The organism is Serratia sp. MMO-28, from assembly GCF_037199905.1.
Classification (GTDB): domain Bacteria; phylum Pseudomonadota; class Gammaproteobacteria; order Enterobacterales; family Enterobacteriaceae; genus Chania; species Chania oryzae.
Genome location: NZ_JBBCVB010000004.1, coordinates 1 through 57,671, shown reverse-complemented (window position 1 = coordinate 57,671; position 57,671 = coordinate 1). Strand labels below are relative to the sequence as shown.

Below are 57,671 nucleotides of genomic sequence, written 5' to 3'. Positions count from 1 at the left end.
GCAGTTTTCTGCTGCCATCGACACGCCCGGCGTGCTGTTGCGATCCTGCAATGAGCGGCCAATCTCAACGTCAACGCCGTTTTTCTCATCCGGAGTCAGGCTGAACACCGCCGTACCGCTGCGCATCCGCTGCTCGTTATAGCCGTTGATAATCTGGTCTTCAGCGCGCCGTGAAAGCAGGCCGTTGACCCGTAACCCCAGCAGGCCGTCGATCAATGGGCCGGAGGCAAAAGCGTTGGTCTGGAAAATATCACCGGAATGACGGTCCTCCTGGAAGGTGGTATCGCCATGCAAGGAGCCCGTCCACGCCTGAGTGGTGGAGGTTTTACGCGTGATGATGTTGATAACGCCGCCCATGGCATCGGAGCCGTAGAGTGAAGACATCGGCCCACGCACCACTTCGATGCGCTCAATCGTCTGCAGCGGTGGCAGCCAACCTTGTTCGATACCGGCATTGTCGCTGTTCGGGCGCGTACCGCGGGTATCAACGCGTTTGCCGTCAACCAGGATCAGCGTGTACTTGGAGGACATACCGCGGATGCTGATATCGCTGTTGCTGGCACCGCCGGTCACCACCACGCCGGGAACGTCTTTCAGCGCATCGGTCACATCACGATAAGCCCTGGTTTCAAGCTGTTGGCGCGAGATGACGGAAATAGATGCCGCTGAATCCTGGATCCTTTGCTGGAAACCGGAGGCGGTCACGACCATGGTGTCCTGTGATTCTGCCAGGACGCTGCTGCTGGCGAGGGAAGCGAGGATTATTGCGGTCAGTTTGTTATGGCTTAGCTTTTCCATGGGATAAAGATTCCTGGCCCGAGGTTATTAATTGATTGATTTAAAATAAGAGGTAGCTCGCACCGCGGCGTTTTTCCGCTCTGAGGGTGAGGCTTCGGGCTATTGTAAGGAAATTAATAAGAATGTAAATGCAAATGATAATCCATATCATTTGCATGTATAAATAAGGGATATTATGTGATGGCAGGGGAAAGAGGCAATATCAGTGTTGGTGCAGGCCAGGGCAGTGCTCAGAACCCCAGCCGATCGCGCAAGGCATAGTAGGTGGCACCCAGGGCAGTGAAGGGCACCCGCAAATGGCGGCCACCAAAAAATGGCAGATGTGGCAGCTTGGCGAAGGCATCGAAACGTTCAGCATCACCGCGCAGCGCTTCGGCGATCAGTTTACCGGCCAGATGTGTCAAGGTGACGCCGTGGCCGCTGTCCCCCTGCAGATAGTAAACATTGTTTTCCAGCCGTCCGAATTGCGGCATTCGTGACAGCGTCAGCAGGAAATTACCGCTCCAGCGGTAATCGATGCGCACATTTTTTAGCTGCGGGAAGGTTTTCAGCATCTTGGGCAGGATTTCGGCATCGATATCGGCCGGATCCCGTGCGCCATACGTCACTCCGCCGCCATACAATAAGCGGTTATCCGCCGTCAGCCGAAAGTAATCCAGCAGGTAATTGCAATCTTCGACGCAATGATTACCCGGCAACAGCGCAAGTGCCATATCGGCCGACAGTGGCGCAGTGGTGATGATTTGTGAACCACAGGGCATGCTCAGGCGGCTGAGGCGCGGCTCCAGCTTATCCCCCAAATAGGCATTACCCGCGATGATGACAAAGCTGGCGCTGACTGACCCCTGCGCGGTCTGCACCCGTGCCGGTTCACCATAGGCGATATGGGTGACCACAGAGTGCTCAAACACGCGTCCGCCGTGGCGCCGTATCGCATCCGCTTCGCCGAGGGCCAGATTGAGAGGATGCAGATGCCCACTGCTACGATCCAGCAGCCCGCCGACATAACGCTCGCTGGCGATTTCGCGCCGGATAGCCTGCCTGTCGAGTAACTCAAGCTGTTGATGACCATAGCGTTGCCACAGTTTCTCTTTTTCCCGAAGCGCGTTGAACTGCTTGTTGGTGAGGGCCGCGGCGATCGCACCAGGACGATAATCACAGGCGATGGCGTATTGATCGATTCGGTGGCGGATAATTTCTGCGCCTTCGAACATCATGCTGCCGAGCATGCGGGCGGTATCCGCGCCGTAACGCGCTTCGATCGTATCGATGTCGCGGCTGTAAGAGTTGAGCGCCTGTCCCCCGTTGCGCCCGCTGGCTCCCCAGCCAATACGCGCCGCTTCAAGCACGACCACGTCATAACCGGCCTCCACCAGATGCAATGCGGAGGACAGGCCAGAAAAACCGCCGCCAACCACGCAAACATCGCAGCGGATGGCCTCTTTCAGTGACGGATAAGGCTCATGTGGATTGGCATGGGCGGCATAATAGCTGGCAACATGTTCCGACATGGTTCCTCCGTCTGGCAGTGTCAGAAGGTGGTGGGGGTATGCGCGCTGATGATGCGGCAGACGCGCGTTGACGTATTGCTGAAACTGTGGGGCAGGCCGGTATTGATGGCATAGCTCTGCCCAGCCGTCAGCAGGTAGCTCTGGCCGTTGACCGTCAGCATGATTTCCCCTTCCAGCAGGGTACCGATCTCTTCTCCCTGGTGTTTGATCTTCTCCCCGGTGGTGGTGCCGGGCTGGTAGGTTTCCAGCATCATGGCCAGGCTGCGCGTCGGGTTGCCGTTATGCACCAGCTTCATTGATACGCCTTGGCTGCCGATTTCGATCAGATCCTCCGGTTCAATCACCACTTTGGGTTCATCTGGCCGTTCGGGTTCGGCAAAGAATTCAGACAGTGATAATCCATAGACCTTGAGCAACTTCTGTAACGTACTGATGGCAGGGCTGACTTTGTCCTGCTCAATGGTGCTGATGGCACTGTGGGTTAATCCGGACAGTTCGGCGACCCTGCGCTGCGACAGACCCAAATGTTGGCGGATCTGCGACAGGCGCTTGCCTGGTGCCAAGCTGACTTCGCTCATAGCGGTAGTTCCTTCTGATAGGGACGACAAGCAGAGGTAACACCCGGAACCGGGTACCTGTCTGAGTGATATCGACACCACATGATATCGGTAGTTGGGGCGTTATTGGAAAATATATTGCCCACATTTATCGCCGTACTGGCGGAAAAAATAATGTACACGAAAACGACAGACAACGCCTTTTCGGTCAATATTTTATCAAATTAGCAGCCCGTGGTGAATAATCAAACGCGATTGTAGCATTTGCAAAGCTTTTTTGTTAAGGCCATGTTTAATTCCATGGGTGTTATTTCGAGCACCAATCTCCAGCTCACTTTTCAGAGAATTCAGACCATGTGTTGAACCAATCGGCAAGTGAATGCGAAGGCATTCCCAAAAGCACAACGGCGGGTGATGTATGCAAACCAATAGCGCAGCAGTTGAAAATTTTGCACAGCATAATGAAGAAAGGCGAAGTAGCGCGTTCCAACGGGAGGTGACTCACTATTTGGAACGCCATCCTGCCACACAGTATATCGATATCTTGCTCAATGATTTAAATGGTTCCTTCCGCGGTAAACGTATCCCCATCTCCGGGCTGAAAAAAATAGAAAAAGGCTGCTACTTCCCTGCCTCGGTGTTTGCTATGGATATTCTGGGCAACGTGGTGGAAGAGGCCGGTTTGGGCCAGGAGCTGGGGGAGCCTGACCGGGTTTGCATTCCGGTGCCGGGAACCTTAACGCCTTCAGCTGCAGATCCCGAGCATATCGGCCAGGTATTGCTGACTATGCTGGATGAAGATGGTACTCCCTTTGACGTTGAACCCCGTAACGTCCTGAACCGAATATGGCAGGCGTTGCGCCAGCGTGGGTTATTCCCAGTGGTAGCGGTAGAGTTGGAGTTTTATCTCATCGATCGACAGCGAGATTCAGAAGGCTACCTGCAGCCGCCGTGCTCACCAGGAACGCAAGAGCGCAACGTGCAGAGCCAAGTTTATTCACTGGACAATCTCAACCACTTTGCCGGCGTGCTGAACGACATTGATACGTTGGCACAGATGCAGGGTTTACCGGCCGATGGTGCGGTAGCGGAAGCGTCACCAGGCCAGTTCGAAGTGAATCTGAATCATACCGACAATGTGTTGCAGGCCTGCGATCATGCGCTGGCGTTGAAGCGCCTGGTGCGGCAGGTGGCAGAAAACCACCATATGCACGCCACCTTTATGGCTAAACCCTATGAGGATTATGCCGGTAGCGGGATGCACGTGCATATCAGCATGGTAGACAACGCGGGTAAAAACCTGTTTGCCGAAGCCGATGGCGCGGATTCGGCGCTGCTGAAGCGTGCCTTGGCCGGGATGATCACCCTGATGCCAGCTTCTATGGCGTTGCTGGCGCCTAATGTCAATGCGTTCCGCCGTTTCCAGCCTGGCATGTATGTGCCGGTCCAGGCTTCCTGGGGGCATAACAATCGTACCGTAGCGCTACGTATTCCCTGCAGCGATGTGGATAACCACCGTGTGGAGTACCGGGTTGCCGGGGCGGATGCCAATCCCTACCTGGTGGTGGCCGCGATCCTGGCGGGGATCCTCTATGGGCTGGATACCGAGCTGCCGCTGCCTGAACCGGTAACGGGTAATGGCCTTGAACAGGAAGGCGTGCCCTTCCCGATCCGTCAGAGCGATGCGTTGTACGAATTTGAACATCAGCATGAACTGACCCAGTATCTGGGGGAGCGTTTCTCACGTGTTTATCACGCCTGCAAGATGGATGAACTGATGCAGTTTGAGCGACTGGTGACCGAAACCGAGATCGATTGGATGTTGAAAAATGCCTGAGTCGGCATTCAGTCTTGGTCGATAAGCGGGTTTTCCGTTCAATCAGCAAAAGAATTTGTATAAGAAGGTTTCTGGAGCTTGTCTTCCAGGGGTTTTCTAGGGCAAAATATCCCCATGAAGATAGCCGACGTTTTAACGCGTCGGTTATTTTTTTGCATTTTACGTTATACAAACTGTGAATTTCACACACCAAGCGAGGCCGGACATCGAGCCGGATAGATAAACAGGTTCGTCGCGATCAACCAAAACTTTATGGTCGTGACTCATGAGGATAAGAAAGATGGGGCAATTTTTCACTTTAGCACCGGTGCCCGCCGGTTTCCGCTGCGGCCGCAGCGATTATGGAGCAGTCAAGGCAGTATCGACTCGCTATCCAGCTTCCCTCATCCCCCTTTTAGAATTCAGTCGCACGTTGCGAAGTTTCCCCGCAACCTTAAGTCTTGGCGTGTCTCTTATCCGCAAGGCAGAAGGTAAGGGGGGGCTGCGCGATGTCCGATAACATCATCAGCGCCGCACCAGCCGGCCAGCGCGCTCAACTGCGCAAAACCCTCACTTTGGTTCCGGTAGTCATGATGGGCTTGGCGTATCTGCAGCCTATGACTATCTTTGATACCTTTGGCATCGTCTCCGGCCTGACCGATGGTCATGTCGCAACCGCTTACGCCTTTGCACTGCTGGCGATCCTGTTTACCGCGCTGAGTTACGGCAAACTGGTGCGCAAATTCCCGTCTGCGGGGTCTGCTTACACCTATGCCCAGAAAGCCATCAGCCCGCACGTTGGCTTTATGGTGGGCTGGTCATCGTTGCTGGACTACCTGTTCATGCCGATGATCAACATCCTGCTGGCAAAAATTTACCTGGAAGCGATCTTCCCGGGCGTGCCTTCATGGATCTTCGTTGCGGTGCTGGTAGCGTTGATGACGGCTTTCAACCTGCGCGGTATCAAGCTGGTTGCCAACCTGAACTCGATTATCGTGGTGGTGCAGGTAGCGATTATGATCGTGTTCCTGGGCCTGGTGATCCACGGGATTTCTAATGGCGAAGGGGCCGGCACGCTGGCCAGCAGCCGTCCGTTCTGGTCTGATAATGCCCACGTGGTGCCGATGATTACCGGTGCGACCATCTTGTGCTTCTCATTCCTCGGCTTCGATGGCATCAGTTCGCTGTCGGAAGAAACCAAAGATGCAGAGAATGTGATCCCGAAAGCCATCTTCCTGACGGCGTTGATCGGCGGCATTATCTTCATCGTGGTGTCTTACTTTGTACAGCTGTACTTCCCGGACATCTCGCGTTTCAAAGATCCTGATGCCTCACAGCCTGAAATCATGCTGTACGTCGCTGGCAAGTTCTTCCAGTCGGTGATCCTGGTGATCTCTTGCGTCACGGTACTGGCTTCCGGTATGGCTTCACATGCTGGGGTATCGCGCCTGATGTATGTGATGGGGCGTGACGGGGTGTTCCCAGAGCGTTTCTTCGGCTATGTACATCCGAAATGGCGTACGCCAGCGCTGAACGTGCTGCTGGTGGGAGCGATTGCGCTGTCTGCCGTGTCGTTCGATCTGGTGACCGCGACTGCGTTGATCAACTTTGGTGCGTTGGTGGCCTTTACCTTTGTTAACCTGTCGGTGATTTCGCAGTTTTACATCCGTGACAAGTTGAACCGTACCTTGAAAGATAAGATCAACTATCTGGTTCTGCCGGTGTTGGGTGCGCTGACCGTCGGTGCTCTGTGGATTAACCTGGAGTCCAGCTCAATGACGTTGGGCCTGGTCTGGGCGGCGATTGGCCTGCTGTATCTGGCGTTTGTCACTCGCAGTTTCCGCTTGCCAGTACCACAGGCGAGTGAAGACGTAGCTTAATGTTTCCCCCTCTCCTTTTGGGAGAGGGCTGGGTGAGGGGCTTGATTAACATATGCCCCTCGCCCTGAGTTTTTTCAAAAGAAGAAGCTCAGGCCTTACCCTACCAACTGCTTGCCGTAGTCGAACAACGCTTTCAGCAGGGCCATTTTCTCCTGATCCCCTTCATGCAGGTTATACAACGCTTCCAACTGTAGTAGGTAGTTTTGCACCCGCTCTGCGTTGAGCACGCTCTGGCGATGTTGCAACCAGCGGCGCTGTTCGGCGTCATCCAGCGTTTTGGGGTAATTACGTGCACGGTAGCGGAACAGCAACTCCTTCACCCGGCCATCGTTAAAGGTTAAATCCAACGCCGGCAGATTCTGCGGGTTGGTTTGCTGGATAATCTTCATGGCCGCCCGGTCAGCATCACTGAAAAAGCCGTCATACAGTTTGGCATCCACATCATCAAGCGGCGTGAAAGGTTCCGCTTCGGCAAACAGCGTCACTACTTTTTCCCGTACTTCCGGGTGCTGGCGCAGTACTTGCAGGTTTTGCAGGCAGGCTTGGCGATCAATCCCCAAACGATCGGCATTTTCCGGCAGCAGCGTCTTGGCGGGTGCTAGCACTGGGCACTTGTTGATATGCACCAGTTTGATTGGCACGGGGGTTTGAGCGGCGGCCAGCCGATCGCGGCGAGTATAGAGGCGTTCGCGCAGTTCGTCGGCGCAGAGCTCCAGCAATGGCGTGATATCACCGGCCAAATCACACATGATCACCGCGTTTTTGTTCTCAGGGTGCCAAGCCAGCGGCGCAACCCAACTGGTGTTGCCGCGCGCGGCACCAAACATGCCGGAAACGTGCACTAGCGGAGTCATTTCGGCAATGTCGATCAGCGCGTTCAGTTTGTGCTTATTACGGTGCTGCAACAGATAATCGAACAGCCGCGGCTGCGCCTGTTTGACCAATTTGGCCATGGCAATGGTAGCGTAAACGTCGGCCATGGCATCGTGTGCATTTTCGTGTTCTATGCCGTTGGCGCGCGTCAGATGTTCAAGGCGGAAGCTGGGAAAACCGTCTTCATTCTCTGGCCAGTTGATGCCGCCTGGGCGCAGGGCATAGCAGGCACGCATCACGTCGAGCAGGTCCCAGCGTGAATTGCCGTTTTGCCAGCTGTAGGCGTAGGGATCATAGAAACTGCGATAGAAGATGTTACGGCTGACTTCATCATCAAAGCGAATATTGTTGTAGCCGAGAATACAGGTACCGGGCACGCTGAACGCTTCGTGGATCTGCCGGGCAAACTCAGCCTCGTTCACTCCTTTGGCCAGGGCGTGTTGCGGTGTGATACCGGTGATCATCACCGCTTCAGGATCGGGCAGGTAATCATCAGCCGGAGCGCAATAAACAACCAGCGGCTCTTCGATGATATTGAAATCCATGTCGGTGCGCACGCCAGCAAATTGCGCCGGACGATCCATGGACGGGCTTTTACCGAAGGTTTCGTAGTCGTGGATATAAAATGTGGCCGGTGCCTTGTTGCTCAAAATCGCATCTCTTCATTGGCGTAGGGAATATGCTCCTATTGTAACGGTGCTATAAACGATGCCAAGCAGTGGTTTAGCTTAAACGGAGAAATGCGGGCGATTACGCATTGCGATAGTAGATCAGGCGTTGATGAAAGTAGTTCAGCAGATGAGCAGGCACGCTTGCTTCGGCATTTTTTAACCCAGAAGCGTGCCCATAGCGCTCATTGTAAATAACGCTGAGCGCTAACAGGTCGGTATGGATCTTTTCGCGTTCTTGCTGAGGCAAGCCTTCCAGTTTTTGCACCATGTCTTTCTCCTTGCTCGATAAAACATCATAGGATCGCTGTGGCGGTTTGTCGTTAACCCATTCAGGGAAGAAACGGGTAACTTAAACCAGCGATTAACTGATCTTAGTGATCGACTCTGATGGGTTGTGCAGGTTCTCTGGCCCCAATTTCTTGCTGATCGAATAGAGACTGCTGATAACCAGCAGCCAGAATACGGCACAAAAGATCAGCACGGCTAACCAGACTTTTTTGTTGTAACTCATAATGCCTCCTAGTGAAGAGAGGATGCTATTTACTGAGTGTTAAAGCAGGTTTGGCATCAATACTGTTAATAGAAGTATTTTTAGTATGAATGAGTTTTGCCTTGCTGGTGTTACTAATAAGTGTGTGAGTGTTTCAAAATATTCCTTAAGATAATATTAAGAAAACTAAATTTTTACTCACTCAATAGTTATTTAATTTTCGTTTACATATTCAGGCATACAATCCAGCACATTCAATGCTAAATATGAGTATCCAATATGAAAACGCTTCTGTTAACCGGCGCTACGGGGTTTCTTGGTGGTGCGGTGCTTGAGAAATTACTGAAAGATAATCAAAGTATTAGCTATCTTTTCTTGGTGCGTGCCGAGAATGCGCAACAGGGTTTGAACCGTATTCGTGCGAATATGGAAAAGTTTAATATTGATAAAACCATTCTGGATAAACTCACGCCAGAAAATATTCTGTTAGGTGATTTAAGCGAGCCGACTCATTTTCTGTCCGACACACGTATTAACACTGTGACCCACGTGGTTAACTGTGCGGCTGTCGCTTCATTTGGCAATAATCCGCTTATTTGGAAGGTTAATGTTGAAGGTACCTTGGCTTTTGCACAGAGAATGGCACAGGTTAAAGGGTTAAAGCGTTTCCTGCATGTAGGTACGGCGATGTCTTGTGCACCTGAACCCGGCTCGTTGGTCGCGGAAAGCGCCGAGTTTGAGGAAACGGCAGAACATTTAGTGGAGTACACTCGCTCCAAATCAACGATTGAGCAACTGATGCGACAGACCTGCCAACAACTGCCGCTGGTGATTGCCCGGCCTTCGATCGTGGTTGGCCACACGCGTTTGGGGTGCCAGCCTTCCAGCAGCATTTTCTGGGTATTCAGCATGGCGCTGATGCTGCGCAAATTTATGTGTTCATTGCAGGACAATATCGATGTGATCCCGGTCGATTACTGTGCCGATGCGCTGGTGATGTTACTGAGCCGCGAGACGCTGGATAACGATGTTTATCATATTTCTGCCGGCGAAGAGAGCAGCGTCAGCTTTGCGGATATCGATCGCGCCATTGCCGCCGCGCTGGAGAAACCGCCGGTTGGCGATCATTACGCGCAGGTCAGCTACGAAGCACTGCTGCAAATGCGCAGGCAACTGAAGGATATCTTCGGGCCGTGCAACGAACGCCTGATGCTGAAAGCGATGCGCCTGTATGGCTCGTTTGCCATGCTTAACGTGCGGTTCAGCAATGAAAAAATCCTCAAGCTGGGCATGCCGAAACCGCCGCGCTTTACCGATTACATTGCCTGTTGCGTGCAATCGACCCGCGGGTTGTCGATACCGCAACAAATGGTGGTGGATTTTAAATAATAGGTTAGGCATCGGAAGCGATGCCCGTTTGGCTTACCAGGATGATGATGACCAGAACACGCGGCCCAGCACCACCAGTTGGTCTTTGCGCTTTGGGTAGCTGAGATGCTCATCCTGATACTCTTCGCGGTTCAGTGAGCGGATCACCACGCCGCCATCGGGCTGCTCAATCAGGATCTTGACCCGCAAAAGATTACCGTGACGGATGGCATAGGTTTTTCCTTCGCGGATACGGGTATCGGCCGTGTTGATGCCAACCACATCGCCATCCTGCAAGCGCGGCTCCATACTGGAGCCGGAGATGCGGATAATACGCGCCGCATTCACCGGTACGCCCATCTTATGCAGATAGTAACGGCGGAAGATCAGTGAAAACTCTTCACGATCGACGATTTCATAGCAACCATCACCGGCAGAAAAGTCGATATCCAGCAGGGGGATCTCGACAAACTCTTCCTTGTCTTGATCGGTATCTTCCCATACAACGGGCCTGAGCCGTGCCGGTTGGAAATCTGACTCTGCTGCAACATTGGCAAAAGGGTGTTTCAAGGTTTTTTCATGAAACACATCAAACCAGCCTTTAGGTAAGTTCAGCTTGGCTTCAATGCGCCGGGCGAGGTTATCGCCCAGATTGCGCGAGGATTTTTCACCGGTAATCTGGCTCAGCGTGGGGGCAGAAGATCCCACCAGTATGGCAAATTCATTCTGGTTGGTGCCTTGGCGGGCATAATGCGCCATGATATCGCGCAGATTATTGCGCCTGATTTCTTTGGTTTCCATCGGCAGATGATCGCACCCTTTAGCAAAAAGGTAAATCCTTCGGCGGCAGAATTTCAGCCTCGTATTAGCGTTAAGCTAAATGCCGTTATGATTGATGGTCATGCAGACAAACACCGTTGATCTTCAGCAGTTGTACGCAAGTGTTTTTCATCCACTAGAATAAAATTTTGAGGCATCGTCGGTGAAAATAACGTGCGTTTAGACAGAGAGATCTCTTCTTTTGAGCGCCTGATATACCGCCACTACCGCATCGTTCATGGTGTGCGTATCGGGCTGGCGTTTGTCATTACCTTTCTTTTGCTGCGCTTGCTCAAGGTGCCGGAAGGCATCTGGCCGCTTATTACGCTGGTGGTAGTGATGGGGCCGATCTCTTTTTGGGGCAATGTGCTGCAGCGCGCGTTGCAACGCGTCTCTGGCATGCTGCTGGGGGCGGTTTTTGGCCTGATTGCGCTCTATCTCGAATTTCATTCGCTGCCGCTGATGCTGATCTGGTGCGGCATCGTGATGTTCTTCTGTGGCTATCTGACGTTGGGTAAGCGGCCTTATATGGCGCTGCTGATCGGCATTACACTGGCGGCAATGTGTGGTGCGGGGGCGGAAAATATGCCGATTGCCCTGTGGCGCGGTGGCGATGTGATTTTAGGTTCGATCCTGGCGCTACTGTTTACCAGCATCTATCCACAGCACGCGTATATGTTCTGGCGCATGCAGATGGCCGACTGCCTGCAGTCGATAGGCCAAATCTATGGTGCTTATTTGTCACCGAATATGCTTGAACGGCCCCGTCTGGAAACCCGGATGAAGCTGCTGTTGGCCGACGTGGTTAAGCTGCGTGGGCTGCTGTTACCGGCCAGTGAAGAAACCCCGATTCCTGAACAGGTATTCGAAGCGGTACAAACCCTGACCCGCAATCTGGTGTGTACGCTGGAGTTGCTGGTGGGGGCTTACTGGGCTTCGCGCGAGACCCGCTTTACCATGCTGAATGCCAAAACTCTGCGCAGTGCGCAATTGCTGACGCTGCGTTCGATCGAATCGCTGGTGGATATGATGCGCTACGGCGAGCAGCGGGAAGCAGCTGGAGAATGGCGAGAAACCGCAGCCGAACTGCGCGCCCTGATGCAGGAGGCCAGCGCCGAGCGGCCTTGCGAGGCATCGATCTGCGGTTATATCTGGCTGAGTATGGAATTGGCGCAGCAGCTCGAGGAATTGAGCGATTTGCTCAAGGTGTGTACTGCGCGGGTGCGGGAATAAGGGGTCAGATCATGAAGCGCGCGCATCGGGTTTTGGCTGGGGCGCTAAAGTGGGTAAGATAGGCCAATGAGAGTTGTGTCTGACGGGCACAAACCTGTATCTTGGTGTGATAGCGGCCCGTCAGCAAATGAATCTGTGTATTACTAAAGCAAGGGTATAAAGATGGATAATGCAAATAAGCCGAGTTTCCAGGACGTTCTAGAGTTTGTGCGTATGTTCCGCCGTAAAAACAAGCTGCAGCGCGAAATTACCGACAACGAAAAGAAAATTCGTGACAACCAGAAACGTGTACTGCTGCTCGACAACCTGAGCGAGTACATCAAGCCTGGTATGAGCATTGAAGACATTCAGGGCATTATTGCCAATATGCGCAGTGACTATGAAGATCGTGTGGATGATTACATCATCAAAAACGCCGATCTGTCCAAAGAACGTCGTGATTTGTCCAAAAAGCTGAAGGCGATGGGCGAAGTGAAGTAATTATCTCCCGCGCAGGGCTGGCATTTTTCCAGCCCTCGCTGTTTCTGTTTCCTCCTTAATGCCCGCCAGCATTTGCGCCACCAAACCTGGTCACGATGATCGTGTTACGCATTGATTTTTCAAGCGGGCATAGCAAATCAGCCCGGACCCGCTACGCTTAGAGTATCGTCTTGCAGCAAACCTTCTGGTTATTGTTCTGGCGCGGTGCGGTGGTTGAGCACTATTGCCGCTGTTTGTGATCAATCATGTTTAAAGCAGTCTGATATTGATAATTTTTATGCAAAATAAAAATGGTATTTTATTCGATAGATGAGCCATTCATTTTTAGCTATGTTGCGATGACGTAGCCTGGGAAAGGGGAACAGGTTCCTTTTATGACAGAACAACAACTCACCGCATTGCTCAATCTGGACGACAGCGTTCATCCTCCTCGCGTGTTGGCACGTGGTGATTGGGTACTTGCGCATTATCGCCTACTGGAGCCGGGCGTCAGACAGTTGCAGAGCCGTTTGCCCGGCGATGTGGTGTTTGATCTCAGCCAATTGGGCGTTCTTGATACGGCTGGCGCCAAGCTACTGGTTGATCTGCTTGGCAGCGAACGGATACTCAATCTCAGCCAGACGGCGCCTTCCCTGCCTGCCGAACGCCGTGTTCTGCTCGAAACCGTAGGCCGTTCCCTGCAAGGGTTTGAGCCTTCAGAGACGGAGAGCCCTCCGGGGTTGCTGGTTGAACTGCTGGCCAATATCGGCCAGTCGATGGTCAGTTTCTGGCAAAATTTTATCGATCTGCTGGGGTTCATCGGCCTGACTCTGCAAGCGCTGTTTGGCAGCCTGTTACGCCCTGCGCGCTGGCGGCTGACGTCGTTGGTGGCCAATATTCAGCAGATCGGTCTCAATGCTGTGCCCATCATTATGCTGCTGACTTTCCTGGTGGGGGCGGTGATCGCCTTCCTGGGCTCAACGGTGCTGGCCACTTTCGGTGCCGGTATTTTTACCGTCCATCTGGTGGTGTTCTCCTTCCTGCGCGAATTTGCCGTACTGCTCACCGCGATACTGATGGCGGGCCGCACCGCCAGTGCCTTCACCGCCCAGATTGGCCTGATGAAAGCCAATGAGGAAATCGACGCGCTCCAGGCATTGGGGCTGAATCCGGTGGAAATGCTGGTGCTGCCGCGGGTGCTGGCGCTGTTGATTGCGCTGCCGATGCTGACGTTTATCGGCATGATTAGCGGGATCTTTGGGGGGGCGGTGGTGTGCGTCTTGACGCTGGATATCTCACCCACCATGTTCTTGACCATCATGCAGAGCAGTGGTGGATTACAGCACTTTCTGGTTGGCATGAGCAAGGCTCCGGTCTTTGCTTTCCTGATTGCGATTATCGGCTGCCTGGAAGGGTTCAAAGTTAGCGGTAGCGCCGCTTCCGTGGGGGCGCATACCACTTCCAGCGTGGTACATTCAATCTTTGTGGTGATCCTGCTTGATGCTGTCGCCGCACTGTTTTTCATGGAGATGGGATGGTGAACCAAGCAGCCCCTGAAGCCATTATTCGCATTCGTAAATTGCGTAACTGTTTTGGCAAACAGTGTGTTCACGAGGATCTTGATCTTGACGTACGGCGTGGGGAGATCCTCGGTGTGGTCGGCGGTTCCGGTACCGGTAAATCGGTCCTGCTGCGTAGTATCGTGGGCCTGCGCCGCCCGACGGCCGGGCAGATCCATGTTTTTGGCGAAGACTTGATGGCACTTTCCGGCGAACGTCGTTCCGCGCTGGAAAGGCGATTTGGCGTTCTGTTCCAGCGTGGTGCGCTGTTCAGTTCGCTAACGGTCACTGAAAACGTGGCGTTACCGCTGATCGAATATGCTGGATTGCAACGCAGCGATGCTGAGAAACTGGCGCAGGTGAAGCTGGCGTTGGCAGGTTTACCCGCCAACGCAGGCAACAAGTACCCGGCATCACTTTCTGGTGGCATGGTGAAACGTGCGGCGTTGGCCAGAGCCTTGGCGCTGGATCCGGAGATTCTGTTTCTGGATGAACCCACTGCCGGGTTGGATCCTATCGGTGCGGCGGCCTTTGACAGCCTGATCCGCACGCTGCGCGATGCGCTGGGGCTGACGGTGTTTCTGGTCACTCACGATCTGGACACCCTCTACACCATTTGTGACCGGGTTGCCGTGCTGTCGCAGAAAAAAGTGCTGGTGGTTGATACGTTGGACGTTGTCGCCGCCACGGATGATGCCTGGATCCAAGAGTATTTCCATGGCCCGCGTGGGCGGGCAGCGCAACAGGCCGTAACGAACATACGAGAGAGGCAATAAGAAATGGAAACCCGTGCTCACCATGTACTCATTGGTCTGTTTACTCTCATTATCTTCAGCGCCGTGCTGTTGTTCAGCCTGTGGCTGACCAAGGCCGGCAGCGATCGTCAGTTCAAACTGTACGATGTGGTGTTCAATGAAGCCGTCAGCGGCCTTTCACAGGGCAGTTCGGTGAATTACAGCGGGATCCGCGTGGGGGAAGTGGTGCAACTGCGGTTGGATAAAGACGTGCCGAGCAAAGTCTGGGCACGCATCCGCGTGGCTGCTTCGGCACCGATCCGCCAGGATACGCAGGCCCGGTTGGCCGTTGCCGGCATCACCGGTACTTCCAATATTCAACTGAGCAGCGGCAGCGAGGCCAGCCCGTTGCTGGAAGGGCAGAATGGGGAGATTCCGGTGATTATCGCCACGCCATCACCATTGAGCCAGTTGCTCACCAATGGTGAAGACTTGGTCACGAACATTAATGAGGTACTGATACGCCTCAATCAGGTACTGACGCCGGATAATCAGCAGCGTTTGGCCAGCACGCTGGATAATCTGGAGAAGATCACCGGCACGGTGGCTGGGGAGCGTGAGGATATCCGTACGGTAATACAGCAGTTGGCGCTGCTCACCAAACAGGGCAATGATACGTTGGCGCAAACCAATCGTCTGGTACGCAATGCCAACGGTCTGCTCGACGGGCAGGGCAAGCTGCTGGTCAGTAACGCGGCCAAAACCATGGCATCGTTGGAACAAACCAGCGCTCTGCTGAATAAGCTAATCAGTGAAAACCAAAGCTCGCTGAGTAATGGGATGCAAGGGTTCAACGATCTCGGCCCGGCGGTTGATGAATTGCGCAGAACGTTGGTGGCATTGCGCAGTGCCATGAATCGCCTGGAAGAAAACCCGTCAGCCTTGCTCAGAGGCCGTGAACGTACCAAGGAGTTTACACCACAATGATTGACTTCAGCCTGATCTATGCCCGCTACCGCCGTAACGTTTTACGGCTGCTAGCCCTGATACTGTTTATGCCGCTGGCGGCCTGCACTATTTTGCCGGAAAGCCCGGTGTTGCAGGTCTATCTGTTGCCCGCGCAGCCTGCGGCCGGTTCTGGCAGCGGGCAGGCGTCTGGTCAATCGTTGCGTATCGTCCAGCCGACCACCAACCAGTTCCTGAATAGCTCGCGGATTGCCGTTCAGCCGCAGGGGGCGGAGATCACCTCTTTCTCCGGTTCGCGCTGGAGCGATCCGACACCGCTATTGCTGCGTAATCGCTTGATTCAGGAATTCCGTGCCGATGGCCGCTTCCTTTCTGTGAGCAGTGATGAAGATAATGTGCAGGCCGACATTGAACTGAACGGCGAGCTGTTGTCATACCAAGCGGTATACAGTGGTGATAGCGGAGAAGTGGTGATCCGTTTTGACGCGCGTTTGGTACGCACTTCCGATCGTCGGGTGATCACCAGCCGCAGTTTTGCCGTCCGGCAGGCGATAAATGGCAGATCTATGGATCAGGTCGTGCAGGCATTCGGCCTGGCCAGCGATAAACTGGCGGCACAGATGCTGAGTTGGACGCATCAGCAGACGGTAAACTTTCCTGTAAGATAACGGTTTATAAAGCGGTTTGAATAAAATGCCCGGTAGATGTGTATCGGGCTTTTTTATGCCTAAGGCCTGGTTTTTATCAAGCCGATAAGCAAGTGTTTATGAGGGAAACGAGATCCCACGCCCACTATTTAACCTCTATTCGTTATTTTTACATATCTAACAGGGTATTACCTTAATGGCTTCGATTTCCCCATTATGAGGTATGCTCCATGCTTACAGTCGGCTACAAAAAAGTCATTGCTATGCTCTTGTTTACGGTCATGGGGAGTGCCCATGCCGTAGAAGAGCTGAATAGTACTCGTAGCGGTTTTGGCCAAGCCATGGCGGCACGGGATGTAGAAGGTATCGCACAGTTTTTTGATGAAGAAGGCATTCTGGTTAAGCAGGACGGTTCTCTGGCTAAAGGACGAACTGAGATCAAAGAAGGATTTCGCGAGATACTGGCGGATAAAAATAGGCGTGTTAGGAGCGTTCCTGATTCATCCACTACCGTACAGAATGGCGATATCATTTTAAGAAGCGGCCGCTGGCAGCTGATCGATATTAACGGAAAGGTGCACGAAGAGTGGTTTGCCAGTGAGGTATTTCGTAAAAACGCGCAGGGTCAATGGGTTTATTTGATAGATAGCCCTTATAACAAACTACCCAATTAAGATTGGCCAAAATGCCAATGCACCTTGGCTGGGTGCATTGGCTGATGTACAAATTCAGACGTATAAGCTACTTACTGACCGGCAGTGTAACCTCGGGTAGTTTAAAACCATAGCGGCTCAACGGCGTGAGAATGATCGAGGTCGGGTTGCCGCTAATGGCAAGCCGTTTGGTCTCGCCTGCCAGCAGATAGTAATTCTCCAGTGGAACGATCTTATTCCCAGGCAATAAGGTGAGCTGTGGCGCTAAGCGGATAACATGCTTGCCTGGGTTGGTTATCACCAGTTGTTGCCCTTCAACACTGAACTTCAGGTCTTCCCAAGGGGTTTTGGTCTGAGCAACAGAACTCGGCTGCACGATAAACCCGATATCCTGGCGGATAGGCATTTTGGCGCTGTTATCTACCGCCTGGTTGACCCCCTCAAACGAGGCTTTCAACAGCACCTCATGGGTCAGTGGCGCACCTTTTTTCAGCACAAAATTGACTTGCTGGCTTTGATCGGCATCGATACGGGTGATCGGCGGCGAAATCAGGATCTGTTTGCTGAGGTTACCGCCATCCAGATCAATCAGCTTGGTCACCAGTAACAATGGCGCTGAAGAGGTATTCTGAATGTTGAAGCTGACTCGGCCTTCGCTTTCATTCAGGATAATGCCGGTGCTTTCCAGCTTGAATGAAGCCTGTGCAGGAGTAACCATCAGCAGTGAAACCAATAATCCCAGCCCGAGCAGGACGGATAACAGGAGCGGAGGGTGTGCATTTTTTCTGCTCGTTATAGACATAGTAAACCTCACGATGTGTAAACAGAACTCGTTTTAAGTGTAATCCCTGATAATAAGAAAAACAGGGACGGGAATAATTAGCGACAAATCGCTTCAGAGACTTCGTATAACGCGTTGGCGTCGAACTGGGTTGGGGCTTGATAATCGACCAGGCATTCACTCTGATTCATTGCTTTGACGCGCAACGGTTGGCCGATATCGTCATTGGTCAGCATCACGTTCCCATCGCCGATCACGGTGCCCATAAATTTGCCGTTGCCGTTCAATACCGTTGCGCCAACGGGGAGTGCGGTACCCGTGGTATCGCGGATGGTCAGCAGCAATTGGCGGGTTTCGGTTACCGTAAAGCTCTTGCTGGCAACCGAACCGCGCGCCAGTGCAAAATCGGCGGTCGTGCTGTTCAGCCTGATATTCAGTGGCAATGTTTTGGTATCAATCTGCGCGGTTGCTGTCGTATAAGGTTGCAGCGCAGGCAGAATAGCCTTGCCGGAGCGATTGGTCAGGGTCGCACCGCTGCCAGGAGCCTGCACGCGCAGATTGCCCTGCTTGGGAATGTCGACAATCGCAAACGTATCTCCTATCGCTTGTGGCGATGTCGCCACGTTGCCGTTGGCGTAGGCCATGGCACCACTGGCTGACAGCGAAACGGAGCGGCTCTGGTTAGACGACTGTGATACCCCGGTGGCTAATTGAGCGTAAGGCGTACGCAAGTTAGCACTACCGCTGACGCGTTGCTGATTTTCTGAACCTGTTACACCCACCGAATAGCCACGGTTTTCCCCCCAGCGGCCTTGATAGGTGGAGCCCATAGACAGGGTATTATCCACTTGCTGTATCCGACTGTTCAGTGTCCCCTGGCCCAGTGGCAACGACAGGCTGGCATACGCCGACTGGCCGAAAGCGGAGGATTGCAGACTGAGACTCAAAGTCGCATTGCCCCAACGCTGGCTGCTGGATAACGTATGGGCAATATCACTGTCGCCATTGCGATAATACTGATTATGCGAAGCCACATAGGAGAACGCCCCCCAGCGTGGATGTGCCCAGGTAATGGCAGCACTGGTGGCATTACGCAATGACTGGGCGGCAGGATCCTGACGATAGGCGAAGCCACTGAGTGCGTCATCCGCGGTCAGATAATCCTCTGAACGGTAAAGTGTGGACAGGGAGGTAGAGACATTTACCCCCAAATGGGCTTGGGCCTGCAGATCCAACTGATAACCTTGCCGGTTGTCTTTACCCCGGGCATAGCCGACCCCGCCACCCACCCAGCCGCGTTCCGTTCCAGCGTAGCTGCTTTTCATCACCAGGTTTTGGTATTCAGACGACAGCAACCCACCGGTTGTCGCCCGCTGGCGGCTGGCGGGGCTGAAAGCCAGTTCACCCGTAAGCAAAAGTGGAGCATCCGTGGGCATATCTGCCGTCGCGTTAGGGTTGCGATAACGCCCGAGCCCCAGTTGGTAGCTGCTGGCTTCCTGATAGGCATTGATGTCCAACGCGTTGGTTACAGAGAAACGCTGCCTGCGGCCATCTTCTTCGATGATCTCGACGTCTGCCGGGATGCCATTGGAAAAGTTGCTGATGTTACTCAGCGAGAACGGCCCTGGAGCGACGACGGTACGGTAAATGGTGCGTCCACGCTGGCGGATTTCGACGGTGGCGTTGGTATTTGCGACGCCTTTAATCGGCACGATCAATTGTGAAGCACTGAACTGTGCGCTGTCGGAATAGAGTTGTGCGCCGAATAGTGGCAGACCAGAGAAGGAGTCACTATTGCTGCCGAACTGACCGAGTTGCAATACTGATTTGAGCGATTCCACAGCACGTAAGGCTGAGGTTTCCTCGGAGGTGTAACGGCTATTGCCCAGGCCGCTGGAGACGCTGCTGCGGTTGCGCACTACCCAGTTACTGAGGTTGACGCCAGGCTCAAATAGCCCCTGGAAAAAGCGCAGATCGGCGTTGTTACCAGAAATTTGCTGACCGAACAGGTTATAGTTGAGCAGCAGAGCATGCCCACCGTACTGAAAATCGCCCTGTTCAGGATCAAAAGCTTCTTCGGGCAGCATCAACTCCAGACGGAACTGCCCAGGGTAGGTTCTGACCAGAGCAGTAGGCCATAGTGTGCTCAGTTCTTCACATTCTGAGGCGAGCTTGGGCTGGCGAAGTTTCAGGGCAACCAACAGCGCATTATCAACGCAAAGTTGTCCGTCAGCGTTAAAACGCGCATCGACGGTATAGGAGCGAGCTGCATTGATCTGAATATTGACGGTATTAACGCCAGGAAGGAAACGGGCTTCTTTACCAAAGAATTCGGCAACATCGGCCGTATAGCCGAGAGCGGCTAATGTTTTAAGATCAAATTCCGGGCTCTTTTCATTCGCAGCTTTACTAATAGCGGGCAATAATAGACACGCTGATATTAACGAATAAAACGAGACACGCAACGTTGTCATTCTGGTGCTCCAGTAAACCATTACCGTCAGATAAAGTGATAAAATAAGATGGGGAATAAATAGCGGGTACAGAATGCTGTGCCCGAAAAATTAATTCGTAAACCGATGATTAAATGGCGAAGGAAAAGTTTATCGTCATTGAGCCGTCAATCATGGAACTATCTGTTACCGGGCCGTTCATGGTAGCCGTGCTGGCTAATACCGGGATAATACGCATATCGGCGGTAAATACTCGCCCGGCGACAGGAACAGCATTAGTATCGGACCAGCCATAACGGTTAGTGGAACCAAGGAAATAACCGATACCTGCTGGCGCAGCGGTTAATGTTGAAGAACCTTTTGCGCCGTAATATATCGATCTAGCGACGCCGTCAACAAAGCCATTACGCATTGAAACGGTATAATAACCGATCTTGCCCGTTCCGTTGATATAACCCAACCCAAAGTTGGTGAGGTTTGGCGCAGTTTGGCTGGCCGTTGCTGCCCGGTTATCAGTTGAAGTGATGCTGAGATAGGTCTGTGAGTCGCAGGTCACACTCCAGGTTTTGGTCATTGGTGCCAACGACGTTGTGGCACTGGCTGACACCAGGGAAGAAGACAGTTTACCCAGGTCATAAACGCCGTTATCAGGTGCGGCAACGGTGCAGGTGGGAATATCAATACTCCCTTGAACCTTGAGTTCTGCCGTAGTTTCTGCAGCCTGAGCATTCGCCACTGTCAGCATGACAGATGGCAGCACGGCGAGGGCAATAAGGTGTTTTTTCATAACAAAATAAAATCCAAGTCAATTGAGTGCTGATAGTTCAGGTCGTTGCCCGCCATGGGCGGGCAACTCTGTCTGGATTAGATGCCGTAGGCAAAGTTCAGCGTCATCGAACCGTCGATAGTGGTGTCATCAGTAATCGGGCCGTTCATGGTGGCAGAGCTTGCCAGTACTGGGCTAACGGTGATGTCAGTAACGAAGATCTTACCGCTTTTTTGGGTGTTGGCTGTTGCTGTAGCCCAACCGGAACGCTGACCGGTAGTGATGTTTGCCGTAGCTGCCGGGGTAAAGGTGGCTGAGGCAGAAGTAAACAGGCTGGAAGCCACGCCATCTACGGTGGCATTTTGCATTTGTGCGGTGTAGTAACCGATTTTCCCGGTACTGTTAACCATCCCCATGCCAAAGTTGGTGGCAGCTACCGCGCTGGATGAGGCCGCACGGTTATCTACCGGTGCAAAGTTCAGGTAGGTTTCTGCATCGCAAGTAACCGTCCAGGTTTTGGTCATCGGAGTCAGCGCGGTAGTTGCCGCCGGCTTGATCATGGTGGCAGACAGTTTGCCAAAGTCATAGATGCCATCATCAGGGCCTGCCACAGTACAGGTTGGAACGGTCAGTTCACCGATAACTTTCAGCTCTGCAGTTGGGGCGTTAGCGTGAGCGTTTGCCATGGTCAGCAGCAGGGTTGATAATGCAGTTGCGCTAATTACGTGCTTTTTCATAAAACAAAAATCCATATCATGATGTTAATAACAACGTGTTTGGTTTTATTTGCTTGTTAATATTGGCAATATAAAACCGTTAATAAAAATTGACGGCATACATTCCATCAATTCTTGTTATTAATGGGTTTTCCCCATTAAAAATTCTAACCGCGCGAGGCGAGCGGGTTATGTATTAGAGTCAGTGAGGTTATTCTGTGAATCGTTGAGTTTTTTAATCTTTCCGTAGAGGTCAATTAATCTCAGTTAGGGTTCCCATAGCTGTATACTATACTCGTCATACTTCAAGTTGCCTGAGTGTTGGCTACGCCCTCTCGCAGCAGCCACATAGTGATCTATGCCTCTGGCGGCTCGGGCTTGCCGTCTACATGCAACTCAAATTATGTAGAGTATAGTAATCTCTTGCTTCTGATGATTTCTATCTTGGTTATAGAGTAACTGACTAAAACGGTTAGCAGGTATACATTCTTTCTATTGAAAGAATATAGACGCTGTCATGCTCATATTGCTCACATTGAATAAATACGCTGTTCTTTTGATGCGGCGACTATAAAAGCTTTTCTTATCGCTGAGGAGATATTTTTTTGTTTCACGTGATGCTTTATTTGAATGTGTAACAGGAGAGATTTTTTTGAAAACAATGAGATAGGTTATTTTTTGTCAGAAAATATGTGGTGTAAAAAATGACTAAAAAACGATTTTTATAGAAAAAAAGTGCATAACCCTAGTAAAGGTATGGATAAAAATACGGGGTTAGCGGTCAGTGAAAGGATTTTCGGCTGCAACTTAACCAGGTTTCGGCTTGGAAAAATTGATTGAGATCAAATAATGCAAAATCCGCAAGAATATTTCTTCTATCATTCTGATTTTAAAAAAATAAAAAATACTGAGTAACTCCATCGCTTGAGATGGCGGCGTTTTGTCCCTTACCGTTGAGCAAAAGCTCAAGGCAAGCGCGAATGCTCGTTGCGGAGAGGGGGGAGGTCGCAGTATCAGGCAGATTTGTGCCGCAAGCAGCTGGCTTTGTCAGCAGTCTGAGGACATCTTGCGGATGCCCTGATTTTAGCCCACAACAAAAAGCGTCTATCACCCCGTGGCAGGCAGAAGGCGACGTATTAATTCCCTCCCACCGACGAGCGCTGTTGCCATAGCCAGCACCCCGAGAAGCAGTGAGATACCATAAAATGTTTCGCTATAGCCGAAAGCAGCAATCGCTGGGGTGCTGAGCCAAGGGGAAAGGAACTGACCAAGAAAGATTGAGGTGGTTAACATGCCTCCTACCAGGCCCCGGTGCCGTTCTGGGGCCAGGTTGAGCGCAATGGCGACGAAATTCGGCGAGACCATGGCGTAACCTGCGCCGATAGCGGCGGCACCCGCAAAGATTATCCAGGGTTTCATTCCACAGCCGACGAGCATAAATCCCAGGGCCAGCATGGTATAGCCCAGGCTGTAATTGCCGTAGAAGCCGATCGTGCGCTTCATTCGCGCATAGAGCAAAGCCGTGCAACCGCCTGTCAACATCAACGCCCCCAAGGCTGAACCGGTCATCACGGCGCTGTTATAGCCTTGTACCTTGAAGAAAAAGGGGAGCTGTGTCGGTATGACGAAAAAGAGCATATTGGTCAGCATTTGCAAAAGGGCCAGGGTAAGAATGAGCCATTTCCAGGCCCGGCGCCCTTTGTTTCCCTGCATTTTGGTACGCGGTGCCGATCTGACGGGTTCGCTAATCGCCACCCACATCAGCGGCAGGAAAAAGGCCGCTAAGCCGTAGATGGCGAATGGCAACCGTGGTGAGATCGCCGCCATGTACCCGGCCAGTGAGATAAACAAAAAACCACCGAAATTGCGTGCCGACACCTGTAGCCCCACCAGGTCACTGCGTTGGTCGCCGGTGAAGTAGTCGCCAATCAGAGCGGTTCCCGCTGTCATGATGAGTGCCACGGCGATCCCCAGGGCCAGGCGACTGGCAAAAATCGCCGGCAGGCTGGGCAGGTAGAGGCCGGCGCTGCCGGTGATGATGAACAGGATAACGCCGATCAGGAGCATTCTGCGTCGCCCAAAGCGATCGGCGAACATACCTGCCAATGGGGCGCAGAGCACCACGCTAAGAGAGGGGGCGGGCACCAGAAGGCGTGTCAGTATTTCCGCATGGGGGGCGTCTGAAAAGGCGGCCTCGAGCCCTGCCAGCGCAGGGCTGATCGTTGCATTCGCCATAACGGTCAGGCTTGCCGCCAGCAAAAGAGCGATGGCCCGCTGATCTCGCCAGACGGATGTTGGAGCAGGAACGGGGTCTTGTTTCATGAACTGTTTTCCTCTTGCATGAATTTGCGTGTTAATGCATCGTACAAGTTCAAGTCAACTTGAGGTCAAGCATGAAAATCCTGGATATCGGCGAGGTGGCGCAGCAATCTGGCGTATCGCCTTCGACACTGCGCTATTACGAAGAGATCGGCCTGATCGCGTCTGTCGGGCGGAACGGCCTGCGGCGGCAGTTCAAGACAGACGTCCTGTTGCGGCTTTCCTTGATTGCCCTCGGTAAGTCTGCCGGTTTTTCGCTGGTTGAAATTGCCAGCATGTTTGGCAAGGATGGATTGCCGGATCTGCCGCGTGGGAGCCTGCATGCCAGAGCGGATGAGTTGGAACGCCAGATCTGCAATCTTACGGTGTTGAAAAACGCGTTGCGGCATGTTGCCGATTGCCCGGCACCCTCACACCTGGAGTGCCCGACATTCCAGCGCTTACTTGCGACGGCAAGTCATCGTAAAAAGAGTCAAGCCAAATAAGAAAACTGAAGGCTATCGCAGCACTAGGCTACCGTAGCCCCCGCGTTATCCAACGGGGGCTGTGGGAGTTACTCGTCAGCTAACATGAACATGCCGAACGGATGGATTTGCAGGTAATAACTGTCTCCCGGTTCCGGTTGCAGTTGGGTAGCGTTAACCTGCAACAGCAGCGACTGATCGTGCCAATTCACCAGCACTTCGTATTGCGGCCCCATATAGGCCACTTTGCTGATGGTGCAGCGTTGGCTGGGTTCGCCGTGTTGGCTGAGCGTGATCGCCTCGGGACGCACGCCAACCGTACATTCCTGCAAGCCAGAGGCAAAACCGTGCGGGCGTGGCACCTGATAGCCGAAGATCTCAACGCCGCTGCTGGTGACCTTGGCCGGGAAGATGTTGGCATCACCCATAAAACTTGCCATAAAGCGCGATGCCGGATAGCGGTACAACGTTTGTGGCGCCCCGAGCTGCATGATTTCCCCTTTGTTCATCACCAGCACACTGTCTGAAACGGCAAAGGCTTCGCTTTGATCGTGCGTGACATACAGTGAGGTGATATGGAACTGTTGCTGCAACTCACGGATTTTCTCGCGCATGCTACGGCGTAGGTTCGCATCAAGGTTACTCAAAGGCTCATCGAACAGCAGGACTTTGGGTTTCAGGATCAGCGCTCGCGCCAGGGCAACGCGCTGCTGCTGGCCGCCGGAGATCTGATCGACATAGCGTTCTTCAAAACCTTCCAGATCGACCAGCATGAGTGCTTCACGCACCCGATCGCGGATCTCAGCCTTGGGCCGACCGAGCATCTTCAAGCCGTAACCGATGTTATCCCCCAGCGACATATGTGGGAACAGCGCGTAGGACTGGAAGACCATACAAATATCACGCTGCTGAATGGAGCGATCGGTCACGTCTTCGCCATCGATAAAGATCTGCCCGCTGCTGGGCTTTTCCAACCCGGCAACCAGGCGTAATACCGTGGTTTTGCCACAGCCGGAAGGGCCAAGCAGTGTCACCATTTCACCGCGTGGAATCGCCAGACTCAAATCGCCAATCACGGTGTGGTTGCCAAAGCGTTTGGCGACGTTTCTCAGTTCAACAAAGGGTTTTTTATCTTGATTGTCAGACATGTTGTTCATCCTTATGCGCCGCACTCAGGCCGCATTCCGGGCTTTGGAACGCGCCACCCGCGCTTCCCCAACCAGGGCATCAAACAGGAAAATAATCGCCAGCATCACGACGATCAGAATCGAACCATAGGCAATTGCCACGCCATATTCACCGTCCTCAACCCGGTTGAGGATGTAGGAGGTAGCGACGCGCGTATCCGGTGTAACCAGGAAAATAATGGCGCTGACGGTGGTCATGGCACGCACGAAGCTGTAAACCAACGCCGAGAGGATCGCCGGGCGCAGCAGCGGCAGCAGGATATACAGCACGGTGCGCAGTGACCCGGCGCGCAGGCTGAGCGAAGCTTCATCCAGCGATTTGTCCAACTGCCCCAAACCGGCGATACCCGCACGTATCCCTACCGGCACGTTGCGCATCACCATGGAGATAATCACGATCGCTGCGGTGCCCGTCAGGTAAACCGGCGCACTGTTGAACGCCAGAATGTAGGACACCCCGGCGACGGTGCCCGGCACCGCGAAGCACAGCATGGTGCTGAACTCGATGACCTTTTTACCGCTGAACTGCTGGCGCACCACGATGTAGGCAATCAGCAGGCCAAAGATGGCAGTAATCGGAGCGGCAATCCCGGCATACAACAAGGTATCCAGCAGAGAAGGCCATGCGCCATCGCTGAATCCTTGGCCGAACAGCTTGCTGAAGTTGTCCAGCGTCAGGGTGTAATCCACCCCCCAGTTGACGGTGAAGCTGCCGTAGAAAATGCTGCCGTACAGCAACAGGTTAAAGGCGATCCATACGTACAGCATCAATGAAACGCCCCACACCAGCAGCGTTGGCAGCGGCTGCACGTCACCATGGTTTGATTTGCCGGAAATGGTCACGTAGGAGCGTTTACCGATCCACATATACTGCACACAGAACACCAGCAATGAGAACAGCAGTAAGATCACCCCTAAGGTACTGGCGGCCTGATAATCCAACTGTGCGCCGGTGATATAGAAGTAGATCTGCGTTGCCAGTACGTCGAAGTTGCCGCCTAACACTAACGGGTTGCTGAAGTCGGCCAACGACTGGACGATAACGATCAGGAACGAGTTAGCCAGCGCCGGTTTCAGCAGTGGCAGGAAGACCTGCGTGAAGGTCTGAAAACGGTTGGCGCGCAGCGTGTAGGACGCTTCCTCCAGCGAAGGGTGGATGGTCTTGATGGCACCGTCGAGGATCATAAATGACATCGGGGTAAAGGCCAGCACCTGCGCCAGCCAGATACCGGTAAAACCATACAGCCAGTTGGTATTGGTCAGCCCGAACCAGGTCACCATAAACTCGGTAATGTAGCCGGAGCGCCCCATCATCAGGGTAACGCCCAACCCGACGACAAAGGGCGGCGTGACGATAGGCAGGATCGAAAAGATGCGGCCAATCAGCGCTGAACGGCGGGCAATGCGCGTGGTATAAATCGCCAGCACCATACCGAAGAAGGTGCAACCTATTCCAACGGCGGCAGAAAGCAGGAAAGAGTTCCAGATCACCTGCAAAATATGCGCTTGCCCAAGAACCTGCATAAATCCTAACGGGGCGAAGGCACCGGCATCATCGGTGAACATCGGAATAAAAATGGCGATGCTGGGGTAAATGATAAACAGGGTGATGAGCGCAATCACCGCCACCAATGATCCCAGCACGAAGCGATCACCCCCTAGCCATTCCAGCCTGGAAAGTGCCAAGGTGATCACCGCGCCCAGCGCCAGCAGGAGGGGCAGGGTCGCGAATCCCATACCGGTATCGGTTAAAGTGGCAGTGATAAATACCAGCCCCGCGCAGGCCAGCGCATAACCGGCGTCAAACAGGTGACGGGTGCGCCGTTCGCGGCCAGCGGCCAGTGCCGGGCGCAAAAACAGCAGCAGCGGTGCGGCAAACCACACCAGCGCCACACCGCTGTGCGACCATCCATAGGCGGCCAGCAGCTCTTCACGAGAGGCTCCCAGCAGCCCGTAGTCCAGGCTGTATGAGGGCAGCAAGGCAAAGCCAGCCAGCGCCAGCAGCAGCCAGTAGAAAATAGGGTCCCGCCCCTGCGCGGCGCGCAGGGTAATGGCTTCAGACATGATATTCCCCGGAATTAACTAAAATGAGACGGGCGTGGAGATAAACACGCCCGATCTGGGTAGCACTGGGTCAGTTGCCCATCTTCACGTCACTCACCCACTTGGAAATCAGCTTCTTACGCATATCGGAGGCACCGTAGGTATCCATGTCGTAATCGATCAGTTTCAACTGATCCAGTTTCAGCGAGTTGGGGGAGGTTTCAGCCGTGGTGTTGGTCAGAATCTGGTAAGACTGGCCTTTCTTCCAAGACAGCTCTTGGGCTTCTTTAGATAGTGCCCAGTCAACGAACAGTTTGGCGTTTTCCATATTGCGGGCATTCTTGATAATGCTGATACCGCCGATTTCATAGCCGGAGCCTTCGCAGGGGGAAACCAGCGTCAACGGAGCCCCTTTTTCCTGTTCTAGCGAATAGTCATGCAGGAAGCCAATGCCGATGGCGATTTCACCGCGTGCGGCGTTGCGAGCCGGGGCAATGCCGGATTTGGTGTACTGCGAGATATTCTTGTTAAGCTGCTTCAGGTAATCAAAGGCTGCCTCTTCACCCCATAGCTGAGTAAAAGTGGCCAGCGCGGTGTAAGCGGTACCGGAGCTTTGCGGATCGGCGATCTGGATCTCCCCTTTGTAGATCGGGTTGGTCAAATCTTTCCAGCATTTGGGCACCGGCAGATTCTTTTCTTTCAGGCGATCGTTGTTGACGCCAAAGCCGAGGATGCCGATATAGACCGCAGAAGAGTAGTTGCCTTTGCGTTTGGCCGGATCGCGGAACTGCGGCATGATTTGTGCCAGATTAGGTGAGGCGTAAGCCTCGAGCAGGTCCATTTCACCCGCTTGCGATTGGGGATCCAGCGTGCCGCCATACCAGACATCGGCCTGTGGATTCTTTTTCTCCGCTTCCAGCTTGGCCAGCGTGCTGCCGGAACCATTGCGGATAAAGCTGGTTTTGACGTCGTATTTTTCCCCGAAGGCTTTGGCTTCTTCTTCACACATGGCGTTGGTGGCGCTGCAATAGATCACCAGTCGCCCCTTGGCCTGTGCGCTTCCTGCCAGCGTAGCCAGTGCCAGAGTCGTAGCCAAGAGGGTGTTCAAAGGTGTTAATTTCATCATGTTGTCCTTTTTGTTGTTGTAGGGTAAAACGAACTTATTGGTTTCCTTCCCCGTGAGTGGGATAAATTCACGAGCCTCTCTTCTTGGCCGTTATTGCCGCATTTGCCCGGCCATCAGCATCGGCATCAACAGCAGGCCGACGCAGGTGGCGGCCAGCGCCAGCACGGCAAAAAAGCCGTACCAGCCGTAGTGCTGTAACACCTGAGCGAGCGGCCAACCGGCCAACGCCGCACCCAGATAGGCAAACAAGCCAAGAAAGCCGGTCACGGTACCCGCCGCGTTTTTATGGCAGTGCTCAGTAGCCGCCAAGCCAATCAGCATCTGTGGCCCGAACACAAAGAAGCCAAGGCTGAAAAAACAGACTGAAAGCAACCCGTAGTGGTGTAACGGGGCCAGCCATAAGGCGGTCATCGCCAGAAACAATCCGCAAGAGAACAGCAGGATCATTGGCGCTCGCAGGCCGCGAAACAGCAGATCCGATCCCCAACCGGCAAACAGAGCGCCAAATAACCCACCCAGTTCAAACAGCGACAGGGTGGCGTTAGCCTTCATCAGGTTCACACCATGGCTTTCTGCCAGCCAGATATTGCCCCAGTCATTCAGTGCAATACGTATCAAGTACACCAAGATGTAAGAGACACCGAGCAACCAGATGGTCGGGTTACGTAAAATGGTGTCATACAGCATCTGCCGCATCGGCATTGGCGGGCTTCTTTGCTCTTGCCAAAGCTCCAGCGGATCGCGCCGCCAACTGCCAACGCTCGGTAATCCTTGTTGCTGCGGTTTGCCACACAGTTGCCAGCACAGCCATAAGCCAATCAGCATGCCGATCACACCCGGCAGCAGCAGGGCCGATTGCCAGCCGTAGTGCGAGGCCATAAAGCCAGACAGCAGCGGCACCGCAGCACCGCCCAGGCTGATCGAGGTATTCCAGGTTCCCCACCAGAACCCGCGTTCGTTACGCGAGTACCAACTGGTGAGCAATTTGGCACAGGGTGGCCACCCCCAGCCTTGAAAGAAACCGTTCAAGGTCCACACCAGCAACAACGCCGTCAGTGAATGACAAAAGGCGAACAGAATGTTCAGTAACCCGGTGATGAACAGCCCCACGCCCATAAACCAACGCACCTGGCTGCGATCGCTGACAATACCGGAAACAAACTTCGAGCCGCCATAAGCCAGATAAAACAGCGTGCCCAACAGGCCGATATCGCCTTTGTCCAGATTCAGCTCAAGCTGCATCACCGGCATGGCGTAGCTGACGCTTTTGCGTGTCAGGTAAAACGCGCCATAACCGACGATCATCGAAAACATCAGGCGTGGCCGCCAGTAGCGATAGCGGGCACTGATTTGTTCTGCAGTTAACGTGGCCGATGTCATGGGTTCCTCTGGACAATGAACGCAGTGTAAAGAGTGAATAACAGAAAGGGATGAGACAAGGTTTTAGAGGCCTAAGACTTATTCCTAGTCAGGACAGGGTTTCGTTCAATTTTGTGGGTAAGTTAACAATTACGCGGGTGCCGTTGCGGCGCTGAAGTTGCCAATCCCCACCGAGAGCGTGTACCCGTTCTTCAATTCCGAGCAGGCCAAACCCACTGTTGGCTTGCGGTGGCATACCTTGGCCGTTATCGCGGATCTCAAGGGTGATCATCCGATCGTTTTGGGTCAGGCGCAGGCGGACATGGCTGGCACAGGCGTGTTTGCTGATGTTATTGAGCGACTCCTGTGCCACGCGATAGAGAGTGGATACCAGCGTTTTATCGCTCGGGGGGGCGGGTAATTGATAATCGAGGTGAAAATCGATCCCTTGTTCGGCAAAGGCAAACTCATTGGCCAGATGGTTTAGCGCTTTGTCGAACGCCATCTCTTCCAAGACCGGCGGGCGTAATTGCCGTAACAGCGTGCGGGTGGTGTGGTGGATACGCTGCGAAAGCGCATCGATCTGTTCAGCGGCCAGGCGGGTGGCCGGCGCGGTGGCGCTGCGGTTCACCAGCATCGCCTGGATCTGTATGGCGGTAATATTCTGGCCGATCTCATCATGCAATTCGCGGGCGATGCCCTTGCGTGTTTCTTCCTCGGTCGCGACGAGCCGCTCCATCAGATGCCGTTTGGCTGCCAGTTCCCGCTCCAACTGCTGGCGATAGCGCTGTAGCTTTTGCGCCAACTGCTGCTGGCGGCTGATGGCGATCCCCAAGCCAATCCCCAATAGCGCCTGGGTGGAAAGGAACAGCTCCAGTTCACGCGAATCCTGAAAAGCGCCACCCGCTTGGCGGGTGAGGGTAATCAGTATGCTGCCAAACAGGGCTGCCAGGACGCCGCCTTGCCAACCGAACAGGTAGGCCATAAGCACATTAGGCAGGAAGATGAAAATCAGTAGCAGACGCTCCATTTCTGGCGCGATGGCTACCTGCACGCAAATGCCAATCGTGAAAAACAGCGAACACCACAGTAACAGCGAGGTGCGGATCTGCGGAGTGAGGGGATGAGGGGCTGGCATGGTGGCAACCAGTTGCTGTTTCAGATAGGTATGAATCAGATAAAGAAAAGGCACCAGCAGTACACCACCGGTAAAACAGGTCAGCAGTGTCTGGCTGATCGGGGCGGTTATCCAAGGGCCAGCCAGCAGCCCATACAGCAAAGCGTTAGCACTGATAGCGGCCAGCAGTAGCGACAGCCGTTGCCAGTAGTGGTGATAACGATACCAAAGCCGTTGAGTACACCAGGCGGGCAGCAGGCTTAAGCACGGCAAAACCAGCATCAGAGGGGCGTTTAACAACTGCTGGTTATTCAGCCACAGCAGTATTGCCCCTTCTGCCACCAACAGCGCTGGCCAATAGCGGCGCGGCAGCAGGATTAACAACGCTAGCCGCAGCCCCTGGGGCAAAAGCAGCGTGGCTTGCTGGCTGTTTTGCGTGAGATGCAAACTGATGGTCCACAGTGCCAGCCAACTGAGAGAGAAAAACAGCACCAGGAACAAGGAAAGCGCCAGGCGGCGCAGGATCAGCGGCACCGGTTAACCCCCGGTAAGCAACTGATGCTGCAGGGCGAAGTGCACTAACTCAACGGTTGTGCTGCACTGGAGCTTACCGAGGATATTGGCGCGGTGTACCTGCACTGTTTTGTGGCTCAAGGTTAACTGCTGAGCAATGGTTTTAACGCTCATGCCATTGACCAATAAATCGAAGATTTCTTTTTCCCGCGGCGTGAGCACCTGCAGTTCTTTCGGTGGTTGCGGCGTGTGGCGCAGGGCTCGCAGCGCATCGGCGCACAGATAGAACCCGCCATGGCTGACGGTGCGCACCGCCTGCACTAGCTCATGCGGCCCACATCGCTTGGTGAGATAGCCGCCAGCCCCGGCATCGATAGCGCTCTGCACAAAAGCATTGGTGTCATAAATGCTGAGGATAATGGCGCGGAACGTCGGGCGTTGCTGGCGCAAACGCTGTAACAGATTCAAGCCACTTTCGTTTGGCATGGCAATGTCCAGCACCGCCACGTCGATCGGATCGTGTAGCAGATGCGGCCACGCCTCGGCCGCCGAGTCGAACTGCCCGATAATGCGAATATCGCTCTCCAGCGACAATAATTGGACAAATCCGGAACGCACCACCACGTGGTCATCGATCAGAGCAACGTTAATCATAAGCCTGTAACAAATTATGTTGTTTGCCGCATCATGCGCAGGAAAAGGCCGGGGAGCAACCCCTGCGCTGCAAAATGGAAGAGAGTTAACAGTTCGGCTTTGAAATGTAATGGTGCGGAGAACTCACATTCTAATTAATTTTGCTTAGGTAGCATGCCGTCATATTCATCACACGGAGAAATAAAGTGCCTAAGCATTAGCCCCTGAGTTCACCGTAAGGTTACCCTTCACCGACTGACCGGTTCAGTGTGATGCAAACCAACGAACGGCGTCACCGCACTATTACAGATCAGGGCTGGCAGCGTCAGATGGCGAGCTGCCAGCAAAAGCTGAAAGCGAAACACCTTACACAGAGCATGTCCCGTAAAGGAAACTGTCTGAATAATGCGGTCGCGGAGGCATTCCAGCCACCTGATGCAAACTATCCAACCTTATAGGGTTAGTTCATTTTTCCCAGGTTTCTCTTTTGAGTAAACCTAAAAACAAAAATTCAGTAAGGCTGTTTTTCTGTCTCATTGGGGGTATTTTTGTCTCATCTCGGTGTTGCGTTTTCATCATCTAGAGTCTCACTTGACCATTACGTTGCGCATCTTATTGTTTTTCCCAAACAGTACCATTGAAAGTGAAGATATAAGTATTGCCTTTCGGTGCAGTAAGTTGACTAGCCATAGAAGTATTATTACTACTTATATAGGTAGTGTATGTAGCATTCTGAATGATAGTAATTTTATTCCCTGTCACTCCCCCTTTAGGCAGTGTAAGCAGATTTAACCAGTTACCGTCTGATAATGTAAATGTAACCTCATCATAACCACTTGGTATATTCCCACTTCCTAGAACATTCGGTGAGGTGGTTAATACATACGCTGCGAAGGTGGTGGCAATACTTTGACTTTTACCGTTAGTACTTGCGGTAACAGTGCTGGTACCCCGCTTGTTACTTTTCAACGTGGTGGTGGCGATACCGCTGACGTTGGTGGTGGCCGTACTAACAATCGTGGCACCATTATCGGCAGTGAATGTCACACTCTGATTTGGCACAGGGTTGTTATTAGCATCGGTGACGATCACCTGCACCGAGTTAGTGGCTGTGCCATTAGCCACGGCATTGTTGTTCACCACAGTGAGAGCATTGCTGGCAATGGTGGCGGTGGTTGTATCAGCTTTGAAAGCGGTGGCAACACTTTGGCTGTGGCCATTTGTCGTTGCTTTAACAGTACTGGTGACTGCCTTGGTATTTTTCAGTGTGGCGATGGCGATACCATTGATGTCGGTGGTGGCCGTACTAACAATCGTGGCACCATTATCGGCAGTGAATGTCACACTCTGATTTGGCACAGGGTTGTTATTGGCATCGGTGACGATCACCTGCACCGAGTTAGTGGCAGTACCATTCGCCACGGCGTTGTTGTTCACCACAGTGAGAGCATTGCTGGCAATCGTGGCGGTGCTGCTGTCGGCGGTAAAGCTGACGGTGGTGGTCTCGGTCTTGCCCCCCACGGTGGTGGAGACGGTGACGTCCCCGGCCTGGGTGGAGGTGACCGGCAGGGTGGCAACGCCGTCCTTGTCGGTCTTGACCTGGATCTCCTGTTGACTGCCATCGGGCTGGGTGACGGTAAAGGTGACGTTATAGTTCGGCACGGGGTTGCCGTTAGCATCGGTCACCGGCAGGGTGACGCCGTTGCTGGCTTGACCGTCGGCGACGGTATCACCACCGCCGTTGACCACCTGCATGGCGTTATCGGCCAGGGTGACGGTGTTGCTGTCGCCGACAAAGCTGACGGTGGTGGTCTCGGTCTTGCCCCCCACGGTGGTGGCGACGGTGACGTCCCCGGCCTGAGTGGAGGTGACCGGCAGGGTGGCGATGCCGTCCTTGTCGGTCTTGACCTGGAACTCCTGTTGACTGCCATCGGGCTGGGTGACGGTAAAGGTGACGTTATAGTTCGGCACGGGGTTGCCGTTAGCATCGGTCACCGGCAGGGTGACGCCGTTGCTGGCATTGCCGTCGGCGACGGTATCGCCCGTATTGCTTGCCTTGAGGGCGTTATCGGCCAGGGTGGCGGTGCTGCTGTCGGCAGTAAAGCTGACGGTAGTGGTCTCGGTCTTGCCACCGACGGTGGTGGAGACGGTGACGTCCCCGGCTTGAGTGGAGGTGACCGGCAGGGTGGCGATGCCGTCCTTGTCGGTCTTGACCTGGATCTCCTGCTGGCTGCCATCGGGCTGGGTGACGGTAAAGGTGACGTTATAGTTCGGCACGGGGTTGCCGTTAGCATCGGTCACCGGCAGGGTGACGCCGTTGCTGGCTTGACCGTCGGCGACGGTATCGCCCGTATTGCTTACCTTGAAGGCATTATCGGCCAGGGTGGCGGTGCTGCTGTCGGCGGTAAAGCTGACGGTGGTGGTCTCGGTCTTGCCCCCCACGGTGGTGGAGACGGTAACGTCCCCGGCCTGGGTGGAGGTGACCGGCAGGGTGGCGATGCCGTCCTTGTCGGTCTTGATCATCATCTCCTGCTGGCTGCCATCGGGCTGGGTGACGGTAAAGGTGACGTTATAGTTCGGCACGGGGTTGCCATGGGCATCGGTAACCGGCAACGTGACAGTATTGGCGGTGGTGCCATCGGCCACGGTAGTGCCCGTATTGGCCGTCTTCAGGGCGTTATCGGCAATCGTGGCGGTGTTGCTGTCAGCGACAAAACCGAGATACAGGGTATCGGTTTTATCAGCGACATTGACAGAGACATTAACGGTTCCAGCCTTGTCACTTGTGACCGGTAGGGAGGCGACACCGTTCTCATCGGTTTTTACTGCGGTGATGGTTTTATTGCCTGTTGTATCGATGACAGTAAAGGTGACGTAATAATTCGGCACGGGGTTGCCGTGGGCATCGGTGACTGGCAACGTGGCGGTATTGGCGGTGGTGCCATCGGCAAGGGTAGTGCCCGTATTGCTCGCCTTCAGGGCGTTATCAGCGATCGTCGCGGTGCTGCTGTCTGCCACGAAGCCAGCCTTGGCGGTCTCGGTCTTGCCACCGACGGTGGTGGAGATACTGACCTCCCCCGCTTGAGTGGAGGTGACCGGCAGGGTGGCAACGCCATCCTTGTCGGTCTTGACCTGAATATCCTGTTGACTGCCATCGGGCTGGGTGACGGTAAAGGTCACGTCATAGTTTGGCACGGGGTTTCCATGGGCATCGGTGACCGGCAGCGTGACGGTATTGGCGGTGGTGCCATCGGCGACGGTAGTGCCCGTATTACTCGTTTTCAGAGCGTTATCGGCGATCGTCGCGGTGCTGCTGTCGGCTACAAAGCTGACCGTGGCGGTCTCGGTCTTGCCACCCACGGTGGTGGCGACGGTAACGTCCCCGGCCTGGGTGGAGGTCACCGGCAGGATGGCGATGCCATCCTTGTCGGTCTTGACCTGGATCTCCTGTTGACTGCCATCGGGCTGGGTGACGGTAAAGGTGACGTTATAGTTCGGCACGGGGTTGCCGTTAGCATCGGCAACCGGCAGGGTAATGCTGTTGCTGGCTTGACCGTCAGCGACGGTATCACCGCCGTTGACGACCTGCATGGCGTTATCGGCAAGGGTCGCGGTGCTGCTGTCGGCCACAAAGCTGAGATCGGCCGTATTGGTCTTGCCCCCCACGGTGGTGGAGACGGTGGCGTCCCCGGCCTGGGTGGAGGTGACCGGCAGGGTGGCGACACCGTTGGCATCAGTCTTGATCACGATGTCTTGCTTGCTGCCATCGGGCCGGATGACGGTAAAGGTCACGTTATAGTCCGGCACGGGGTTGCCGTTGGCATCGGTCACCGGCAGCGTGAGGGTATTGGCGGTAGTGCCATTGGCGGCAGTAGTGCCCGTATTACTCACCTGCAGGGCGTTATCGGCGATCGTCGCGCTGTTGCTATCAGCGACAAAGCCGACTGTGGCGGTCTCAGTTTTCCCACCCACGGTGGTGGTGACGGTGACCTCACCAGCCCGGGTGGAGGTGACCGGCAGGGTGGCGATACCGTTGGTGTCAGTTTTGACCTGAATATCCTGCTGGCTGCCATCGGGCTGGGTGACGGTAAAGGTGACGTTAAAGTTTGGCACGGGGTTGCCGTTAGCATCTGTCACCGGCAGGGTCACGCTGTTACTGGCTTTACCGTCTGCGACGGTATCACCACCGCCGTTGACCACCTGCATGGCGTTATCGGCCAGGGTGGCGGTGCTGCTGTCGGCGGTAAAGCTGACGGTAGTGGTCTCGGTCTTGCCCCCCACGGAGGTGGAGACGGTGACGTCCCCGGCCTGAGTGGAGGTGACCGGCAGGGTGGCGATACCGTTGGCATCAGTCTTGATCACGATATCTTGCTGGCTGCCATCGGGCTGGATGACGGTAAAGGTGACGTTATAGCTCAGCACGGGGTTGCCATGGGCATCGGTCACCGGCAGCGTAACGGTATTGGTGGTGGTGCCATCGGCGACGGTCGTGCCCGTATTACTCACTTTCAGAGCATTATCGGCGATCGTCGCGGTGCTGCTGTCAGCCACAAAGCTGACCGCTGCGGTCTCGATTTTCCCACCGACGGTGGTGGCGACGGTAACGTCCCCGGCCTGGGTGGAGATGACCGGCAGGGTGGCAATGCCATCCTTGTCGGTCTTGATCACCATCTCCTGCTGGCTGCCATCGGGCTGGGTGACGGTAAAGGTGACGTCATAGTTCGGCACCGGGTTGCCGTTGGCATCGGTCACTGGCAGGGTCACGCTGTTACTGGCTTGACCGTCGGCGACAGTATCACCGCCGTTGAGCACCTGCATGGCGTTATCGGCAAGGGTGACCGTGTCGCTGTCGGCCACAAAGCTAATCTCGGCGGTGTTGGTCTTGCCACCGACGGTAGTGGAGACGGTGACCTTACCGGCTTCAGTGGACGTCACCAGTAGGGTGGCAATGCCGTTAGCATCAGTCTTGACCAGAATATCCTGCTGGCTGCCATCGGGCTGGGTGACGGTAAAAGTGACGCCATAGTCCGGTAGCGGGTTGCCATTCGCATCGGTCACCGGCAGGGTCACGCTGTTACTGGCTTTACCGTCGGCGACGGTATCACCACCGCCATTGACCACCTGCATGGCGTTATCGGTAATCGTGGCAGTGCTGCTGTCAGCCACAAAGCTGAGGTCGGCCGTATTGGTCTTGCCACCCACGGTGGCAGATACGGTGACCTTACCGGCTTCAGTGGACGTCACTGGTAGGGTGGCGATGCCATTTTGAACGGTCTTGACTGTGAAAGTCTGTGTTTTTCCCTCACTGTTCGTTACCTTAAAAATAACCTCATAACCCGCTAATGGGTTGCTATAGCTGTCGGTGACCGTAAGGAGAACGTTATTCGTTGCTTTTCCGTCGGCTAAAGTCGCGCCATTATTGCTTACAAGCATTGAGTTATCGATCAAAGTGGCTGTATTGCTGTTAGCCACAAAGCTGATATCAGCCGTTTCGGTCTTGCCGCCGAGGGTAGCTGATACCGTGGTGTTCCCTGCGACTGTTGAACTAACAGGCAACGTTGCAATTCCCTTGTTATCAGTGCTGACGGTGAAGGTCTGGGGTTTACCTTTACTATCGGTCACGGTAAAGATGACATCATAGTTGGGGACTGGGTTGCCATTGGTATCGGTGATCGGCAGGGTCACGCTGTTGCTGGCCTTACCGTCGGCGACAGTACTACCACTATTGGCTACCTGCATGGTATTGCTGATGAGGGTGGCTGTGCTGCTGTCGGCCACAAAGCCAAGCGTGGCGGTCTCAGTTTCCCCTCCTACGGTGGTGGAGACGGTGACCTCCCCGGCCTGGGTGGACGTCACCGGCAGGGTGGCGAGGCCGGTGGCATTGGTCTTGACCAGAATATCCTGTTTGCTGCCGTCCGGATGGGTGACGGTAAAGGTGACGTCATAATATGGCAACGGGTTGCCATTCGCATCGGTCACCGGCAGGGTCACGCTGTTGCTGGCTTGACCGTCTGCGACGGTATCACCGCCATTGACCACCTGCATGGCGTTATCGGCAATCGTTGCGGTACTGCTGTCGGCCACAAAGCCAACGGTGGTGCTCTCGGTTTTTCCACCGACGGAGGTGGAGATGGTCACCTCTCCCGCATGAGTGGAGGTGACCGGCAGGGTGGCGACACCGCTGGCATCGGTCTTGATCACGATATCCTGTTTGCTGCCGTCGGGGTGGGTGACGGTAAAGGTGACATCATAATCCGGCAACGGGTTGCCATTCGCATCGGTCACCGGCAGAGTCACGCTGTTACTGGCTTGACCGTCGGCGGCGGTATTACCGCCAATGCTCACCTGCATGGCGTTGTCGGCCATTGTCGCAGTGCTGCTGTCGGCGACAAAGCCAACCGTGGCGGTCTCGGTTTTCCCACCGACGGAGGTGGAGACGGTGACGTCCCCGGCCTGGGTGGAGGTCACCGACAGGGTGGCAACGCCATTAGCATCAGTCCTGATCACGATATCCTGCTGGCTGCCATCAGGCTGGGTGACGGTAACGGTGACGTCATAGTTTGGTAGCGGGTTGCCGTGAGCATCGGTGACCGGCAGGGTAATGCTGTTACTAGTGCTGCCATTGGCGAGAGTATTGCCCGTATTGGCCGCTTTCAAGGCATTATCGGCAAGGGTAGCGGTACTGCTGTCGGCCACAAAGCTGAGATCGGCTGTGCTGGTCTTGCCACCCACAGTGGTGGAGACGGTGACCTCCCCAGCCTGAGTGGAGGTGACCGGCAGGGTGGCCACGCCGTTAGCATCAGTCTTGACCAAGATATCTTGTTTGCTGCCATCGGGCTGGGTGACGGTAAAGGTGACGTTATAGTTCGGCAGTGGGTTGCCATTGGGATCGCTGATCGGCAGGGTCACGCTGTTGCTGGTTTTACCGTCGGCGACGGTAGTGCCTGTATTAGCTGCTTTCAAGGCGTTATCGTCAATGGTGGCGGCGTTTTTGTCGGCCACAAAGCTGATATCGGCGGTGTTGGCCTTGCCACCCACGGCAGTAGAGACGGTAACCACTCCGGCCTGGGTGGAGGTCACTGGCAGGGTGGCGATGCCATTGGCATCGGTCTTGACCAGGATATCTTGTTTGCTGCCATCGGGCTGGGTGACGGTAAAGGTGACGTTATAGTTCGGCACTGGGTTGCCGTGGGCATCGGTCACCGGCAGGGTAACTCTGCTGCTGGCGTTGCCATTGGCGAGCCTATTGCCGATATTGGCCACTTTCAAAGCATTGTCAGCAATCGTGGCGGTGCTGCTGTCGGCGACAAAATTGACCGTAACTGTTTCGGTTTTCCCGCCAACGGTAGTGGAGACGGTGGTCTCCCCCGCCTGATTACTGGTGATTGGCAGGGTGGCGACGCCGTCCTTGTCGGTCTTGACCACGATATTCTGCTTGCTGCCATCGGGCTGGGTAACGGTAAAGGTGACGTCATAGTCTGGTAGCGGGGTGCCGTTAGCATCGCTAACCGGCAGGGTAAGGGGGTTGCTGGCGTTGCCATTGGCGAGAGTATCGCCCGTATTAGTCACTTTCAAGGCATTGTCGGCAATGCTGGCATTGGCTGTGTTTGCGACAAGGTTGACTTGAGCACGAGCATTAGGCAGGAGTGTATCATTCAGTTTTGCCGTAATGTTGATAATGCCCGGTTGACTGCCTGCGGTCAGGGTAGCGAGGTAAGTGCCCGGTTTTTCTGTCGCCTCGCTCAGGTTACCCAAAGTCTGTGTCTGCTCCACTTGTTTACCCTTCCGGGTTGCCATCGGTGCGGCGTCTTGCGGCTGGAAATCGGCGAGCAACTGAATGCTCTCTGCCATCCCGCTGATAGGCTGTTGATTGGCATCGTTCAGCGTCAACGCAACGGTTGTGGTCGCTTGGCGGTCGGCAGGTAAGGTGTCTTGGCTGGATTGCAACACCGCATTCAGCCCGTTAACCCCATAGCCGGTGACGATGATTTGGCTGTGGGCCTCTTGGGAGCGGTTACCTGCTTTATCATAAACAACCAGGCTGATGGGATACGTGTTGTTACCATTGAAAGAATAAGAGGGTAATGTGACCTGCCAATTATCACCGCTGCCAGTAATCTTGCCGTTGGCGGTGGTCAGGAGACTGTCATTCCACTCATAGCGGCTTACACCATTTTTACTGGACGTTTTCACCTGCAATGAGAACGTCTGCCCTGCCTCGCCTTGCAGCGATGGTGCCAGGGAAACGCTGAGCTGAGATTGTTCCTGATACTGCAAAACTATTTCATTATTACGCTCAACCAAATCATAGTGGCTACCCGCAAGGCTGCGTTTTGCTGCAACATCTGACGCATGGATCTGTTTGGCGAATGGGACACCCAAGGCATAGTTAAAGGCGATATTGAAAGTGGTATTTCCTACATTGTCGTTCCCCTGCTTGCGGTCAACGCCTAAGGTGACCAGAGGGACAGGCGTGTAATTAACGCCGACGGTAACAGCAGAAGGATTGGATTGCAGCTTGTCTTTGCCGAAAAGCCCGACATTGTCACCGTAATATTTTTCATACATTAATTTGCCCCCTAGCTGGGGCAGTGAAGGAAGATAACCTTCTGAACGGATATCAAATCCATTGGCCGCTTTTTCATCATATCCGGCCAGATGGTGTGAATCTTTCCACCCTCCCATCGCCAAGTAGCTGTTTGCTGAAAGCCGCAGGTTATCGCGCATGTATTCCAAACCCAACCCGCTACGGTTATGGTGAGCCTGAATATCCCGATCAAGAAACAGGTTGTAGCCGAACATCTGGTCATGGAGAAAATGGCGTTTCCCTAGGCCAAGGTTGACGGTGAGATCGCCATCATCCTGATTCATATGGAGCCCAAGCTGAGTAAAAAGCAGCGCGCTGGGGGTGTCTTCGAGCGCAAAAAGGGTATCTACATGGCTGCCCTTCAGACTTGACTTTTCATCAAGCTGCAATTGGACGCGTGACGTGCCGAAGTGGTTGAGCCAATCTTGCACGGCTTCGTTGCCTTTGCTGGTCGCTATGCCCCGAGCAACAGATTCTGCCGATTGTGTGGCATCCTTACTGGCTAATATGCTGGCAAGACGCGTTGCGGCGGTGGCTGCCTCCTGTTCGCTTTGTGAAACGGCAGTACGTTTTTTATCAGATGTCTGTGCCATAACGGTCGGTGTGAAGGCTATCCCCATCGGGAACAACGCTTGAGTAATGATATTCGTCCAGGCCAATGAGACGGCTATCTTTGATTTTCTAAACTGTGTTTTTTTGGCTGTTAATTTTGATGTTCTCAGATACTTTTTTTTAAGTTTTAAGCTTGACAGACGACGTTTTTTCATCTTATTCATCTCACATTTTGTCAAATGAGCGACATAAGCGGTCATGCTTATCAAATTCGTTCCATAGGTAGACAGCTTGTGGTCTATAGAAAAATTTAAAAAATATGTGACTAGCGTTTCTTCAGAAAAGTGAAATAAAGGATGTCATCAGCGCTGCATTAAGAGGCTTATAACTCAGTGTAGATAAGTATTGCTGATGTGTAATGGCAAAATGCGAGCTTAGATAAGAAGTGCAACGTTTGACCATGATGTTGACGACTGCCGGTGTCATTGCACTGGTTGTTGGTCAGTTTGGAACGATGTGTTTTAATAATTCCAACTATTTGATAAAAAATATAAAGTGACAAAACAGTATGCCGAAATAAAATGTGCTGTGGCGTTAGCAAGTGAAAACGACATTCATCGCTATAGCGCTAATAAGACACACTTTATTGAGCATCATCTCCGATTGGCAGTCATCGAACTGGAACGATAGATAGCAAAAGTTTCCCAACTGAATGTGATGGTTAACTGCTTTAAATTCTGACCTGCTTGATAGAGAAAGATACCTCGTTGTTTGTAATGTATTTATTGTGATAGGCAGCTTTCACTTTGGATCGTTAGTTCTTAAGGCCATGGACTTAATTTAGCCTTTGCAATAGCTTCAGACATGAGGTTAGCTGTTATCTGCACTGGTCGGCCTTGTGTGACGGGCAAAGATTTCGTACTGCCGATAAGCGGCAAGTGTTCGCAGTATTTGGCCGTTAACACGCGGGCCAGCAGACCCGGCCCGGCGATACCCCGATCGATGGGGCGTGATGGCGCAGGCGCTTCAACGATGCAGTCGCATCGGGTGCAGGCCTTTTTCACCCTGACCGTGCGGATCACTTTCAGAGCGCTGGAGACCAGTTCCAGTTGTTCCGCGCTGACTTCACTGAGGTAGGCCATATCACTACCGCAACCAGGACAGCAGGTTTCGACTGGCTCCAGCCTGTTTATTTCGCGGGGAAGATGTTCCGGGAGAGGACGGCGGTGGCGGGACTGGCGAAGCTGGCGCGGAACCTGCGGATCGTTATCCCGACCGTTGTAACGATCGCTTTGCTGCTCCTGCTGTTTCAGCAGGGCTTCTGCGTCTTCAACCTGTCGGCGCAGCTTTTCTGAACGGGTAGCCACCAAGAATTCTGGTAGACCAGAGTTGGAAGTGGGTTCCTATTTACTTGAAGAAGATCGACAGGCAGAGAGCCACGACCGAAAAATCCCAGACCCTGTTCGTGTCACTGTTCTTGAGAGGGATCACCATGCCTGCAGACACTGTCACTGGTCCCATGCGCGGAAAACTGCTAATGACCCACGAACATTTCTCGAGAATGTCTAACTAGCCTACTGCATAAATAAGCAGAATGGGGGTGGTTAAAGCAGCGACTTAATGCCCCCATTACCGGACGATTTCAAACATCAAGTCGGGATATGTAACACCGCGGGCGCATTCCAGGATTGAACGGGGGGAGTGTGAGTTGCTGAAGCACCGCTTAAAAGCAAAATGCCCGCTTAAGTTTGCTTAAGCGGGCATCTCTAATTTGGCTCCTCTGACTGGACTCGAACCAGTGACATACGGATTAACAGTCCGCCGTTCTACCGACTGAACTACAGAGGAATCGTGTGAACGAGCAGAATCATAACGGGGGGGCCGAGGGAAGTCAAAGGCGTATTACACATTCTGCGACCGTTTGCTTACAGAATACGCAACGTGTTGAGGTTTTAGCAGATTTAGCCGATCGCCGCACGTTTTGCACGCCGCCAATCTGGGGCGCTGGCGTTATCGGTAGGCATTTTGCCTGCCGTCAGCCGCTGCCGGCAGAACGGTAAATTCGCTGTGGGCGGCCGACCTTGCCATAAATGATCTCGGCAACCAGGCGGTTATTGGCGGCGAAAAACTCCAGGTAGCGCCGTGCGGTGGTGCGGCTCAGGCCAATTTGCTGCGCCACGCTTTCTGCCGTATGGCGGATCTCGGGGTCTTCGAACAGCGCGCGTATCTTGATCAGCGTTAACTCATCAATACCGGCGGGCAGGGCGGCTTGTTCACCGCCGCGCGCATAAGTGTTGAACATCTCGTCAATGCGCCGCTGGTTAACCCGGGCTTTATCCTTCAGCGCCTGACGCCGTTGACTGTAGCGTTGCAGGGTCTGCGCCAGCCGATCATAGGCTAAGGGTTTGATCAGATAATCGAACACGCCGTAACGCAGAGCTTCGGCGACGGTGTCCATATCGCTGGCCGCGGTGATGAAAACAATCCCACCGCCATAGCCGCTGAGCGTCAGTTCGTGCAGCAGCTCGATACCCTGGCCGTCGGGCAGGAAGTTGTCCAATAGGATCAGGTCGGGCTTGAAACGCTCCGTCATCATGCGTGCCTGTGCAAGCGTGCCTGCCAGCCAAATCTGCCGGCAGCCGCCATTCTGTTTGATAAATTCCGCATGCATTTCTGCCAGCGGCGTTTCATCTTCAACAATCAGGATATTAAGCCATTCCATTTTATCCCCCGCTACGGATTATTATACGAATTAACTGTAATCCAGATGAGTATTTAATTAAACCCTGCGGGTTAATAAACACGATAAAAATAATTAAGTAAATAAAAACCATTAAATAACTTATTAACTGAATGGAGAGTGTGAAATAGGTCAATAATCAGGGCCATCTTTCTGTTTAGCATAATGCCATTAAATACGCGCCTGTTGATATTTTAAATTTAACTTTATGTTTTATAAGGTTTTGAATTTTTCGCTTGATGTTAAGTAAATGGGTTTCTTGTATTTTAATTGTTATTAATAAGTTGTCTTAGAGAGACTGATATGTTGGGCGATACCATATTTAATCGAGTAAAAAGATCAGATCACAAAAATATCTCGGCAATTAACGCTTTCTTACGAAGTAACGATCTGAATATTGATGCGACAGTCGAGGTTTTTATTACTGTGACGCAAGGTGATAAATTAGTTGCCTGCGGCGGTATCGCTGGAAATATTATCAAGTGCGTTGCTATCAGCTCGCAGATGCGCGGTGAAGGTCTGGCACTGTCGCTGGCCACTGAGCTGGTAAACCTGGCCTATGAACGCCATCACACTCAGCTGTTTATTTATACCAAAGTGCAGAATGAGCCACTGTTTCGCCAATGTGGTTTTTATCCCATCGCTAACGTGCCGGGGATTGTGGTGCTGATGGAAAACAGCCCTTGCCGCCTGAAGCGTTACGCTACACAACTTGCCAGCCAGCGCCGCCCTGGGAAAAAGATTGGCAGCATTGTGATGAATGCCAACCCGTTCACCCGTGGGCATCAGTATCTGGTGCAACAGGCGGCTGCCCAATGCGATTGGCTGCACCTGTTTCTGGTGAAGGAAGATACCTCGCGTTTCCCCTATCAGGATCGTCGTGAACTGGTGCTGCAAGGCACTGCGGGCGTTGCCAATCTGACGGTACATGAAGGCTCTCAATACATTATCTCCCGTGCCACTTTCCCTTGTTACTTCATTAAAGATCAGGGAATTGCCGACGACTGTTACACCGAAATCGATCTGAAGATTTTCCGTCAATATCTGGCACCTGCGCTAGGGATTACTCAACGATTTGTCGGTAATGAACCCTTTTGTGAAGTGACCGCAAAATATAACCGCGACATGCGTTATTGGCTGGAAACGCCAGCGTTGCCAAGCCCGCCTATCGAACTGGTGGAGATCGAGCGCTTGCAGCACCAGGGCACGGCGATTTCAGCCTCTTGGGTGCGCAAACTGCTGATCGCCGGAGAGCTCGCCGCCATCAAGCCCTTGGTGCCAGAAGCCACGGAGCGTTATCTGCAGCGCCTGTTGGCGCAACGTCGGGTGAAGGCAGCCCGGCAAGAATTTGAGTCCGCACAATCAGGTGAATGATGAAAATAGTCCGAGAAGCAATGGCTGGCACGCTGGAGTCCAGTGATGTCATGGTGCGCATCGCACCCGCAGAAGGGCCGGAACACGATTTGCTGATCGCCAGCAGCGTGGAAAAACAGTTCGGCGCAGCCATCCGCAGCACCTTGTTACAGGTGCTGGAGCACTATGGCGTGCCGCCGGTGCAGGTGATTGTCGACGATAAAGGGGCGCTGGATTGCGTACTGCGCGCCCGGCTGGAAACCGCGCTGATGCGTGCCAGTGAAGGCGCCGTGCTGCCGTGGGAGGAACGCCGTGAAAACGTTAAATAAACATCGCCTGCGCCGCAGCATGCTGTTTGTACCCGGTGCCAATGCGGCAATGGTCAGCAATGCCTTTATCTATCAGGCCGATGCCTTGATGTTCGATTTGGAGGACTCGGTGATCCTGCGTGAAAAAGACGCGGCGCGCCGCCTGGTCTACCACGCGTTGCAGCACCCGCTGTATCAGGAAGTGGAAACCATCGTGCGGGTTAACGCGCTGGATTCGGCTTATGGCCTGGCGGATTTGCAGGCGGTGGTACGCGGCGGGGCGGATATCGTCCGCTTGCCGAAAACCGATAGCGCGCAGGACGTAGTGGATATGGATCGGGAAATTACCGCGATTGAACATGCCTGTGGCCGCCCGGTGGGCAGCACTGGCCTGTTGGCGGCGATCGAGTCTGCGCAAGGCATCACCAACGCGGTGGCGATCGCTCAGGCTTCGCCGCGCCTGATCGGCATCGCATTGGGAGCGGAAGACTATGTGCGCAACCTGCGCACCGAACGCTCGCCGCAAGGGATCGAACTGCTGTTTGCCCGCTGCTCATTGCTGCAGGCCGCCCGCGCTGCCGGTATTCAGGCGTTCGATACCGTCTATTCCGATGCCAATAACGAAGCGGGTTTCTTAGCGGAAGCGGCATTGATCAAACAGCTCGGCTTTGATGGCAAATCGCTCATCAACCCGCGCCAGATCGAGCTGCTGCACAACCTGTATGCGCCTACCGCCAAAGAAGTGGCACATGCCCAACGGGTGGTCGAGGCCGCGCAAGCGGCAGAAAAAGAGGGGCGCGGTGTGGTATCGCTGAACGGCAAGATGGTCGACGGCCCGGTGATTGAGCGGGCGCGTCTGGTATTACAACGCGTAGCGCTTTCCGGCCTGCGCGAAGAACCGCACCAGAGCGAGGAAGCATGATGAAACGTCAACAACGCCTGATGACCTTGAATAATCATGCCGACCTGCGGTTTTACCAGGAAGCCTCGAAGGCCAATCAACTGGCGCGCAAACCGCGCGATATCAAACGCTGTGATTCGCTACAGGAGGCGATCCGTCGCAGCGGCTTGCAGGACGGCATGACTATCTCTTTCCACCACGCGTTCCGCGGTGGCGATCTGGCGCTGAACCAGGTGATGGATGCCTTGGCGGCGATGGGGTTCCGTAGCCTGACGCTGGCCTCCAGTTCGTTGACCGACTGCCACGCACCGCTGGTGGAGCATATCCGCCACGGGGTGGTGAACCGCATTTATACCTCCGGCCTGCGCGGGCCCTTGGCCGATGCCATCTCGCGCGGCCTGTTGAAACAGCCGGTGCAGATTCATTCGCACGGTGGCCGAGTGAATCTGATTGAGTCGGGTGAGTTGCAGATCGACGTCGCCTTCCTTGGCGTGCCTGCCTGCGATGAGTTCGGTAATGCTAACGGCTTTAGCGGCGAGGCCTGCTGCGGTTCCCTCGGCTATGCCAAGGTTGATGCGGCAACGGCGCGCAATGTGGTGCTGCTGACCGAGGCGATCGTGCCTTATCCGCACCATCCGGCCAGCCTGGCACAGGATCAGGTGGATCTGATCGTACAACTGGAACGGGTAGGGGATGCCGACAAGATCGGTGCCGATGCTACGCGCATGACCTCCAATCCGCGCGAACTGCTGATTGCCCGCCGTGCGGCGGAGGTGATCGTCGGTTCTGGTTACTTTGTTGACGGTTTCTCGCTGCAAACCGGCACCGGCGGTGCTTCGCTGGCGGTGACGCGTTTTCTGGAAGACAAAATGCGCGCTCGCGGCGTGCGCGCAGGGTTTGCGCTTGGCGGGATCACCTCCACCATGGTGGATCTGCATGAAAAAGGGCTGATCGGCAAACTGCTGGATGTGCAGAGCTTTGATCGTGCGGCGGCGATGTCGCTGGCACGTAACACAAATCATATTGAAATCAGTGCTAATCAATATGCCAATTTCAGCTCCAAAGGAGCGTCGGTCGATCGCCTGGATGTGGTGGTGCTGAGTGCATTGGAGGTTGATAGCGGTTTTAACATCAACGTGCTGACCGGTTCAGACGGTGTGATCCGTGGTGCTTCCGGTGGCCACTGCGATACCGCTGCCGCTGCCCGGTTGGCGATCATTGTGGCTCCTCTGGTGCGCGGGCGCATCCCGACGCTGGTGGAGCAGGTCACCACCTGTGTTACCCCTGGATCCAGTATCGATATTCTGGTTACCGATCACGGTATTGCCGTCAATCCGGCGCGCCCTGAGTTGGCGCAGCGGCTGCGCGAGGCCGGATTGGAGGTGGTCAGCATTCAGTGGCTGCGTGAACGTGCGCGCTTACTGACCGGCGAACCGCAGCCGATCGCCTTTACAGACAACGTTGTGGCCGTAGTGCGCTATCGCGACGGCTCGGTGATTGACGTCGTGCATCAGGTCGCGGAGTAACGCTATGTCGAGCATCGCCCCCGAATTGGCCGCCAGCCGCGCCGTCAGTTTGCCGGAACTGCTTTCCAGCCGTGAATGCCGGCAGGCACGGCAACAGGCGTGGCTGGCGCGCCATCACTCCACACTTTTAGTGTTTACCTTGGTGGCTCCGGGTGCAGTGAAAGACAGCCCGTTGACGCGGCGTATTTTCAACCTGGGTTGGCAGGCGTTGCGGCAACTGTCTCATCAGCAGGGCTGGCTATGTCTGCAAGCCGAGGCATTGGCGCTGCCCACCGGTTGTGAAGGTTATCTGGCACTGCAGGCCGATGCCCAAACGGTGAAAGAAGCGGCAGTGCAGTTGGAGGTTCAGCAACCGATCGGCCGCTTGTGGGATATCGATGTACTGGCTCCGCAAGGGCATATTTTGTCGCGGCGCGACATCGGCCAGCCCGAGCGCCGTTGCCTGCTGTGTGCCCAGCCCGCCAAACTCTGCGCCCGCCAGCGCAGCCACAGCACTGAACAACTGCTGGATGAAATGGAAAGGAGGCTGAATGCTGCGCTCTTATCCTAAGGCACGCGTAGTGAGCGCGGCACCAACGGCGGTTCAATGGTTTGCCCGCAATGCCTATCGTGCGCTGCTGATGGAGGTCAATCTCACTCCCAAACCGGGGTTGGTCGATCGCCACAATAACGGGGCACACCGCGACATGAATCTGGGGCACTTTTATCGCAGCGCACGGGCGATAGGCGTCTGGCTGCCGCGCTTCATCCAGCAGGGCATAGCCGACGCAGGGTTGCCTGCGCGGCAGCAGCTGGCCCGTCTGCGCCCGCTCGGCATGGCCTGTGAGCAGCAGATGTTCCGTGCAACCGGCGGTGTTAACACCCATAAAGGCAGCGTGTTTTCTCTGGGATTGCTGTGTGCCGCCTTTGGCCGCTTGCACCAGCAACAACGGCAAATCACGCCAGAAAGCCTGTGTGGCGAAGTGGCCGCCATCTGTTGTGGGCTGGTTGCGCGTGAACTGCAGCAGCACAACAGGCAGCAAACCGCCGGGCAGCGGCTATTTAGCGAACTCGGTCTGCTTGGCGCGCGCGGTGAGGCCGAGTCGGGTTTTCAAACGGTAGCGCAGGGCGCTTTACCGCTGTTTCGCCAAAGGATCGGCTGCGGTTGCAGTGAACAGATCGCACTGATGGACAGCCTGCTCTGGCTGATGGCGCACAACGGCGACACCAACGTTGCCTCACGGGGCGGCATCGCCGGGCTGCGCTGGTTACAACACTATTCCCGTCAATTATTGAATCTCGGTGGCGCAGGTGCCCCACAGGGCGTTGCCCGTTTGCGGCAGTTTGATGCCGCTTGCATTGCCCGCAACCTCAGCCCTGGCGGCAGCGCCGATCTGTTGATTGTCACCTGGCTGTTGGCGCAGTTGCCGCAAGCCGATGCTTAAAAAAATAACAATACCTTCAGGAGAAGTGTCCATGTCCGAAACGCAAGAGAAAATATGGAAAGCCATCGTGCCCTTAGCGGTGCTTGCCATTCTGCTATTGATCCCCACCCCGGACGGCATGCCGCCACAGGCTTGGCGCTATTTCGCCATCTTTGTGGCGATGATTGTCGGGATGATCCTGGAGCCGATCCCCGCGACGGCGATCAGCTTTATTGCCATGACCGTGAGCGTTCTTAGCTCCAACTGGGTGCTGTTTGGTGCCCAGGAACTGGCCGATCCGACCTTCAAGGCAGGGAAAGAGGCGCTGAAATGGGGGCTGGCGGGTTTCTCCAGCACCACCGTCTGGCTGGTATTTGGCGCCTTTATTTTTGCCTTAGGTTACGAGGCTACCGGGTTGGGGCGGCGCATCGCGTTGTTTCTGGTGAAGTTTATGGGTAAACGTACCCTGACGCTGGGTTATGCGGTGGTGATCATCGACATCCTGCTGGCTCCCTTTACCCCGTCAAACACCGCGCGTACCGGTGGCACGGTATTCCCGGTGGTGAAAAACCTGCCGCCGCTGTTTGATTCATTCCCGAACGATCCCTCCTCGCGCCGTATTGGTGGGTATCTGATGTGGATGATGGTGGTGGGGACCAGTATCAGCTCCTCCATGTTCGTCACTGGTGCTGCGCCAAACGTGCTGGGGATTGAGTTTGTCAGCAAAATTGCCGGGGTGAACATCAGTTGGATGCAATGGTTCCTGGCCTTCCTGCCGGTCGGCCTGTTGCTGCTGATTATCGCGCCGCTGATCTCCTACTACCTCTACAAGCCGGGCATTACCCACAGCAGCGAAGTGGCGAACTGGGCGAATACGGCACTGGGGGAAATGGGCAAGCTGAGCCGTAAGGAATATACCCTGATTGGCCTGGTGCTGCTGAGTCTTAGCCTGTGGGTATTTGCAGACAAAATACTGGATGCCACTGCGGTGTGTTTGCTGGCGGTCTCGCTGATGCTGGCGCTGCACGTGGTGAGCTGGAAAGATATCACCAAGTATTCCAGCGCCTGGAACACGCTGGTCAACCTGGCCACATTGGTGGTGATGGCCAGCGGCCTGACCCGCTCCGGGTTTATCGACTGGTTTGCCACTACCATGAGCACCCATTTGGATGGCTTCTCACCGAAAATGACGGTGGTTGCGCTGGTGCTGGTGTTCTACTTTGCCCACTATCTGTTTGCCAGCCTGTCGGCGCATACTGCCACCATGCTGCCGGTGATCCTGGCCGTGGGTAAAGGCCTGCCGGGCGTGCCGATGGAGCATCTTTCCATCCTGCTGGTGTTGTCGATCGGCATCATGGGCGTGCTGACCCCTTATGCTACCGGGCCTGGGGTGATCATCTATGGCTGCGGCTATGTCAAATCCAAAGACTATTGGCGTTTGGGGGGGATCCTGGGTGTGGTATACATTTCAGCGCTGCTGTTGATCGGCTGGCCGATCCTTAGCCTGTGGTATTAAACCAACCAGCGGCCATCGTCAGGTGGCCGCCGTTGGAGTCCCTCCCCGTGACACTCCTCACATACTTTCATTCCTAACCCCGCCATCATAGCTCATTGAGCGTTAACCTATTAAAAATAATCATTTTTCAGGAGCCTCTGCGGATGAAAAAATCTACGTTGTTATTGTGCTTACCCCTGCTGTGTAGCGGAATTGCGATCGCTGAAACCCAGGATTACCAACTGCAACAGGTGTTGGTGATGAGCCGCCATAACCTGCGGGCACCCTTGGCGAATAACGGTAGCGTATTGGCGCAATCAACGCCGAAGGCCTGGCCACAGTGGGATACTCCGGGCGGATTGCTGACCACCAAAGGTGGCGTGCTGGAAGTGTACATGGGGCATTACTTCAATGCCTGGCTGAAGCAGAATGGGGTGTTGCCGCAAGAAGGCTGCCCGGCCGACGGCAGTGTATATGTCTATGCCAACAGCCTGCAGCGCACCGTGGCGACCGCCCAGTTTTTTACCAGCGGTGCGTTTCCCGGTTGTGATATCAGCGTGCACCATCAGGACAAAATGGGGGAAATGGATCCAACGTTTAACCCGATCATCACCGATAAGAGCGAGGCGTTTAACCAGCAGGCGTTGAGCGCGATGAATGCCGAGCTGGCTTCACTTAAGCTGGATGCTTCCTACCAGCAACTGGCGCAGATTATTGATTACAAAGATTCTGCAGCCTGTAAGACTGACAAGCAGTGCGATCTGACCACCGAACCGAACAAAATGAGCGCAGTGCCGGGAAAAGAACCCGGTGTTTCCGGCCCATTGAAGGTGGGTAACTCGCTGGTGGATGCCTTTATGCTGCAATATTACGAAGGCTTCCCGATGAAAGAGGTGGCTTGGGGCAAGATCGTTACGCCGCACCAATGGCAGCAACTGGCCAAGCTGAAAGATGGTTACCAGGATTCGCTTTTTACCTCGACGATAGTCGCGCAGAACGTGGCGAAACCGTTGCTGACCTACATTAATTCGGCGTTGATCAGCGAACGCAAAGCGGATTCACCAAAGCTTACCGTGCTGGTGGGGCATGATTCCAACATTGCTTCTTTGCTTTCTGCCATGCAATTCAAGCCTTATCAATTGCCACACCAATACGAGAAAACGCCGATTGGCGGCAAACTGGTGTTTCAACGCTGGCACGACGCCAAGGGTAATCGCGATCTGCTGAAGATTGAATACGTTTATCAGTCGACCGAACAGCTACGCACCGCACAACCGCTGACGCTGCAAAACCCGCCGCAGCGTGTCACTTTAGCGCTGGAAGGCTGCCCGGTGGATCAGCAAGGGTTCTGTGCCTGGAGCGATTTTGAAAAAGCCATGAAGGGGATACTGTAACCCCGGTTTCCTCTCCCTTTGCGGGGAGAGGAAACTATTGGTACCAGCGCAACGTAAGGTTAAACTGCGCTATCTGTACCCTTACCGCGGACGACACGTGCTCTCTTCTTTTATCACCCACGTTGAATTTTTAACTATCGCCGATTACTCAGGGCCGATCGCCCGCTGCCGTTTTTCTGTTGCTGCCTATTGCGATGATATGTTCCCGTTGGCCGGGTTTGACTTTCCTGAACATTTAAACGCCGCCGTGGCAAAGCGCCGGGCAGAATATCTGGCCGGGCGCTATTTGGCGCGCCATGCGCTGGCAAAACTAGGGTACCGCGACTTTACGCTGCGGCGCGGCGAGGATCGTGCCCCGCTGTGGCCACAGGGTATTGCCGGGGCGATCAGCCACAATGTGGATACGGCACTGTGCGCTGCCCACCATGAAAACGGCCTGGGCGGCGTTGGCATCGACGTGGAAACACAGATGCCTGCCAAACGAGCCGAAGAGCTCTGGAGCGGGATCGTCAGCGTGCAGGAACACGAATGGTTACGCCAACAGCCACAAGCCTTCGAGCAACTGCTGACGCTGGTGTTTTCCGCCAAAGAAAGTTTGTTCAAGGCGCTCTATCCGCAGGTGCGCTGCTATTTTGATTTTCTTGATGCGCGTTTCACCCAACTGGATATGCAGCAGCAGACTTTTGAACTGGAGCTGCTGAAAACACTGACGCCACAATGTCATGCTGGCCGCCGGTTTTCTGGGCATTTTTTACTGCAAGGTGACAACGTAACCACATTGATTCATTGCTAAATCATTAATCGAGCTAAGGGTGAGCGGCTGGACAAATGGCGCTGAGCGGTTAAAATTATGACTGTGTATTTATACAGGCTTTAATGATGACGCTCGATTTGTTTGAAGAGGCTTTACCGCCCCCCTGGTGTGAAGAAATTGCGCCAGGGGCAGTAGTGCTGCATGGCTTTGTGCGCGATCATGGCCCGGAATTGCTGGCTGCGGTCAATGCTGTTGTGGCGCAGGTGCCATGGCGGCATTTGACGACGCCGGGCGGTTTTACCATGTCGGTGGCGATGAGTTGGTGTGGCAACGGTTGGACCAGCGACAGCCAGGGGTACCGCTATTCTGCGCGCGATCCCGGTAGCGGCAAGCGCTGGCCGGTTATCCCGGATATCCTGATGGCGCTGGCCGCCGAGGCTGCGCAACGGGCGGGATTTGGTCATTTTGTGCCGGATGCCTGCCTGATCAACCGTTACGATCCGGGCAGCAAGCTCTCGCTGCATCAGGATAAGGACGAGCATGATTTCAGTGCACCGATCGTTTCGGTATCACTGGGGCTACCGGCCATTTTTCAGTTCGGTGGTTTGCAGCGCAGTGACAGAACGCAGCGCATTCCATTAGCGCACGGTGATGTGGTGGTCTGGGGCGGCCCATCGCGCCTGTGTTTCCACGGTGTTATGCCGGTGAAAGAGGGTTTTCATTCGCTGGTGGGCTCCCACCGCATCAATATCACTCTGCGTAAGGCGCGATAACGGCGGTGTTTTAGCAACACCGCACCGGTGGCTTAACTGAAAAGAATAGGCTGTTTGATAGCTACCAAAAACAGATCAATAACCTGCCAATGAGCTTAACTGCGGGTCATAGCGCCAGGTCTCCCAGTTTCGATACCCGGTTACCCTGAAATGAAAAACGCCACGGACTTCGCAAGAAATCCATGGCGTTAAATTTGGCTCCTCTGACTGGACTCGAACCAGTGACATACGGATTAACAGTCCGCCGTTCTACCGACTGAACTACAGAGGAATCGTGTGAACGGGGCGAATGATAGCGATGCCCATAGGCCTTGTAAAGCATGAAAATGCATAAATATTTCGTTTGCTGATGTAATGAGCAAATCGTTTTGTTTTATAGCAGGTTAGACTCATGCTGTGCCCTGATTTTGTTCATGCAAACCTGTAGAGATCTGTCGTTTATACATAAGGTGGAGTATCGCTGGAGTAATGGGCCGCAGGGCATAAAGAAAATTACCTTGGGAAGGTTGGGAGCCTTGCGTTAGATTATTTCAGGTTTTTATCTAGGATTAATCTATATATTTTTGGTGTTTATCGTTAATGAAATGAAATAAGCCAAATATAATCAACTTGTTGATGGAGTTGGCTCTCATATGATCGCAGATAACATCCAGAGACTCCTTGGTTAAGTCGAGCGTAGTCATATGGAATGCTTGTTTTTTCTAGAATAAATCACTATTGATGCAATTAATGGTGAAGTAAATAGCTGCCAGAAAATTTGCTCTGGCTGTTGTCTTAAGGGCAATCTGTTGACAGCATTCAGGAATGATTGAAGCAGTTTGCTTTGGTTTTTTAATATCCATTTCCTGTCAAGAGAAAGTGCCGCTTTTTATACGTCATTTCAGAGGGTAACTCCCTCCGGATAGTTGCTGGATATCAAAAATATCAGTATTATTTCGCTCTTCTAACCGTTGTATGCTGTTAAACCGATGTTTGGACGATTTTTGTTGTCATGCCGGGTAATCATTGGTGGCATCGGCAGGGATTGGATGATTCATCCATTGGGTCAATGAGCTGTAACACACAGAGCAGAAATACGACCCATACTGAGCGATAAGCATTCCGAGTAGCATGTCAGGGAATGTATCCAAAAGCGTGATCGCCGCCCAATGTCTTCACCATCATCGGTGCTGAAAATTTATAGCATATTCATCTGGTCACATCCGGTAGTGTCTGCTTCGGCATACAAATAACGGAATTTTTGAAAGGAATTTTTGATGATAAGCAGCCAAAAGAGCCTCTGTTTCGGTGTGTTGTTGTGCAGTGGTCTGTTGCTGGCAGGATGCCAGAATAATCAGGCAAAAAAAACGATGCCGCAGAACCAACCACAGAGCAAACCGCTGACGACTAACGTCCAGGCTCCCCCACGGCAGATTAGTGTGTCACCGCCGCCAGCACCGCCTGAAGCCAAAACAAACAAGATTAGCTTGTGCCAAAGTGAACTGGTTTCACTGAAACAGGTGAGCCCAAGAACCTACGCAGTCAAGAAAGCCCAGTTTGATCGCTTGGTGAGCAATGCCTCCGTTTATAGCGCAGTGCGGGGTGATGTGAACGCGGCAACTAAAGATACCCTTGATGCCTTGTATAAATTTAAGACTAACCAGCTTTGTGCCGATATTGAACACGACGTCCTGCAGGCCTTGATCCAACGAGGAGAAAGCGTGAAATGATAAAGCGCAGGATCTATTGCAGTGCCTTACTCACTCTGGCGTTACCGCTGGGGGTAGTGCAGGCAGAGGAAGCAGGCGCTTCTGAGGCCAATACGCTGAGCTCACTGGATACTATTACACGCCAGGTAGATGAAGCACCGGCACTGCTGTTTCTGACGCCTTCGCAGATTGAGAAAGCAGAACCTGCGAGAACGAGAGATAAAGATACCAGTAAGCCTAATGTGTTGACAAAACCGTCAAGTGACAACGCTAATGGGCGCATTCGTGAAATGAAGGCGCTGCAGGCGACCATCAACCAGTTAAAAGCCAAAGTCAGTGGGCAGGAAGCTGCCCTTGAGCATTTGCGCCATGCGCAGTCTCAGCAACAGGCGTCTGCGGCAGAACTCGCCCAACTCAAGCAGGCGATAAAGCAGAGCCAACAGGAAAATACCCAGTTACAGCAGCAACTCGCGGCGCAAACCAAAGATAGTGAACAAAAAACGCAGCAAATAAAGCAACTGCAGCAAAATCAGCAGACGATTGCTAAGTTGCAGGAACAGTTGGCTTTACAAATTAAAGAGAATGAACAAAAAAGCCAACAGGTTAAACAGCTGCAACAGGGCCAACAGTCGCTGACCAAATTGCAGGAGCAATTGCTGGCACAAACCAAAGATAGCGAGCAGAAGGCACAACAGTTAAAACAGCTGCAGCAAACGTTGCAAGAAAAACAGCAGGCGAGTGTCAAGCTGCAGGAACAACTGACGGCGCAAAATAAAGATAACGAGCAGAAAACTCAGCAGGTGAAGCAACTGCAGCAGAACCAGCAGGCGCTAGCCAAATTGCAAGAGCAACTGACGGCGCAATCCAAAGACAGCGAGCAAAAAACGCAACAGTTGAAGCAGTTGCAGCAAACATTGTTGGAAAAACAGCAGGCCAGTACGAAACTGCAAGAGCAGTTGGCTACGCAAACCAAAGATAACGAGCAGAAAACTCAGCAGGTGAAGCAACTGCAGCAGAATCAGCAATCGCTGGCCAAGTTGCAAGAACAGCTTACGATGCAATCCAAAGACAGCGAGCAGAAAACGCTGCAGATCAAACAATTGCAACAGACACTGCAGGAAAGTCAACAAGCTAATAGCAAGCTGCAGGAAACCCTGGTCGCGAAAGCCAAAGAGAGTGAGCAGAAAAATCAGCAGGCGTTGGCTAAGTTGCAAGAGCAACTCACCGCGCAAGCTAAAGATAATGAGCTGAAAGCCCAGCAGGTGAAACAACTGCAACAGGGACAACAGGCTCTGATCAAGCTGCAGGAACAGTTTGCTGCACAAACCAAAGATAGCGAACTGAAGGCACAGCAACTGAAGCAGTTGCAGCAAACTCTGCAGGAAAATCAACAGGCCAGTGCCAAGTTGCAAGAGCAACTCGTGGCGCAGACCAAGGATAATGAGCAGAAAAGCCAGCAGGTGAAGCAACTGCAACGGGGGCAACAGGAAGTGGCCAAGCTGCAAGAGCAGCTTGCGGCGCAGACCAAAGATAGCGAGCAGAAAGCGCAACAGTTGAAACAGCTGCAGCAAACCGTGCAGGAAAATCAACAGGCCAGTGCCAAGTTGCAAGAGCAACTCGTGGCGCAGACCAAGGATAATGAGCAGAAAAGCCAGCAGGTGAAGCAACTGCAACGGGGGCAACAGG

43 protein-coding genes, 2 tRNA genes and 2 pseudogenes (1 of these 47 running past the window's edge) are annotated in these 57,671 nt (G+C 53.9%); 24 read left to right on the top strand and 23 right to left on the bottom strand.

The window, feature by feature from the left end:
* The 3 genes from WG891_RS04675 to puuR form a co-directional block, all read right to left on the bottom strand.
* A protein-coding gene (locus tag WG891_RS04675) for a ligand-gated channel protein (protein ID WP_337261710.1) crosses the window boundary here: on the bottom strand, positions 1-798 show its 5' portion. The gene continues 1,188 nt to the left of window position 1, outside the view; the window shows 798 of its 1,986 coding nt (coding positions 1-798); it begins with the start codon at positions 796-798; the stop codon falls past the left edge of the window.
* 230 nt (positions 799-1,028) lie between these two features.
* Positions 1,029-2,309, bottom strand: a complete 1,281-nt coding sequence (locus tag WG891_RS04670) for an NAD(P)/FAD-dependent oxidoreductase (protein WP_337261709.1) — start codon at positions 2,307-2,309, stop codon at positions 1,029-1,031.
* A gap of 20 nt (positions 2,310-2,329) precedes the next feature.
* Positions 2,330-2,887, bottom strand: a complete 558-nt coding sequence (puuR, locus tag WG891_RS04665; RefSeq protein WP_076941447.1) for an HTH-type transcriptional regulator PuuR — start codon at positions 2,885-2,887, stop codon at positions 2,330-2,332.
* A gap of 397 nt (positions 2,888-3,284) precedes the next feature.
* On the opposite strand from puuR, the gene WG891_RS04660 reads away from it, so the two are divergent.
* A complete protein-coding gene (locus WG891_RS04660) occupies positions 3,285-4,703 on the top strand; it encodes a glutamine synthetase family protein (RefSeq protein ID WP_337261708.1) in 1,419 nt (472 codons plus the stop codon).
* A 488-nt stretch (positions 4,704-5,191) separates the two neighbouring features.
* The gene (locus WG891_RS04655) at positions 5,192-6,562 is read left to right on the top strand and encodes an APC family permease (RefSeq protein ID WP_156292605.1); all 1,371 of its coding nucleotides are present in this window, start codon (positions 5,192-5,194) and stop codon (positions 6,560-6,562) included.
* A 95-nt stretch (positions 6,563-6,657) separates the two neighbouring features.
* Here the strand turns inward: WG891_RS04655 and sbcB are convergent, their stop codons facing one another.
* The 3 genes from sbcB to WG891_RS04640 all read right to left on the bottom strand — a co-directional run bounded on the left by sbcB (position 6,658) and on the right by WG891_RS04640 (position 8,617).
* The gene (gene sbcB, locus WG891_RS04650) at positions 6,658-8,085 is read right to left on the bottom strand and encodes an exodeoxyribonuclease I (RefSeq protein ID WP_337261707.1); all 1,428 of its coding nucleotides are present in this window, start codon (positions 8,083-8,085) and stop codon (positions 6,658-6,660) included.
* Positions 8,086-8,185: 100 nt separating this feature from the next.
* The gene (locus WG891_RS04645) at positions 8,186-8,374 is read right to left on the bottom strand and encodes a DNA polymerase III subunit theta (protein WP_337261706.1); all 189 of its coding nucleotides are present in this window, start codon (positions 8,372-8,374) and stop codon (positions 8,186-8,188) included.
* Positions 8,375-8,467: 93 nt separating this feature from the next.
* Positions 8,468-8,617, bottom strand: a complete 150-nt coding sequence (locus WG891_RS04640; RefSeq protein WP_337261705.1) for a hypothetical protein — start codon at positions 8,615-8,617, stop codon at positions 8,468-8,470.
* 258 nt (positions 8,618-8,875) lie between these two features.
* Between WG891_RS04640 and WG891_RS04635 the strand changes: the two genes are divergently transcribed.
* The gene (locus WG891_RS04635) at positions 8,876-9,985 is read left to right on the top strand and encodes an SDR family oxidoreductase (RefSeq protein ID WP_337261704.1); all 1,110 of its coding nucleotides are present in this window, start codon (positions 8,876-8,878) and stop codon (positions 9,983-9,985) included.
* A 33-nt stretch (positions 9,986-10,018) separates the two neighbouring features.
* Here WG891_RS04635 and WG891_RS04630 read toward each other — a convergent pair whose 3' ends face one another.
* Positions 10,019-10,765, bottom strand: a complete 747-nt coding sequence (locus tag WG891_RS04630) for a S24 family peptidase (RefSeq protein ID WP_337261703.1) — start codon at positions 10,763-10,765, stop codon at positions 10,019-10,021.
* Between the two features lie 192 nt (positions 10,766-10,957).
* Here WG891_RS04630 and WG891_RS04625 point away from each other — a divergent pair, with 192 nt between their 5' ends.
* From WG891_RS04625 to WG891_RS04595, 7 genes are all read left to right on the top strand, one after another.
* On the top strand, positions 10,958-12,016 hold the full coding sequence (locus WG891_RS04625; protein WP_337261702.1) for an FUSC family protein: 1,059 nt from the start codon (positions 10,958-10,960) through the stop codon (positions 12,014-12,016).
* A gap of 162 nt (positions 12,017-12,178) precedes the next feature.
* Positions 12,179-12,496, top strand: coding sequence for a PTS system regulator TmaR (tmaR, locus tag WG891_RS04620; RefSeq protein WP_037402210.1), 318 nt, complete (start codon positions 12,179-12,181; stop codon positions 12,494-12,496).
* 374 nt (positions 12,497-12,870) lie between these two features.
* Positions 12,871-14,016: an MlaE family ABC transporter permease gene (locus tag WG891_RS04615; protein ID WP_076941438.1), complete on the top strand. Its 1,146-nt coding sequence runs from the start codon at positions 12,871-12,873 to the stop codon at positions 14,014-14,016.
* Positions 14,010-14,810: an ABC transporter ATP-binding protein gene (locus tag WG891_RS04610; RefSeq protein ID WP_337261701.1), complete on the top strand. Its 801-nt coding sequence runs from the start codon at positions 14,010-14,012 to the stop codon at positions 14,808-14,810. Before WG891_RS04615 ends, WG891_RS04610 begins: the two co-directional genes overlap by 7 nt.
* Positions 14,811-14,813: 3 nt before the next feature.
* Complete coding sequence (locus WG891_RS04605) at positions 14,814-15,755, top strand: MlaD family protein (protein ID WP_337261700.1); 942 nt, start codon at positions 14,814-14,816, stop codon at positions 15,753-15,755.
* Entirely contained in the window at positions 15,752-16,402 is a 651-nt protein-coding gene (locus WG891_RS04600; RefSeq protein WP_337261699.1) for an ABC-type transport auxiliary lipoprotein family protein, read from the top strand. The genes WG891_RS04605 and WG891_RS04600 overlap by 4 nt, the downstream gene beginning before the upstream one ends.
* Positions 16,403-16,611: 209 nt before the next feature.
* On the top strand, positions 16,612-17,055 hold the full coding sequence (locus WG891_RS04595; protein WP_337261698.1) for a YybH family protein: 444 nt from the start codon (positions 16,612-16,614) through the stop codon (positions 17,053-17,055).
* A gap of 67 nt (positions 17,056-17,122) precedes the next feature.
* Here the strand turns inward: WG891_RS04595 and WG891_RS04590 are convergent, their stop codons facing one another.
* The 5 genes from WG891_RS04590 to WG891_RS04570 form a co-directional block, all read right to left on the bottom strand.
* Positions 17,123-17,836 carry a fimbria/pilus chaperone family protein gene (locus WG891_RS04590; protein ID WP_337261697.1) on the bottom strand — a complete coding sequence of 238 codons (714 nt, stop codon included), beginning with the start codon at positions 17,834-17,836 and terminating at the stop codon, positions 17,123-17,125.
* 77 nt (positions 17,837-17,913) lie between these two features.
* Positions 17,914-20,289 (bottom strand): fimbria/pilus outer membrane usher protein, encoded by a 2,376-nt coding sequence (locus WG891_RS04585; protein ID WP_337261696.1) that lies wholly within the window; start codon positions 20,287-20,289, stop codon positions 17,914-17,916.
* 109 nt (positions 20,290-20,398) lie between these two features.
* Positions 20,399-21,055 (bottom strand): DUF1120 domain-containing protein, encoded by a 657-nt coding sequence (locus WG891_RS04580; protein ID WP_337261695.1) that lies wholly within the window; start codon positions 21,053-21,055, stop codon positions 20,399-20,401.
* A 77-nt stretch (positions 21,056-21,132) separates the two neighbouring features.
* Positions 21,133-21,771, bottom strand: coding sequence for a DUF1120 domain-containing protein (locus WG891_RS04575; protein WP_337261694.1), 639 nt, complete (start codon positions 21,769-21,771; stop codon positions 21,133-21,135).
* A gap of 1,086 nt (positions 21,772-22,857) precedes the next feature.
* Complete coding sequence (locus WG891_RS04570) at positions 22,858-24,072, bottom strand: MFS transporter (protein ID WP_337261693.1); 1,215 nt, start codon at positions 24,070-24,072, stop codon at positions 22,858-22,860.
* A gap of 71 nt (positions 24,073-24,143) precedes the next feature.
* Here WG891_RS04570 and WG891_RS04565 point away from each other — a divergent pair, with 71 nt between their 5' ends.
* Positions 24,144-24,554 carry a helix-turn-helix domain-containing protein gene (locus WG891_RS04565; protein ID WP_443006024.1) on the top strand — a complete coding sequence of 137 codons (411 nt, stop codon included), beginning with the start codon at positions 24,144-24,146 and terminating at the stop codon, positions 24,552-24,554.
* Positions 24,555-24,622: 68 nt separating this feature from the next.
* Here WG891_RS04565 and fbpC read toward each other — a convergent pair whose 3' ends face one another.
* The 6 genes from fbpC to WG891_RS04535 form a co-directional block, all read right to left on the bottom strand.
* Positions 24,623-25,681: a ferric ABC transporter ATP-binding protein gene (fbpC, locus tag WG891_RS04560; RefSeq protein WP_337261692.1), complete on the bottom strand. Its 1,059-nt coding sequence runs from the start codon at positions 25,679-25,681 to the stop codon at positions 24,623-24,625.
* A gap of 24 nt (positions 25,682-25,705) precedes the next feature.
* On the bottom strand, positions 25,706-27,784 hold the full coding sequence (locus WG891_RS04555) for an ABC transporter permease (RefSeq protein WP_156294311.1): 2,079 nt from the start codon (positions 27,782-27,784) through the stop codon (positions 25,706-25,708).
* Between the two features lie 70 nt (positions 27,785-27,854).
* Positions 27,855-28,886: an ABC transporter substrate-binding protein gene (locus WG891_RS04550; protein ID WP_337261691.1), complete on the bottom strand. Its 1,032-nt coding sequence runs from the start codon at positions 28,884-28,886 to the stop codon at positions 27,855-27,857.
* Positions 28,887-28,979: 93 nt separating this feature from the next.
* Complete coding sequence (uhpC, locus tag WG891_RS04545; protein ID WP_076941424.1) at positions 28,980-30,269, bottom strand: MFS transporter family glucose-6-phosphate receptor UhpC; 1,290 nt, start codon at positions 30,267-30,269, stop codon at positions 28,980-28,982.
* 88 nt (positions 30,270-30,357) lie between these two features.
* Positions 30,358-31,887 (bottom strand): MASE1 domain-containing sensor histidine kinase, encoded by a 1,530-nt coding sequence (locus WG891_RS04540; protein WP_337261830.1) that lies wholly within the window; start codon positions 31,885-31,887, stop codon positions 30,358-30,360.
* A gap of 15 nt (positions 31,888-31,902) precedes the next feature.
* Positions 31,903-32,532 (bottom strand): response regulator transcription factor, encoded by a 630-nt coding sequence (locus WG891_RS04535; protein ID WP_337261690.1) that lies wholly within the window; start codon positions 32,530-32,532, stop codon positions 31,903-31,905.
* A 284-nt stretch (positions 32,533-32,816) separates the two neighbouring features.
* Between WG891_RS04535 and WG891_RS04530 the strand changes: the two are divergent.
* Positions 32,817-32,936 (top strand): annotated as a pseudogene (locus tag WG891_RS04530) (IS3 family transposase); the annotation flags it as partial.
* A 187-nt stretch (positions 32,937-33,123) separates the two neighbouring features.
* Here WG891_RS04530 and WG891_RS04525 read toward each other — a convergent pair.
* The 4 genes and pseudogenes from WG891_RS04525 to dpiA all read right to left on the bottom strand — a co-directional run bounded on the left by WG891_RS04525 (position 33,124) and on the right by dpiA (position 44,372).
* Complete coding sequence (locus tag WG891_RS04525) at positions 33,124-41,757, bottom strand: Ig-like domain-containing protein (RefSeq protein ID WP_337261689.1); 8,634 nt, start codon at positions 41,755-41,757, stop codon at positions 33,124-33,126.
* 796 nt (positions 41,758-42,553) lie between these two features.
* Positions 42,554-43,020, bottom strand: a pseudogene (locus tag WG891_RS04520) (IS66 family transposase zinc-finger binding domain-containing protein); the annotation flags it as partial.
* Between the two features lie 402 nt (positions 43,021-43,422).
* Positions 43,423-43,498, bottom strand: a tRNA-Asn gene (locus WG891_RS04515).
* A 187-nt stretch (positions 43,499-43,685) separates the two neighbouring features.
* Complete coding sequence (dpiA, locus tag WG891_RS04510; RefSeq protein ID WP_337261688.1) at positions 43,686-44,372, bottom strand: two-component response regulator DpiA; 687 nt, start codon at positions 44,370-44,372, stop codon at positions 43,686-43,688.
* 321 nt (positions 44,373-44,693) lie between these two features.
* On the opposite strand from dpiA, the gene citC reads away from it, so the two are divergent.
* From citC to alkB, 10 genes are all read left to right on the top strand, one after another.
* Positions 44,694-45,764, top strand: coding sequence for a [citrate (pro-3S)-lyase] ligase (gene citC, locus WG891_RS04505; RefSeq protein WP_337261687.1), 1,071 nt, complete (start codon positions 44,694-44,696; stop codon positions 45,762-45,764).
* Positions 45,764-46,072, top strand: coding sequence for a citrate lyase acyl carrier protein (gene citD / locus WG891_RS04500; RefSeq protein ID WP_337261686.1), 309 nt, complete (start codon positions 45,764-45,766; stop codon positions 46,070-46,072). Before citC ends, citD begins: the two co-directional genes overlap by 1 nt.
* Complete coding sequence (citE, locus tag WG891_RS04495) at positions 46,056-46,973, top strand: citrate (pro-3S)-lyase subunit beta (protein ID WP_337261685.1); 918 nt, start codon at positions 46,056-46,058, stop codon at positions 46,971-46,973. The genes citD and citE overlap by 17 nt, the downstream gene beginning before the upstream one ends.
* Positions 46,973-48,478 carry a citrate lyase subunit alpha gene (citF, locus tag WG891_RS04490; RefSeq protein ID WP_337261684.1) on the top strand — a complete coding sequence of 502 codons (1,506 nt, stop codon included), beginning with the start codon at positions 46,973-46,975 and terminating at the stop codon, positions 48,476-48,478. The genes citE and citF overlap by 1 nt, the downstream gene beginning before the upstream one ends.
* A gap of 4 nt (positions 48,479-48,482) precedes the next feature.
* Positions 48,483-49,028: a citrate lyase holo-[acyl-carrier protein] synthase gene (gene citX / locus WG891_RS04485; protein WP_337261683.1), complete on the top strand. Its 546-nt coding sequence runs from the start codon at positions 48,483-48,485 to the stop codon at positions 49,026-49,028.
* The gene (gene citG / locus WG891_RS04480) at positions 49,009-49,902 is read left to right on the top strand and encodes a triphosphoribosyl-dephospho-CoA synthase CitG (protein WP_337261682.1); all 894 of its coding nucleotides are present in this window, start codon (positions 49,009-49,011) and stop codon (positions 49,900-49,902) included. The genes citX and citG overlap by 20 nt, the downstream gene beginning before the upstream one ends.
* Positions 49,903-49,933: 31 nt before the next feature.
* Positions 49,934-51,397, top strand: coding sequence for an anion permease (locus WG891_RS04475; protein WP_337261681.1), 1,464 nt, complete (start codon positions 49,934-49,936; stop codon positions 51,395-51,397).
* Between the two features lie 143 nt (positions 51,398-51,540).
* Complete coding sequence (gene agp, locus WG891_RS04470) at positions 51,541-52,770, top strand: bifunctional glucose-1-phosphatase/inositol phosphatase (protein ID WP_337261680.1); 1,230 nt, start codon at positions 51,541-51,543, stop codon at positions 52,768-52,770.
* 97 nt (positions 52,771-52,867) lie between these two features.
* Positions 52,868-53,563, top strand: coding sequence for a 4'-phosphopantetheinyl transferase family protein (locus tag WG891_RS04465; protein WP_337261829.1), 696 nt, complete (start codon positions 52,868-52,870; stop codon positions 53,561-53,563).
* 86 nt (positions 53,564-53,649) lie between these two features.
* Complete coding sequence (gene alkB / locus WG891_RS04460) at positions 53,650-54,297, top strand: DNA oxidative demethylase AlkB (RefSeq protein WP_337261828.1); 648 nt, start codon at positions 53,650-53,652, stop codon at positions 54,295-54,297.
* Between the two features lie 195 nt (positions 54,298-54,492).
* On the opposite strand, the gene WG891_RS04455 is transcribed toward alkB, so the two are convergent.
* Positions 54,493-54,568, bottom strand: a tRNA-Asn gene (locus WG891_RS04455).
* Positions 54,569-55,553: 985 nt separating this feature from the next.
* On the opposite strand from WG891_RS04455, the gene WG891_RS04450 reads away from it, so the two are divergent.
* On the top strand, positions 55,554-56,006 hold the full coding sequence (locus WG891_RS04450) for a hypothetical protein (protein WP_337261679.1): 453 nt from the start codon (positions 55,554-55,556) through the stop codon (positions 56,004-56,006).
* Positions 56,003-57,671: hypothetical protein (locus WG891_RS04445; RefSeq protein ID WP_337265195.1), on the top strand; the 1,669-nt coding region annotated here is incomplete at its 3' end. The genes WG891_RS04450 and WG891_RS04445, both read left to right, overlap by 4 nt.

Coding starts and splice junctions, on each gene's coding strand:
- WG891_RS04535 (WP_337261690.1), bottom strand. CDS start 32,532: ATGATTAACGTTGCTCTGATCGATGACCACGTGGTGGTGCGTTCCGGA.
- citC (WP_337261687.1), top strand. CDS start 44,694: ATGTTGGGCGATACCATATTTAATCGAGTAAAAAGATCAGATCACAAA.
- WG891_RS04565 (WP_443006024.1), top strand. CDS start 24,144: ATGAAAATCCTGGATATCGGCGAGGTGGCGCAGCAATCTGGCGTATCG.
- WG891_RS04570 (WP_337261693.1), bottom strand. CDS start 24,072: ATGAAACAAGACCCCGTTCCTGCTCCAACATCCGTCTGGCGAGATCAG.
- WG891_RS04645 (WP_337261706.1), bottom strand. CDS start 8,374: ATGGTGCAAAAACTGGAAGGCTTGCCTCAGCAAGAACGCGAAAAGATC.
- WG891_RS04660 (WP_337261708.1), top strand. CDS start 3,285: ATGCAAACCAATAGCGCAGCAGTTGAAAATTTTGCACAGCATAATGAA.
- WG891_RS04640 (WP_337261705.1), bottom strand. CDS start 8,617: ATGAGTTACAACAAAAAAGTCTGGTTAGCCGTGCTGATCTTTTGTGCC.
- agp (WP_337261680.1), top strand. CDS start 51,541: ATGAAAAAATCTACGTTGTTATTGTGCTTACCCCTGCTGTGTAGCGGA.
- WG891_RS04605 (WP_337261700.1), top strand. CDS start 14,814: ATGGAAACCCGTGCTCACCATGTACTCATTGGTCTGTTTACTCTCATT.
- citD (WP_337261686.1), top strand. CDS start 45,764: ATGAAAATAGTCCGAGAAGCAATGGCTGGCACGCTGGAGTCCAGTGAT.
- citG (WP_337261682.1), top strand. CDS start 49,009: ATGCTGCGCTCTTATCCTAAGGCACGCGTAGTGAGCGCGGCACCAACG.
- WG891_RS04450 (WP_337261679.1), top strand. CDS start 55,554: ATGATAAGCAGCCAAAAGAGCCTCTGTTTCGGTGTGTTGTTGTGCAGT.
- citX (WP_337261683.1), top strand. CDS start 48,483: ATGTCGAGCATCGCCCCCGAATTGGCCGCCAGCCGCGCCGTCAGTTTG.
- WG891_RS04550 (WP_337261691.1), bottom strand. CDS start 28,886: ATGAAATTAACACCTTTGAACACCCTCTTGGCTACGACTCTGGCACTG.
- puuR (WP_076941447.1), bottom strand. CDS start 2,887: ATGAGCGAAGTCAGCTTGGCACCAGGCAAGCGCCTGTCGCAGATCCGC.
- WG891_RS04595 (WP_337261698.1), top strand. CDS start 16,612: ATGCTTACAGTCGGCTACAAAAAAGTCATTGCTATGCTCTTGTTTACG.
- WG891_RS04590 (WP_337261697.1), bottom strand. CDS start 17,836: ATGTCTATAACGAGCAGAAAAAATGCACACCCTCCGCTCCTGTTATCC.
- WG891_RS04635 (WP_337261704.1), top strand. CDS start 8,876: ATGAAAACGCTTCTGTTAACCGGCGCTACGGGGTTTCTTGGTGGTGCG.
- WG891_RS04600 (WP_337261699.1), top strand. CDS start 15,752: ATGATTGACTTCAGCCTGATCTATGCCCGCTACCGCCGTAACGTTTTA.
- dpiA (WP_337261688.1), bottom strand. CDS start 44,372: ATGGAATGGCTTAATATCCTGATTGTTGAAGATGAAACGCCGCTGGCA.
- citF (WP_337261684.1), top strand. CDS start 46,973: ATGAAACGTCAACAACGCCTGATGACCTTGAATAATCATGCCGACCTG.
- fbpC (WP_337261692.1), bottom strand. CDS start 25,681: ATGTCTGACAATCAAGATAAAAAACCCTTTGTTGAACTGAGAAACGTC.
- tmaR (WP_037402210.1), top strand. CDS start 12,179: ATGGATAATGCAAATAAGCCGAGTTTCCAGGACGTTCTAGAGTTTGTG.
- WG891_RS04615 (WP_076941438.1), top strand. CDS start 12,871: ATGACAGAACAACAACTCACCGCATTGCTCAATCTGGACGACAGCGTT.
- WG891_RS04475 (WP_337261681.1), top strand. CDS start 49,934: ATGTCCGAAACGCAAGAGAAAATATGGAAAGCCATCGTGCCCTTAGCG.
- WG891_RS04575 (WP_337261694.1), bottom strand. CDS start 21,771: ATGAAAAAGCACGTAATTAGCGCAACTGCATTATCAACCCTGCTGCTG.
- WG891_RS04585 (WP_337261696.1), bottom strand. CDS start 20,289: ATGACAACGTTGCGTGTCTCGTTTTATTCGTTAATATCAGCGTGTCTA.
- WG891_RS04630 (WP_337261703.1), bottom strand. CDS start 10,765: ATGGAAACCAAAGAAATCAGGCGCAATAATCTGCGCGATATCATGGCG.
- WG891_RS04580 (WP_337261695.1), bottom strand. CDS start 21,055: ATGAAAAAACACCTTATTGCCCTCGCCGTGCTGCCATCTGTCATGCTG.
- WG891_RS04670 (WP_337261709.1), bottom strand. CDS start 2,309: ATGTCGGAACATGTTGCCAGCTATTATGCCGCCCATGCCAATCCACAT.
- WG891_RS04655 (WP_156292605.1), top strand. CDS start 5,192: ATGTCCGATAACATCATCAGCGCCGCACCAGCCGGCCAGCGCGCTCAA.
- WG891_RS04555 (WP_156294311.1), bottom strand. CDS start 27,784: ATGTCTGAAGCCATTACCCTGCGCGCCGCGCAGGGGCGGGACCCTATT.
- WG891_RS04610 (WP_337261701.1), top strand. CDS start 14,010: ATGGTGAACCAAGCAGCCCCTGAAGCCATTATTCGCATTCGTAAATTG.
- alkB (WP_337261828.1), top strand. CDS start 53,650: ATGACGCTCGATTTGTTTGAAGAGGCTTTACCGCCCCCCTGGTGTGAA.
- uhpC (WP_076941424.1), bottom strand. CDS start 30,269: ATGACATCGGCCACGTTAACTGCAGAACAAATCAGTGCCCGCTATCGC.